The organism is Pseudodesulfovibrio nedwellii (assembly GCF_027923765.1).
GTDB classification, from domain to species: domain Bacteria; phylum Desulfobacterota; class Desulfovibrionia; order Desulfovibrionales; family Desulfovibrionaceae; genus Pseudodesulfovibrio; species Pseudodesulfovibrio nedwellii.
The window spans coordinates 2,786,002-2,842,242 of record NZ_AP026709.1; the positions used below are offsets into that span (position 1 = coordinate 2,786,002).

The window sequence follows — 56,241 nt, forward strand, 5'->3', positions numbered from 1 at the left end:
AAATAAGGTGCGACCGGGTTGCCACGCTTGAGACTTCTGGGAAGCAGAAATGGACGCGTTCAACGTCCTCAATGGCCGCCACATCGGGTTTATATTCACGCACACCTTCGATGTCGAAGATGCCTTCTTCACGCAGTTGATCTTGTGTGTAGAGCAACCGTTCCTGTCGTTCAGGGTGGGTCGGAGAAATTGCCCAGTCAAATGCCGGGAAAAAGATGATGCCGAGGCGGTTATTTGATTTGAGCATGATTATTTCCTCCCCGCGAAGGTTTTGACCACGCCGGGTCTGACTTGACACTTCACGCGTATATTTTTGCCAACCTGCTCGTAGCCTTCAACCATGTTGAAGCTGGAGGTGTGGGTGATCTGTGCATCTTCCGGCTGGAGAAAAACGCCCATGGAATCGAGTTGCATACTTAGTTGATTGACCGCGTCTTTTTCTGCATCCGACTGGTCGTAACTGGTGGGGACGTTCTCGCGGTATGACAGAGTCGGTATGAACATCACATGCCGTTGGGTGTCGGCGAAAAGCTCTAATTCCCATGTCGTACGGGTGAGAGCTGCGCCGATGGCATTGGCGACATCATAATTTTCCGGCACTTCAGTGGAAAGCTGGAACCGTTGAAACATTTCCATTTTCATGGCTTTTGCCGGGCCACCCATGAGATAGATTTTTTTTGGCACGACTTTCTTGGCGTCGAGCAGTTCGTGAATGGTGTAGACCGGTTTGGAGTTGATTTCGTCGATCAGTCCGCGTGTGGCCGAGTGAATAGCATCTGCTGCATACGCCACGGCTTTTTTAGCCAGAGTGTCAGCTGGGATGGAATGACGATCTGCGTATGTTGCCATGGCCTTTTTTGAAGCTGCAACATCACCGACTTCGGCAATACCCGTGCAGTTGAGGGCGTCGGTCAACGTGACCTGTTCACCTCCCATGCAGACGGACGGGCCGAGTCTGGTCGGTCCAACACGGACATTGTCCCCGACGATGGAGATGGCTGAGTCTCCACCGATACCGATGGAGTGGACCTTGAGGGCGGTGACAAGGGTGGGGTGAGAGCCGATGGAAATGCCTTCGCGCTCGATGAGAGGTGCTCCGTCGGCAAAGACCGCGATGTCCGTAGTGGTCCCACCGATATCGAGAATTACTGAATCATGGAAGATGTCTGTGAGAGCAATGATGCCCATAACTGAAGCCGCAGGCCCGGAAAAAATAGACTGTACAGGCATGGTGCGTGACTGGCTCAACGGCATGGTGCCGCCATCCGCTTTGAGGATGTTGACCTTGACGTGACTTAGCCCCATGTCGGCCAGCGCTTTTTCCACGGCGGTGGCGAAATCGTTGTACAGACGCCAGACCGCACAGTTGAAATAGGCCGTGGCAACCCGGCGCGGGAAGTTGAGTGCGCCGCCGAGCTGGTGTCCGAGGGTGACAAAGTCGGCATGGTCGCACACATCTATATCTTTGCAATTGCAGACCATGCGGCGGATGAAATTTTCATGACGCGGGTTGCGGGTGGAAAATTTCCCCACTGATGCAAAGACCCTAACTCCGTTGTCACGGCATGAATCAATGGCCTTTGACAACTGACGGTTGGACAGGGCTCGAACTTCGTTGCCGCGATGATCAATGGAGCCGTCAATGACATGGAAATCTTTGCACGGCATGAAATTGTGCGGGTCGATGCCTGGTCCGGACGTGACAATAACGCCAACGTCTTCTGTCTTGCCTTGAACTATGGCATTGGTGGACAGGGTGGTGGACAGGTTGAGTTGCGATACCGATGCCTTGCCGATACTCGCGAGTATTGTTTCCAAAGCCTCTGTAACCGAGGACAGTAGGTCCTCGTGACGGGTGGGAACCTTGCAGGATGCAACGACCTGCATTCCCTGACTCAGGTCCATGGCCACTGCATCGGTATGGGTACCGCCGACGTCGATTCCTAACAGCATCTTGTCTCCTGAAATTTTTCAAGCATGGGCTGGATTTAGCACTCCATGCGCCAAAGGCGCAACCGTGGAATCGGTCAGTGGTCGAAATCGGCAGAGGAGTGGTCTTCATGTTTGCCTTATGCCGTCATGTTCGTGTAGCGTGCGGAAGTTCACAACAACGAGACCCCCGCCAGAAGCGAGGGGAGGAGACTATACATGAGCAAGATTTTCATAGCAGGTGGCGCCGGACTCCTTGGAACAGCTTTGATTGAATCCCTTAATGGGAAGGCCGAAGTGGTCGCAGGCGTGCATTCCGTGGAAAAGGGTGAGGCCGTGACAAAAGAGGGTGTCGAAGCCCGTGTTTTTGACTTTAAGGATGTCGATTCCATCATTCAGGCCATGGCCGGTTGTGACCGCATGTTCTTGTCAATTCCCTTGCAGGAAAAACTGACTCGTTATGGTCATCTGTCTGTAGAAGCAGCCAAGAAAGCGGGGATTGAATATATTGTCCGTTCGTCCGGGTATGCCGCTTCTTCTGATGCTCACTGGCGACTTGGCCGTGAGCATGGCATGGTCGACCAGTTTGTTGAAGATTCAAAAATTACCTACACCGTGCTTCGTCCCAACTCCTTTATGCAGTGTTTCGTTGGTCCCTACGCCGAGATGATTAAGGCAGGTGTTATTGCTCTGCCAGAAGAAGATGCAGCCGTCAGTTATATCGATGTGAAAGACATTGCGGACTGTGCTGCCCGACTGTTGCTGGACAACGCTGGTTTTGAGAATAGTTTTTATGCGCTGACCGGCCCTGAGGGGCTGACGTTGTCTCAGGTGGCCGAGAAGATTGCAGCAGCCAGCGGACGCGAGGTGACCTATACTCCGGCAGCCGAAGAGGCCTTTATTGCCGCCCTGCAAGGTAAAGGCGTGCCTCAGTGGAATATCGATATGCTTGTCAGCCTGACCCGTGTGATTAAACTTGGTATGGCTGGCAATGTGACCAAGGCTGTGGAGTACCTGACCGGGACACCTGCACGGACTTTTGATGATTTCGTCGTAGAGAACGCTTCAGCCTGGAAGTAATATTTATGGCGTCGCTCAAGGGGCAGGAAGAACTGTTGCGGATTATCCGCAAAATATCCGCCGGAAACTACAGTGACGAGATACTGAATTTGACCGGCCCTGAGTGTGCGCCGGAAATTCAGGAATTGGCCGAGGCCGTGGGGCTGATGATGGTCAAGATTGAGGCCAGGGAAGACCGGTTGGAGCAGCTTCTCGCCAAGATTCGACGCGATATGGTGAACACTGTGACTGCGGTTGTTCATGCCCTTGGTGCGCGGGATTCCTATTCCGAAGGACACGGTGAACGGGTGGGCGTTTATGCCAGACGCCTTGCTCAACGAGTCGGTTTGTCCAATGGCGAAGTGGAACGTATTCGTATTGCCGGAACTCTTCATGATATCGGCAAAATTGGTTTCAGCGATCAAATTTTTGCGAGCGGTGATACTCCTTTGTCTCAAGATATGATTGAGGAGATTCACAAGCACCCGGAGTGGGGACGGGATATCCTCAAAAATCTCGATTTTCTCGGTCCTGCGCTGGAGTACATCTATGCTCACCATGAACATATGGACGGCAAGGGATACCCGCGAGGACTCAAGGGTGAAGCTATCCCGTTTGGGGCACGTATTATCAGTGTCGTGGATTATTTTGATGCCATGACCACGGACCGATCCTATCAAAAGGGCAAACCCACGAAAGAAGCTGTTGAAATCTTACGCAGTCTGGCCGGTTCAACACTTGATGCTGACCTAGTGGAAGCGTTCATTATTGAAATCGAAGCCAATGGGCTGGCCGGTTAGCGGCAAGATCGTACAAGATCAACAGATTTTCATTCTATATTCTCTTTCGAAATCGAAGGAGAAATCATGAATAATATTTTCACAGCATTGGATTCTGGCCGAATGATCTGTCTTAACACCGAGGTTGATGCCGGCTCACTCAAGTGGAATCCACATCCGACTTTTGCCGGGGTGGCAATGAAGCACTTGATGACTGGCAAAGAGACGGGTGGGAAGTTCAGTATGCATTTGGTGCGCCTTGAGCCTTGTGCCGAAATAGGCGATCATGTTCACGAAAAGAACTGGGAACTGCACGAAGTCGCTGATGGGAGCGGGGTGTGCCTGCTTGATGGTCAGCGTGTGAAATATGAGCCAGGTGTGGCTGCGGTTATGCCGGAAAACGTATCCCACAGTGTACAGGCCGGTGAAGCGGGGCTGTGTCTTTTGGCCAAGTTTATACCAGCTTTGATGGAATAATGAATTCAATGACAGGGAACACCACAAAATTTATCGAAATACCGGGATTGGACGGGGTCAGCGTGGTTCGCCACGCTGGGCCTTCTCCGACAGACGCACGGCATATGCACCAGTCCTTGTGTATTGGTGTGGTGTTGTCCGGTAAACGGCGGCTCAAGATTAAAAACGCTTGGTATACGGTTTTGGCGGGGCAGAGTCTGATAATCCCGCCGGAGGTTTCCCATGCGTGTCCAGATGCCGGAGAGTGTGAATATTGTATGGTCAGCATCTCCCTTTGCAGTCTTGAAGCTGTTGGTTTCGATTCGGCGGCTTTGCGTGGGATAAAACCGGTCAGCGATGATCCGGCTTGTTTCGGGGCAATTATCGGATTGGCAGACATGGCTGAGACCCCGGCCTCACAATTGGAACGACAGGGCGCTTTTCTGCGCTTGTTGGAGCTTCTTTGTACAAATGTCTGTCTTGAACAAGTTTGTTTGTCTGAGTCGGATCGAATCGTCCGAGTCAGGCGTGAATTGGAAGAGCGATGCGTTGAGGATGTTCCACTCAAGAGACTTGCTTGGTTGGCCGGATGCAGTCCTTGTCGATTGAACCGGGATTTTGCTTTGGTTGTAGGGATGCCGCCGCATGAATATCAGGCCATGCAGCGTGTGCGTCGGGTGAAAACGAGTATCCGTTCAGGCAAAAGTTTGGCAGACAGTGCCGTTGAAGCCGGGTTTTCCGATCAGAGTCACATGACCCGCTGTTTTAAAAAAATAATGGGCATGACACCGGGGAAATTTTCGCAAGGATTGCCATCCTCCCGTTTGGATTGAGTTTCTTTTCAGTCCTTTTTGTTCCTTTAAAATATGGTGCTTTCCAGAGACTCACACCGGGCGGACCATCCGGGGAATCGTCACACGATTTTCATTGACTTTTCCCCGCAGGGCCTTACTTTTTGGCCGTGAGCGTACCAATAATGAAATGTATTTTTGCTATAATCGCGTTTGTCGTAACCGCCCTGATTCCTGACCTGGCACATGCATGGGGTCCCGGCGTCCATCTTGCGCTGGGCAATTCTGTGCTGGCCGATATAGGGTGTTTGCCACCTTTGGTGGCCGCTTTGTTGGACCGGCATCGGAACGCTTTTTTGTATGGCTGTTTGTCAGCAGATATTTTCATTGGCAAAGGGACTAATTTTCGCCCAGGACACAGCCATAATTGGGTTACAGGATTCAAGCTGCTTAATTCGGCCAAAGAAGCCCGAGTGCTTGCCTATGGGTACGGCTATCTGACACATCTGGCCGCTGATGTTGTCGCCCATAACTACTTTGTCCCCAATGCGCTTATGGATATGAATTCCGGTTCCAAGTTGTCCCACGTCTATGTGGAGGCACAGGCTGACCGGAATTTCAGGCGTGAGCAGGAAACCGCTTTGTCCCTGTTCCGTCGGCCGAATCGAGATTCAGACGATACGCTGCTTTCTGCTATGGATAAACGGCGTTTCCCGTTTGTGGTCAAAAAACAGATCCTTAAGGGCAGTCTTACCGTGACCGGACGCAAGACATGGGGCACCTCCTTGAGATTGGCTGATCGACTTTTGCCCGGACCTCGTGTTAATCGTCACTTGGACGAGATGTTCACCCTGTCTCAAAATATTATTTTTGATTTCCTGGCTGACCCCAAGGCCTCTCCTGCTGTGTCATTTGATCCTATCGGCAGTGGGAATTTACGCCGGGTTCGTGATATTCGTATAAAGCGACAGGCCGGTGCTTTGATTCCTTCTATCAAATTCCAACCGCATGAAAGTCTGACGGATATCGCCAGTCCTGTCATACACACAGCTCCTTCTTTCGGGGCCACTGTCGGTGGCTGATTTTTCTGACCAATTCCGATAGACATTTTGGAATAGATTCCACTTTGACAGCACTTTTGCTATGGTGCCGCGAAGTTGTTGTGTAATCTTATGCCCATTACGGATTTTTATCACCATGCTCAAACGATTTATCTATCTAATTCCTCTGCTTGCCGGATTGGCCGTGGCTGCCGTCGTGGCTTTTGGGTATGTGGCAGATCGGGATAATCATACTGAAAAGATTCGAGCAGACGTACTTCATATTCTTAATGATGTTGCCGCAAGGCTTGAGGGGGCACTTGACGCCAAACAACATCTGATTACGGCGTTGCGTTCATCGATTCAGGCGAATCCGGATATACAGCAGGAGTTGTTTCAGACTCTGTCCAAGGGATTGCTCGTTCACGTCGGGAGCGTTCGTTCGGTGTGGCTCGCCAAAGATAATGTGGTGAGTCATGTATATCCGGCCACTGATACCGGACACGCCATGGGGCGTTCGTTGCTTAAGAGTGGGCCGGTGCTGGCGCGAGGTTTGGCTTTGCGGGCTCAGGAGACTGGAGCAGTTCAGATGATTGTTCCGGGTCAGGACAGCAAGGAAGTCACCGAGATCATGTTTTTTGCTCCGGTGTCGGTCACGTTGCCGGACGGAAGTTGTTATTATTGGGGCCAGGTCGTCATATGCCTCGATATTCAAGCTTTTTATAGCAAGGTCGGATTTTCTGATGCCTATCCAGGCATTTCACTCGCATTGCGGAAACCCGAGAATTTATCTTCCAAAGAAGTCGTGTTGGCCGGTGTGCCTATGGTTTTTGACATGGCTCCTCTGGTTCACAATATTTCGGTTCCCATGGGGACATGGGATTTGGCAGCTGTGCCGCAGGGGGGATGGACCACGTCTCCGTACAAGGTATACATTCTCGTTGGCGGAATTATTTGTATCCTGTTGGTTCCAGTTTCTTTTTGGGCTGTTTTGGTCATGATTATGGGGCGGCTTGCCGACCGCGAGAAGTACCGAAATTTGGTTCAGAATGCCAAATCCATTATTTTACGTATCGATATGGCCGGGGAGATTGTTTTCTGTAATGAGTATGCGGAGCAATTTTATGGCTATAAACGTGGGGAGCTTATCGGTAAGCCCTTGATTGGAACCCTGATTCCGAAAAAGGATATGGAAGGGCAGTCCATGAAACGATATCTTGGGCGTTTGCTCAAGAATCCATCCGCCCATCCATTCAACGAGATAATGAATGTTCGCAAGAATGGCGAAATCGTATGGGTTGCCTGGGCCAATGATTCGGTGCTGACTCGTGACAAAACCATGGTCGGCCTATTGTGTGTCGGCACGGATATCACGGACCGCAAACTTATGGAAGAGGCTCTCAGACAGCGGGAAAAACAATACCGTCTTTTGGCTGAAAATGTGACAGATGTTATTTGGGGGTTGGATGCAGACTTGCGTTTTACCTATATCAGCCCCTCTGATGAAGTCGTGCGTGGGTACAAACGATATGACGTTTTGGGACGTTTTCTTGATGATTTTTTGACTCCGTCGTCCCGTGTTCGATTTAAGGGTGCACTCGTTCTTTTGGAAGAACAGGGCGAGAATCCGGCTCAACCTCCATCCACTACCGAGGCTTTGGAGTTCTTGTGCGCTGATGGTTCCACGGTTTGGCTGGAGTGTCATTTGGGTATTTTGCTTAATGAGGAAGGGGATAAGCTTGGTGTTCAGGGTGTTGGCCGTGACATTACTGATCGTAAGCTGGCCGAGGCCCTGCGCGAGGACGTGGAGCGTATGGCGCGGCATGATCTCAAGACTCCCCTGGGCGCAGTCATCAGTCTTCCCGGTGAGGTTCGTCGGTTGGGTGGGTTGAATGCGGATCAGGATGCCATGCTGGAGACTATCGAAGACGCCGGTGAGACCATGCTTCAGCTTATCAACCGGTCTCTCGATTTGTATAAGATGGAGCGCGGTACATATGTTCTGGCCAAGTCAGAAGTGGATTTGTTGCGGATGGTGGAACGTATTAAGGCCGAGGCTATGCCGCAGATTCGAAGCAAGGGAATCAGTGTGGGCATTGAAGTGCGATCCGGCCAACAGGCGGATGCGTTTCTTGCTACAGTGGACGAGGAATTGTTTCGTTCCATGCTTTCTAATCTTATCATCAATGCGCTTCAGGCCTCCCCGGAGTCTGGTTCAATTTCCATAGTTTTGGAGAAGAATGGCATTTTGACGCTTGCCATCTGTAACCAGGGAGAAGTGGCTCATCACCTTCGTGATACTTTTTTCGATAAATATTCAACAGCCAATACCCCTGGGGGGTCTGGGCTTGGAACGTATTCCGCTCGCCTTATTGCTCGTACACATGGTGGCGATATTATTGTGGAAACGGATATCCCCGGTCAAACCAGCGTGGTCGTGACGCTGCCTGTCTGATTGTTTATGAATGTTTGTTATGCGAACGGCGCACCCTGTATGCTAGGATGCGCCGTTCTTTATGGAGGTGTGTCTAAAAATTATGCGAGTTTTTTCATAAGCCAAGCCATGTTCTTACCGAGAATGTCCATGGTCTCCATGCCTTCCACATCTTGTGTTATTTCACCCTTGTTCATGCCAAAGCCCATGTTCCAGTAGTGGGAACCAGGGACAACCATTTGCCCGATGAAAAAGAAGGCGTTTAAGGTGTTGAAGGTCTGGATGGCACCACCGCGACGGGCGACCGCGACACTTGCGCCGACTTTGCGGGCGAACATGTCGTCATTAGCTCTGGCGACCATTCCGGCTCGGTCAATGAGTGCGCTCATTTCCGTGGAAATGGTGGCAAAATAGGTCGGGGAGCCGAGAATAATGCCGTCAGCGTCGTCCATGGCCGCAATACAGTCGTTGACGAAGTCATTTTTAACGGCACATTTGCGATTCTTGTTTTTGAAACATTTCATGCAGGCGATACAACCGTGCATTTTTTTGCCGCCGAGTTCGATGAGTTCTGTCTCAATACCTTCGGCTTCAAGTTTCGTGAAAACGCGATTGATCATTTCTTTGGTGTTGCCACCCTTTCGGGCGGATCCATTAAAAGCGACTACTTTCATAATATTCTCCTAATATGTGTTGTAATGAATCCGATCATCTTGAAAGCGGCTTTCGGATTTAAGTTGTTGCGCAGGCCAGCCGATGGGGGCGAATCCGAGAGGAATGACATGCTCTGGCAAATTGAACATTTCCTTGAAGGCTTTGAGTCTTTCCTCGACGGGATGGATGCCGGTCCAGACAGCACCTAGGCCAAGTCCGTGCACTGCCAACAGGAGGTTTTGCATGGCTGCCGAGCAATCTTGTACCCAGTATCCCGGAAATTTTTCCTTGCTCAGGTCTGCGCAGACAATAATGCCGAGCGCGGTCTGAGTGACCATTTTCATATGGACATGAATACCGGCCATGCCATCGAGTTTCTTGCGATCATTGACAACAATGAATCTCCATGGTTGGGCGTTGCCCGCGCTTGGAGCCATCATGGCAGCTTCAAGGATCTGTTTGACCATTGCTTCCGGGACCGGCTTGTTTTCAAATTTCCGTATGCTGCGTCGAGTGAGAAGGCCTTCCATTATATCCATTATCTATTCCTCCTGTTGTGGGCTGGGCTGTTGTTTACTGTCATATTCTTTTCTGCTATTGGTAACAAAAGATCAAGTACGCACTTAAAAGTGCTATAGGTACCAAAAGGAAACTATTGACTTCTTTATTTTATAGTACATAGTCGGGGCGATGAGGAAAAGAATAAACGGAGTTCTTTATGGGGACTGAATGTTCCATGAAATTTTGTGGTGAAAAAAAGTATTTCTGTACCGTCGAACTGACCTTGCAGGTTATCGGCGGCAAATGGAAACCAATCATTATTCATCGATTAGGAAATGACGGAATCTTGCGGTTTAGCGAGGTGAAAAGATCTATTCCCAATATTACGCAGAAGATGCTGACACAGCAGTTACGTGAATTGGAAGCGGACGGTGTCGTCACACGCAAAGTTTATGCGCAGGTGCCGCCAAAAGTGGAGTATTCCCTGACTGAGTTGGGCCTGAGCGTCATGCCGGTTATAGAGAGTCTGTGCAAGTGGGGTGAGGGCTACGCCCGATGGTTTGAAGACCAGACGGTGAGGGAAACGGCCATTTAGTCTTAAATTCATCTCTTTTCCTTCCCTCGGTTTGCCATATGCTGTATGTAGGCCTCATTCATGGAGGTCTCAAATGTTGGATTCACATACTACCGCTGCACGAATATATCCTGTCCTTGAACTTGATGAAATTTGCGAGTTTCTGGAATTGACGCGTAACGAGATTATGATGCTCGTACCCAAGGCCGTAGAGGAAGTTGAATATCGGTTTGATTTGATTCGGAAGAGCGTGCGATCCAATGATTTTAATGAGATCGTGCTTCATAGCCATACATTGAAGAGTGTAGCTGCTTCCATTGGGGCCAGGGCTACGCGTGAGGTCGTTTCTAAGTTGGAGTCGGTAGCGAAGAGAGGGGACACAGATATGTGTGTTCGGCTGATTGGTGAACTTGAGGAAGAAGTTTCTCGTCTCGCGGCTGAAGTTGCCGCTCTTTAAATTTTGTTTAAAAAAAAATCCCGGTACGAAGAGCGTACCGGGATTTTTTTGGCTGTCAGAGTTATCCCCTGCAATTATGTTTCATGCTGGTGCCTTCAACGACAAAGACAACAGACTCGGAGACATTGGTGGCGAGGTCGCCGATACGTTCAAGGTGACGTGCGCCGATAATGGCGTGTATGCCTCGCTCCACGATTCGTGACTCGGTCACCATCTCGGAAGCGAGTTGCCGCAGAATGGCAATGTTCAAATCGTCGGCTCTATCATCCATACGGCATACCTGTCCGGCCAAGGCGACATCGTCGTCTATGTAGGCCTTGAGGGCGTCAGAAAGCATGTGTTTGACGATGTTTGCCAATTCTTCCATCTTTGGATTGTGCGGCATGGGTGGCCGGGTGGACAGGAACATTGCCCTGTGCGCCAGGTTGGAGGCTTCATCGCCGAGGCGTTCCAAATTCACCGTGATTCTTTGAGCACCGACAATGGTTCGCAGATCCACGGCCATGGGCTGATCAAGTGCGAGCAGTTCAAGGCTGAAATTGTCGATTTCGTCTTCCATTTCATTGATGACGTCGTCGCCGACTATAACCGCTTCGGCTAAGTCTGCGTCATTTTCGAGGTAGGCCTTGATCGCCTTGTGCACGGCGGATTCCGACAGGGCTGCCATGCGCAGGACCATGACCTTGAGGTCTTCGAGTTTTTTTGAAAAATGTGCGCGTTGTTCCATAAAAAAATCCCGTCCTTGGAGCCGATTTAACCGAAACGGCCCGTGATATAATCTTCAGTCTGCTTGTTGGCCGGATTGGTAAACATGGCCTTGGTTTCATCCACTTCAATGAGTTTGCCCATATAAAAGAATGCGGTCTTGTCGGACACGCGGGCAGCCTGCTGCATGGAGTGGGTGACGATGATGATCGTGAACTCTTTTTTCAGTTCGTGAATAAGGTCCTCGATTTTTTGGGTGGCAATGGGGTCCAGAGCCGAAGCCGGTTCGTCCATCAAGAGGACTTCCGGTTCAACAGCCAGAGCTCGCGCAATGCAGAGTCGTTGCTGCTGACCACCGGAAAGCCCGAGAGCCGAGGTGTGAAGACGGTCTTTGACTTCATCCCATAGAGCGGCGCCAAGCAGACTCTCTTCGAGTTTTTGTTCCAGGAACTGCTTGTCCTTTACTCCATTGACGCGCAGTCCGTATGCCACGTTTTCGAAAATGGATTTGGGGAAGGGATTGGGCTTCTGGAAGACCATTCCGATACGGCGACGTAGGGAAACCACATCAATACCTGATGCGTATACGTCCTGACCGTCGAGGGTCATTTTTCCATCCACGCGGGTGCCGGGAATGAGGTCGTTCATGCGGTTGATGCAGCGCAAGTATGTTGATTTGCCGCAACCGGATGGGCCGATAAGGGCTGTGACCCTGTTCGACTCGAATTGAATACTGATGTCTTCCAGAGCCTTGAATTCGCCGTAATGGAAGTCGAGGTTGTCGGAAGACACCTTGATGGCGGTTGTCATGTCTGTTTGTTCTCCATTCAAAAGAGATATGTCGTATCAGCGATACGACCAAACACGACTACCTTTCACTGGTTACGTGAGAATGACTCGGGTGTTACAATTGCGTGACAGCGTAGTTTTATTGAAGTGCGACCGTCGCAGTCAGTGTCGTATCAGTGGTGTTTACCGTGGGCTTGATGGCATTTGCTGGTGGAGTGCGGAAGTGAATTACAAGCCTGAGGCGGTCTGGGTGCTCTCCAACCACGACATGTTTGACGGAGCCGTCCAGTCTGATCACATTCGCATTGTGGTATTTCCATGATCCGATCAGGTCGAAAACCAATCGTCGGGGGGTGGTCAGGTTTATATAACTGGTATCGGCAACAGGGCGGTCTGTTTGAATGGTGATGGTGAAACCGGTGTCCGTTTCTTTCACGGCGACACTTTTTACTTTGCCAGGTGTTTGTGGAGTCTGTTCTTTTACGACAGGAGGTGTAGGCTCTGTGACTTCGGGCTGTGGTTTTATAGGTTTCTGATCTGGAGTGGCAACAGCTTGGGGCTCTTCAGGAAGAGTGATGACTTCCGGTTCACCAAGACCTTGATTTTCAGCGGATTGTGCCGGAGTTTCTGTTCCATCAGGTAAAACCATGGGAAGAATCGTGAAATCAACACTCATGCGTAATTCATTGCGTACAGGGGTTTCAGCGTCACCGGAAGGGACGAACGTCGTGCTCGCTATGAAGGCTATGGCAACGCATAGTCCTAGGAGAATGGCCCATTTACCAGATTTTTTCGACATGCAAGTCCCTCTTTGAAATTGAATCACTGCAATATACGCAAATCGGTTATAAATGGCAAAGGCGTGGCTCCAGTTCCCTAGTCGAGGGAATCGTAGAATTGTGCAAGATGCTCGATTACTCGTTTGTCAGACCACTGTTGTTCCATGAATGCTCGCCCTTTCTTTCCTGCGGCTTCACAGGCTGGACGATCTTGGATGAATTCCATGAGTCTATCTGTCAAATCTTTTTTCGTGTGTGCCAATATCCACGGCAGATCTTCAGTCTTGGCGAATTCCGATACACGGGCGCGATTCCACTCGTCGAGTCCGGCAATTACAGCTACGCCCTGTGAAAGGCCTTCCAGACTGGAAACGCCATAGTATCCCTGCATGTGATCAAAGAGGACGTGGTGCCGGCGTTTTCGAGCCAGACATTCCGTGTTGGGAACGTCGTCGATAAGGTCGACTGACACGTGGACCTTACGTTTGTTGATGGTACTGACAACATCCAGAAATTCGTCGGTGTTTTTGAGGTCCTTGCGGGTAGGGGAGTGACAGACTTTGAGAGGGCCATCGTCATCGAAGCGTCCCCACATGGGTTTGAACAGCGGTTCATCAATAGGGACGAGGTTGGGCTGCCATTGGGCTTTGGGGAGCAGTTTCATCAGGTCCGGCGTGGAAACGAGCAGGTTGCGTCGCCCTAATGCCTTGTATTTTTTGCGAAATGATTCGGGATTGGACCGGAAGTCATGGTGCCCATGGTGATGATGGACAATAGCTTTACCTTTGATGAAATCAGCAGGTAACAGATGCCCGAAAGGTTGATTCTCGTCGCAGGTCATATGGAAATGAAAGACGTCAGCTTCGTGCATGAGGATGGCGACTTCTTCCATTCCGTCTGGGCCGAGGTCTGGGACGTGCATGTCTTTTTCCCAGGAGTGGGTATATCGACTTTCCAGCGTGACCAAGCGGGCTGAATGAGTGGTATGCCTATTGATGGCCTTGGAAAATTGGATAGCCGTCCCGGCGGGGTCGTTAATGGCGAGCATAAGAATGCGCATTTTATGAGACGGCTCCCTGTATTGGTTTTGATGTCGTCAACGAACCCGCTGGTTCAGTCCTTGCTGATTCAATAGAAGGCTTATTCTTTTTTGGTTGGGGCTTTTTCCACTTTCTCCAATTCGCTGCTTTTGTCTCCAGAAAGGTCTAGTTCACTGAATTCATGGGATTCGGGCAGTTTGACGGAGAAAGCATACACGGAGTCCAGGCGAGCGGTGGTCGGGGCAAATGAACAGTCCAGAACATGGCCGCCGCCTGTCCGGTCCTTGGTGATGAAATGCCAGTGATAGCCTGGGACATTAACGCCTTTGACAAAAGATGGCGAATAGTAGCCAACCAAAGTGCCTTCACCCGAGAATTGGACCACCACCTGATGTTTGACCACTTCGTGTAGCGGTTCATAAGGAGGATTCTGTTTGGGAATGGCCCGGGCCTTTACAAAAGCAAACCGGCCATCAATGCGGATGGCATAAAAGGCGTTTTTTGAGGGCAATCCGAGGGTTATGGCTTTGTTGAGATCCTGTAATGACTGTATTCGGTCCAGCTTGAGGATCATGTCCTCTTCGAAAAATGAAACCGTGGCAAAAGGTACCTTGGCACTGTCGGCGGGGACAGTCGCTTTGCCTCCTGCGCTGATATGGTAGGGGGTGCCGTCCAGTACCACCAATTCTCCGTCAATACCGTTGAGTGTCCCGAGGCCGAAGTCTCCTTGAAACATGAGGTTCTTGATGGTCAATTCCCCGTCATAGAGACCGGCCAGCAGGGCGTCGATTGTGGAATATTGATAAAGGGAATCCCCTGCAACGGCCAGACCGCTGGAAAAGGTTGTTAAGGTAAGGAGGAGTAGGAGGCAGTAGAGGTGTTTCAGCGTGGTTTTCATGAGTTCTCCTAAAATTTGGATCCGGCGTTGCCTGACGCGTCTCCGCTACATTCTGATTTTCGTAGTTTTTTGACCCAGATTTCTCCAGTCTGGGTATGGAACATGAGTTTGCGTCCCTGAGAACCGCCCACGTCTTCCACTTGGATGGGGAGTCGGGCAAATTTGAGAAGTCGTCGGGCCATTTCAATGTTGCGTTTGCCTATGTTGAAGCCGCCTGAGGGGGTTTTGCAGGCAACCATGCCGCTTCCGCCCCCGAACATTTTGATGACCAGATCACGTCGGGGGATACCGACTTTGTCCATGGTTTCCAACATGTTTTGCAGTGCTGTGTCGACAAAACGGCAGACCTGTGGCTCAGGAGTACTTTGTCGTCTGTCTTGTAGGCTGTCTGGCAGGAAAGCGTGACAGATGGTACCAATTCCCAACTTGGGAGAGTGCAGCGTTACAGCCAGACATGATCCTAACACCGTGGAGACCAGAGTTGGTTGCACGCCGAAGAAACAGTCACCTGTTTGGAGAAATACTTTGGGAAGTCCCTGCCTCAGTCCTTTCATTCGTCTACCCGTTCAATATGAGAGTCCGCTTTGCGGACCGTTTATACATCAAAGCTATCATCCTGACGCGCCAAGTCAACCGGTTGCTCGAATCTTGCGTAACTGGTCGGGGATAAGTTGTGTCAAAATCAGTGAAACCAGTGACATGACGACCGCGCCAAGAAATACGGCTCTGTAGTTCGTGATCCAGGCGATACCGCCCATCACTGGAATAAAGACAGCGGCGATGTGATTAATGGTGAATCCTACGGCCATGCCCGAGGCAATGTCTTTGGAATCGGCGATCTTTTGGTAAAAGGTTTTAATGCCCATGGAGAAATTGAAAACGACATTGTCCACGACATAGAAGGCTCCTGCCAGAAGAGGGCTGTCAGTATAGGCGTACCCGAGGAAGACCAGAATCAGCGTCGAATATTCCACACTGAGAACGGCCCGTTCTCCGAAGCGGTTGACCGCCTTGCCGATAAGCGGATTGGCGAAATAGTTGATCACGTTGTTGCAGACGAAAAGGATCGTGATTTGTTGGATGGAGTAATCGAATTTTTCCACCAGAAGGAATACGGCAAAGGCCACGAATATTTGTCGTCTGGCACCGCTCATGAGTGTCAGGGCATAAAAGAGCCAGTACTTTTTTTTCAGGACCATTTTTTTGTGCTGGAGGGGAAGGTCTTCCCTGGACGGATCTCGCGTCATTCCCCAGAGGCCTGCGCAGACCGCCACGGCTCCGAAGAGTGCAAACATTTCGGTGTATCCAAGTGTTTTTGCCAAAAAATAGATGAATCCACCCACTGTGATGTTTGTCAGTGCTCCGATACTTCTGAGCCGTCCCATGACCAACGGCGCTTCGGTATGATTGAAATATTGTAATGTGAGCGATTGGTTCATGGTTTCGAAGTAGTGAAAGCCGAAACTCATGAGCAGGGTGGTGCAGATAATACCGGTCAGGGAGGGGAAAAGTCCGGTCAGTCCGACCCCCACTCCGGTTATAATGACTGACAGCGCTGCCAGTCGGTGTTCCCTGATGATCAGGATGACATAAATTGCGAGCATTGCCAGAAAGCCGGGGACTTCGCGAATTGAGTTCGCGATACCCATACCCAGCCCGTCAAGGCCTGCGACATCCACGGCAAAGTTGTTGAGTAGGGTGCGCCATCCCTGAAAGGCCACGCCCGTACCCACCATGAGTACGAGGAGAAAAATATACATTCGGCGCTTTTTAAGCTGATCAGTCATTGAAGTCCTTTTTGATGAGGGGCGACAATAGGTCTTTGACATGTGAAAAATCAAGTATAGAATCGTGTCATGAAAGAAGCACCTATAATTGTCTCCGCCTGTCTGGCGGGTATGTACTGTCGTTACAATGGCGATACACAGCCGCACGAAACCATTATCGAACTTGTCAGCCAAGGGCAGGCCATTCCATTTTGCCCTGAAGTTCACGGCGGTTTATCAACGCCGCGTGCCCCTTGTGAGATTCAGGAAAATAAAGTCGTCGACAGCGATGGCATTGATCGTACTGAGGCCTTCCAGCGAGGGGCTGAAGAAGGGTTGCGTCTAGCGCGACTTGTCGGGAGTCATGAGGCTATTCTTAAAGCCCGTTCTCCTTCTTGTGGAAGTAGTGAAATTTATGACGGTACGTTTTCGTCAACCCGTATTGCGGGTGACGGACTGTTTGCCAGATTGCTTAAGGATAACGGGTTTTCTATCCGTACCGAAGAGGATTTGCCTGAATGACCGAGTTTGTCGGATTGCCATTGACCATCAAAATAAATCCGCGTGCCAAGCGGGTGTTGGTTAAACTGGTACCGGGCGTCGGGTTGGAAGTGGTCGTCCCTCGTGGGTTTGACCATGCGTTAGTCCCGGATATTTTGCTTGAAAAGCAACGGTGGATTGAGCGCACCCGTGACATTTTACTGGCTGAAGGACGTGATCTCTCAGGCGAGTTGCCTGATTTGCCCAATGTGATTGATTTCAAGGCATGGGATCGGGTGTATCAGGTGGATTATCTGGAGAGATCCGGTCCAGTAAAGGTAATTGAGAATGTGGCCCGACTTCAAGTCAGTGGTCCTGTTGAAGATCGGCGATCAATATTTGAGGCTTTGCAGATATTTACGGCGAAAAAAGCACGTGAAGTCCTGTTGCCGCGATTGGAATTTATGTGTCGGCACACTGGATTGACCTATACGGCTTTACGCATTCGGCGACAGAAGACGCGCTGGGGCAGTTGTTCTGCTCGGGGAACGATATCTCTCAACGCCAAGCTGCTGTTTTTACCGCTGGAACTGGTCGATCACCTGCTCCTTCACGAACTTTGTCATACCAGACAGCTAAACCACTCAAAGCGCTATTGGGCTTTGGTGGCATCGTATGAGCCTGATTACCTGCGTCTTGAAGACGAGGTAAAGCATGGCGGGAAGTATGTTCCGAGGTGGTTTACTTAGCTTTCTGCGTCTTCAAATCTGGCAGTGATGATTGCGCCGTCATCTTCGCGAGCAGTGACATCCAGGGCCTTGGATTTGCCGTGGCAGGCGAAACCTTCGGGGCCGTGTGAAACATAGCCGGCGGAAATGACCTTGGTGTACGGCATCTGTTCGCGCATCTCGTCAAAATTGATGCGGTTGGGAAAGATGACGGGAACAGCGGTACCGGAAAAATCTTCAAACATAATGTATTTCATGGGGCGTCTCCTTGAGTGAGCGTCACACTAATGGGAACACGGCGCGAGATCAACCTGTTGCCTGAGAGTCCAAGACAGGATACACCTGATTCCGATGAGTGAATACAAGAAAATTGGCGTCTGGCAGACTGCTTTTCTGGGCGACGCCGTACTGACCTTGCCTATGCTTCGGGCGATCAAGGACCGTTTTCCTGATGCGGAACTGCATTTTTTCGTGCGCACTGGCTTTGAATCGATTTTTGCCGGACAGCCGGAAATCACTGCTGTCCATGGCTTTGCCAAGCGCGGAGCACAGAAATCTTTAAATGCTGCGGTTCGTCATGGGTGGGAAATTGGACAACAGGGATTTGATCTGTGGATCTCAACACACACCAGTTTTCGTACCGCTTTGGTGAGTGGCGCGACCGGTATTGGTCGGCGCATTGGGTATGATAAGCCGTGGTTTAATCGGTTTGCATACACCGAGACCGTGGACCGAAAATTTAATGAGTTGGATGAAATTGAACGACTCATGGAATTGGTCAAACCTTTGGGTATTGATGTCCCGGCTCCAAAAGCGGAATTGGTCCTTTCTGAAGAAGCTCAAGGAGCGGCTTCGGTCTACTGGGAGAAAGCCTGTTTTGATAGGCCAGTACTTGGTATTCATCCTGGCTCTACTTGGCCTACGAAATGTTGGCCTGTAGAATATTTTAGTGAAATTACGGCCCGTGCGGTTGAAAGCGGAGCACACGTTCTTATTTTTGCTGGGCCTGGCGAAGAAGAAGTAGCCAGACAGGTAGAACAGGGGGCGAAGAGTGATCCTGTCCATGTGACGAATCTGGCTGGGAAGCTTTCCCTGCCAGAGCTGGCGGCTTATCTTGGCAGACTTGATGCGTATCTGAGCAATGATTCAGGCCCGATGCATCTGGCCTGGACACAGGATGTCCCTTTGGTGGCCTTGTTTGGTCCAACCGTCAGATCCCTTGGTTTTTTTCCGCGAGGAGACAATTCCACAGTCATGGAAACAGAATTAGTCTGCAGGCCTTGTGGTCTGCATGGACCGAAAAAATGCCCGGAAGGACATTTCAAGTGCATGAAGTTGATGACGCCTGATAAAGTTTGGGAGGCTCTTCGAAAAAAGCTCGGCGTCTGATTCGAGAAGAGTTTTTTAATAAAGACCATATAAAAAAGGGCAGGCTCATGAGAGCCTGCCCTTTTATTTGTAGGGTGAGGATCAGATTGACTAGCAGGTGCCTGCGTCCAAACCGCTGGACTTGCAGCTGATGCGCATAATTGCGCGCTTCAGGGCAGTCTGGTTGCGGATGGCGTCCATCTTTTCCTTGGCCGCGGAAGCGCGCTTTTCAGCACGTTCTTTAGCTAACTTGGCGCGGTCAGAATCAATCTCGGTGGCCTTTTCAGCAACTTCGGCCAGAATAGTGACCTTGTTGTGGCTGACTTCAGCGAATCCACCGGAGACGAAGACGTAATGCGCCTTGCCGTCTTGGTTATAATGGAGATTGCCGATTCCCAGAGCGGACAGGAAGGGAACGTGGTTCGGCAAGATGCCGAATTCACCCATGATACCGGGTGCGCCCACGTAATCCACGTCCTCGGAAAGTACTTTCCGGTCGGGAGTGACGATCTCAAGTTTCAATGTGGCCATGAATTACCTCGCTTATTGCTTGGCTTTTTCGATGGCTTCCTCGATTCCGCCGCACATGTAGAAGGCCTGCTCGGGCAGGTCGTCGTACTTGCCGTCGAGAATGTCGCGGAATGCCTGCACGGTGTCCTCGGTCTTGACGTAGACACCGGGAACACCGGTGAAGACTTCAGCAACGTGGAACGGCTGGGACAGGAAGCGCTGGACGCGACGAGCACGAGCAACGGTCTGTTTGTCTTCGTCAGACAGCTCGTCCATACCGAGAATAGCGATGATATCCTGGAGATCCTTGTACTTCTGCAACACGGACTGGACTTCACGAGCAGTCGCGTAGTGTCCTTCACCGATGACTTCGGGGGAGAGGATACGAGACGTGGAGTCAAGCGGGTCAACAGCAGGGTAAATACCCAGTTCGGAGATTGCACGAGACAGAACCAAAGTACCGTCAAGGTGAGCAAAGGTGGTAGCCGGTGCGGGGTCAGTCAAGTCATCCGCAGGGACGTAAACGGCCTGGACGGAGGTGATGGAACCCTTGTTGGTGGAGGTAATACGCTCCTGCAGCTTACCAAGGTCAGTACCCAGAGTAGGCTGATAACCAACCGCGGAAGGCATACGGCCGAGAAGTGCGGAGACCTCTGCGCCAGCCTGAGTGAAGCGGAAGATGTTATCAACGAACAGAAGCACGTCCTGGCCTTCTTCGTCACGGAAGTACTCTGCGCAGGTCAGTGCGGTCAGAGCAACACGTGCGCGGGCTCCCGGAGGCTCGTTCATCTGGCCGTAAACCAACGCTGCTTTCTCCAGAACGCCGGCTTCTTTCATTTCGTAGTAAAGGTCGTTTCCTTCACGAGTACGCTCACCAACACCAGCGAATACGGAGATACCACCGTGCTGCTTAGCGATGTTGTTGATCATTTCCATGAGGATAACGGTCTTGCCAACACCTGCGCCGCCGAAGAGGCCCATCTTGCCACCTTTCGGGAACGGGATGAGCAGGTCAACGACCTTGATGCCGGTTTCGAGCAGTTCCACCTTGGTGGACAGTTCGGTGAATGCCGGAGCTTCACGGTGAATGGGAAGACGCTTTTCGCAGGGAACCGGACCCATTTCATCAGCAGGCTCACCAACAACGTTCATGATGCGGCCCAAAGAGCCAGCACCGACGGGAACGGTGATCGGAGATTCAAGGTCGGTTGCTTCCATGCCGCGGACGAGACCTTCGGTGGCGTCCATGGCAATGGTGCGTACGACGTTGTTACCCAGGTGCTGTGCAACCTCACAAATGAGGATTGGTGCATCAGCGCTATTGGGATTTTTAATCTCCATCGCAGACAGAATGTTGGGAAGATTCCCTTCGGCAAATTCGACGTCGACAACGGCGCCGATTACCTGAACGATTTTACCAGTATTAGCCATTTTTCATAGCCCCCTTTTATCCTTTCAGCGCTTCCACGCCGCCGACAATGTCCATAAGATCGCCAGTAATGGCGGCCTGCCTTGTCTTGTTATAGAGCAAGGTCAGGGAATCCGTCAGTTCGTCGCACGCCTTGGTGGCGTTATCCATGGCAGCCATACGGGCAGCATGCTCGGAGCATGATGTGTCCAGCAAACCACGATAGACCTGGACTTTGATAAACCGAGGCAAAAGCTCGGCCAACAGGCCTTCAACAGACGGTTCATATAAGTAGTCTCCAGCGCCACTCTCGGTGGCTTCGCCTTCTTCCGCTGCCATAGGCAGAACGGTGAGATCGACGGGAGGCTGCTTGCCCATGCTTTGGAATTCACCGAATACAACGTGAACTTCATCGAGTTCGCCGTTGATGTAGCCAGCAATCAGTTCGTTACCGACGCTTGCGGCCAGGGTGAAGTCGAATGAACTCATGGCGTCGCCTTCGGCGCGCACGATTTCGTATTCGGTCTTATTGAAGGTGTCACGGGCTTTCTTGCCGATGCAGTACATCTTGACAGCCTTGCCTTCAGAAGCCCTTTTCTTGGCCAGTTTCATGGCCTTATTGATAATATTAATATTGAATGCGCCGCACAGTCCTCGATCGGAAGTGGTGACCATGATACCCACGGTCTTTACTTCTTCCCGGACTTCCAGCAGCGGATGTACCGATTCGTCAGCGCCGGCTGCCAAGTCTCCGAGCATCTCATAAAACTTGTCCGCATACGGACGGAAGCGTTCAATACGCTCCTGTGCGTTGCGCAGTTTTGCCGAGGCCACCATGTTCATGGCCTTGGTGATCTGCTTGGTTTTCTTGACGCCAACAATCTGATTTTGGACGTCTCTTAACGATGCCATTCGCTACCCCTTAGTTAAGCGCTGAAGCCTTTCTTGAATTCTTCAATGGCGGCCTTGAGGTCGGCTTCCACAGCGTCATCAATCTTTTGTTTTTCGACGATGGAGTCGAGAACTGCAGATTTGGTGTTAGCCATGAAGTCGTGGAATTCTGCCTCAAAAGTCTGGACAGACTCAACAGGTACGTCATCCAAGAAACCGCGTGTAGCGGCGAACAGGATGGAAACCTGCTGCTGGACGGTCTGCGGCTTGTACTGGCCCTGTTTCAGAACTTCAACCATGCGTGCGCCACGGTTCAACTTGTCCTGAGTAGCCTGGTCAAGGTCGGAACCAAAGGATGCGAATGCGGCGAGCTCGCGGTAAGTAGCGAGGTCGAGACGCAGAGTACCGGCAACCTGCTTCATGGCCTTGATCTGTGCGGAACCACCGACTCGGGAGACGGAGAGACCGACGTTGATGGCCGGGCGAACACCGGACAGGAACAGGTTGGGCTCCAGGTAGATCTGACCATCAGTAATGGAGATAACGTTGGTCGGAATAAATGCGGAGACGTCACCAGCTTGAGTTTCAATGACGGGCAGGGCGGTCAGAGAACCGGCGCCGAGGCTGTCATTAACCTTACAGGAACGTTCCAGCAGTCTGGAGTGAAGGTAGAAAACATCACCAGGGAAAGCTTCACGGCCCGGAGGACGACGAAGCAAGAGGGACATTTCACGGTAAGCGGTAGCCTGCTTGGAAAGGTCATCGTAGCAGATCAGTGCATGCTTGCCGTTATCACGATAGAATTCTGCCATGGTAGCACCGGTGTAAGCAGCGATGAACTGCAGCGGTGCGGGCTCGGAAGCGGTGGCGGAAACGATGGTGGTGTATTCCATTGCGCCGTGCTGACGGAGAACGTCGGCAACCAGTGCGACAGATGCTTTTTTCTGGCCGATGGCAACATAGAAGCAATGCACATCGGTGGTCTTCTGGGCGAGGATGGCGTCCACGCAGACAGCGGTTTTACCGGTCTGACGGTCACCAATGACGAGTTCGCGCTGGCCGCGGCCAACAGGAGTCATTGCGTCAACAGCCTTGAGGCCGGTGTAGCAGGGCTCGTGAACGGATTTACGAGCGATGATGCCAGGAGCCTTCATTTCAACAGGACGGGTCTCGGTAGACTCGATCGGTCCCAGGCCATCGATGGGCTGACCCAGAGGATCAACAACGCGGCCCATGACGCCGTCACCGACGGGCACGGAGTAAATCTTGCCAGTACGCTTGACCGGATCGCCTTCCTTAACACCAGTATCAGGACCCAGCAGGGCGACACCGACGTTGTCTTCTTCCAGGTTGAGGACCATGCCCATCAGGCCGCCGGGGAATTCCAGCAGCTCCATGGCCATGACGTTCTCAACGCCGTGAACACGAGCAATACCGTCACCAACATAGAGGACGGTACCGGTCTCGCTCATTTCAACACGAGACTCATAATTCTGAATCTGGTCCTGAATGATTTTGCTGATTTCTTCTGCTTTGATCTGCATTGCCCTACTCACCCCTTTTAATATTTTCTTTCAAAATCTGCAGCTGAGCCTTGAGGCTGGCGTCCATGACTTTGTCCCCGACCTTGAGGACGATACCGCCAAGGATGTCCTTGTTGGTAGAGAAAGACAGTTCCAGCTTCTTGCCGGCCTGTTTTTCGAGGTTCGCCTGGATTGCAGATTTTCTTTCCTCGTTAAGTTCACCCACCGTGGTGAGTTCACCGGAGATAACGCCGGACACGACGTCAATCATGGCCTTGTAGTCAGAAGCGACGGCAGGAAGCATCTCAACCCGGCCCTTGTCAGCCATCAGGTCGCAGAAGTTCTTGACCATCGGGTCAACCGAAACTTTTTCGATCAACTGATTCAGCACAGATTTCTTTTCCTCGACAGAAAATGCCGGGTTTTTGAAGAAAGCTGTGGCCTCGGGAGCCTCACTGATGGAAGCGCCGATGGCGATCAGTTGCTCGCCGTACTTTGCTTGTTCTGTTTCGCTTTTGGCGGCGCCAACGGCAAACAGAGCTTTCGCATAGCGGCGGGAAACGACGTTACCGATCAATTGAGCACCACCTTTGTTAAATAGTCATCCACGAGCTTGTCGTGATCTTCGGCGCTCAGCTTTTCGGCAACGATCTTTTCGGCAGCCTCAATCACCATGTCGGCCATTTCGCCGCGAATGGTTTCGATGGCAGCCTGTGCTTCGTTGGAAGCGGTGCGCTTTGCCTGTTCGGTCAGAGCTTCGGCGTCCTTCTTGGCTTTTTCGATGATGCCGGCCTTGATGGCTTCGCCCTGAGCCTTGGCATCTTCGAGGATCTGCTGCTTTTCCTGCGCCATGTTGGCTATGCTGGACTCAACATCCTTAAGCTTCTTTTCAGCTTCGCTTTGACGGGACTGCAGATCGTCGAGATCCTGCTTGATACCGTCGCGGCGTCCCACGAAGAAGTCTTTGATTTTTGCTCCGCCAAACTTGTAAAGCAGTGCAGCAAAAATCGCGAAGTTGAGCATCCGAAGGCCATAGTTCATCACGTTTTCAGACGTGAAAACAGCGTGACCTTCCGCAGCGCTGGCAAAAGCGACAGAGGAGATAGCCAAAGCGGTCAGCAAGACCGCAAAAAACACATACATCCGTTTCAAGATGAAATCCTCCTCTCGTCTAAGCCTGGCCCAGGATCTTGCCTGTAGCCTGCTCAGCGTATTTGTCCACGTCCTTGGTCAGCTGTTCCATGGCGCCTTTAACCTGAGACTTAATCTCAGTGCGAGCTGCCTGGATGGTGCTGGATGCTTCGGTGCCGGCAGTGGACAACAGGGCCTGTTCTTCGACCACGCCTGCGTCCTTTGCAGCATTACGAATGTCTCCGGCTTCCTTGCGTGCTGTGATGAGTTGGGCTTCATAATCGGCCACTTTCGTCTCAGCATCTTCATTGAAACCTTCGATTTTCTCCAGCTGATCAGCCATCAACCCCTTGCGTTTCTTGATGATCTCGCGAATCGGCTTGATGAGCACGATGTTCAGCAAGAAGATCATAACCAAGAAGTTCAGGCCTTGGATAAAAATTGTTTTGTCAGGTAATACCATACCATATGCCCCCGATGAGGTTGTGAATTTTGGCGCAAAGTCATTGGGAATTACCCAATTTCAAGGGTTGTGTCAAAGGCTTTTTGCCTTTGAACACACTTGAAAAGTGCGCCTTCAAAACCGACTGTAACTGTTAGGAATCTTTTTTCGGTTTTACGTCCGAATTTACGTCGCGACTGCCCATGGCAAGCTCGCCTTCAAGTACCGCGCCTTCTTCGACAACAAGGCTCGGTGTCTCGATGTTCCCCTGCAAGTTGGCCGTTTTGTGCAAAACGACCTTGTTTTTTGCCTCAACTTCACCCTTAAGTCTGCCGGAAAGTACGAGCTGGCCTACCTTAATTTGCCCTTCCACAACGGCTTCCTGGCCGACAACCAGCGTTCCTTCGGACACCACTTCACCTTGAAAATTTCCATCAATGCGCACTGCGCCTTGAAAATGCAATTTCCCTTGGTAGTTGGTTCCGGCCCCCAAAAACGCATTTATCTCATCTCTCGCCATGAAAAACCGCTCCTGCAAAACCTGTTGAAGAAAATTGGGCTGGCCTAATATCAGATTTAGTTCTGTTTGAATAGGAACCGACGCATTGATACATTTAGCACAAGCCCGACAAGACAAAAATTAACCAGCGTCGCACTTCCTCCATAACTAATGAACGGAAGAGGTATTCCGACTACTGGCATAAGCCCGAGGACCATACCCGTATTAATAAGGATTTGCCAGAAAAAATAGAAGAACACACCGGCTGCGAGATAGGAACCGAATAATCCTCGTGCATCCCGCGCAATGACCACCATTTGATATAAAAATACGCAAAATAAGGCTAAAAGAAGGAGCGTCCCGAAAAATCCCCATTCCTCGCCGAGAACAGCCACGGCAAAATCCGTGTGACGTTCCGGTAAAAAACGTAATTGCGACTGGGTTCCTTGGAGAAAACCTTTCCCCCAGAATCCGCCAGATCCTATGGCTATTTCCGACTGGATAATATGATACCCTGCACCGAGTGGATCGGTTGTGGGATCAAGAAAGGTCATGATCCGTTGTTTCTGATAATCATGCAAGAAAAACCATGATAAAGGGAGGAGCGCCGGGATGGCTACCAAGGCTGTTTTGAAGACTTGTGGTGTCACGCCTCGGAACAGGATCATGCCGCCGAGTATCAGGAGGATGGACAGACCTGAACCGAGGTCAGGTTGTTTGATGATCAGTCCCGCCAGGATCATGCCCACGCCGAGTACATAGCCGAGCCGTATGAAACCGAGGGGTTCGCGTTCCTTTGAAAGGATGCGTGCACCAATGATTAGTATGGCGATTTTTGCTAATTCAGACGGTTGGAAATTCATAAATCCAAGATCAAGCCATCGACGGGCGCCGTAAATGGTCTTTCCCATGAAAAAGACGGCAATAAGAAGAATGACTGTGGTCCAGAATAATGGCCATGCCATGGTCTTTAGATGGCGGTAATCAAAGAACATGAACACGATCATGCCAAGGAGGCCCACCGTTCCCCACAAGAGTTGCTTGTGGTAGTAGGGGGCTAGGTTCATGCCTTCTTCAAGTCGGAATCCACTGGCGGAATAAAGGTTGAGAACCCCCACCAGAAAAAGGATGACGGCGATACCGAGCAGCGGCCAGTTGATGTAGAGCAGCAACCTGCGATCAATTGGCAACGGGCTTCTCCTTGGGTTTGAGGGACAGGGCGCGGACAGCTCTGGCCTTGGCTTTTCTGGCTTCTGGTTTCATGTGAATTTTCCCGTTGAATAAATATTCGATGCATGCCTTGATTATGGGGCCAGCTCCACTGCCGCCGTGCAAGCCATGTTCGATGAGTACGGCAATGGCGTAGCGGCGACCGTCCTTTTCCGCAGTGGCGGCCATCCATGCATGGTCACGAAATCTGTATGGAATTTCATCGTCTTTCAATTCTTTCAGTTCGTCTGTCAGTCGAACTACCTGAGCCGTGCCGGTCTTGCCACCCACAATAACGCCTTTGGTGCGTAATCGCCGACATGTGCCGCGATTATTATCGACAGTTTGGACGAGGGCTTTTTTAAGCAGTTCTATTTGTTCGGGAGAGAGTGGAATTTTGCCCTGAACCACGGTCTTTTCATCTTTGAGCAGCAATGGCTTGAGCAATTTGCCGTCATTAAGGATGCTGGCAAAGAACCTGACGACCTGAAGCGGAGTGACTAGTGTAAAGCCCTGGCCAATAGCCATATTCAGGTTATCACCACCTTGCCAACCTTCGCCGAATCGTTTGCGTTTCCATGCGCGGGTGGGGATGTTGCCTGATTTTTCATGGGGCAGACGGATGCCGGTCTTTTGTCCAAAGCCGACGGCCTTGGCGAACTCGCTCATGCGATCAACAGTCAGCTTCTTACCCATCTTATAGAAATATACGTCACAGGATTCTACAAGGGCGCGTTCCATATCAACGATGCCATGCCCTCCCTTTCTCCAGCAGCGAAAAATTCGTCGTCCGAGGCGGGTTTCGCCGGTACATCGAACAGTCTCTTTGGGATCAAGCATGCCATAGCTCAAACCGGCACCGGCAATGACGTGTTTAAAAATAGACCCGGGGGGGTAAACCGATTGGATAACGCGGTTTTGCATGGGGTGAAGAGGGTTATCCCGAAGTTTGGCCCATTGTTTGGAGGTCAGGCCTGATGAAAAGTCGTTGGAGTCATAGGACGGAGCGGTCGCCAAAGCCAGGAGTTGTCCGGTGTCGGCATCCATGACAGCTACGGCTCCTGCTTCCTCTTCCAGCCAGTCCATGGCCAGCCTTTGTAGGCCCAGATCCAAAGAAAGTGATATTTCATGCCCGGCCCGGGGGTGCTTGAGAACACGTTCCTGCAACCGACGGCCTGTCACATCCACTTCGTATTGTGTCAGCCCCTTGATGCCGCGCATGCGGTCTTCAAGCATGAATTCAATGCCCTGTTTGCCTACGGTATCACCAAGGGCGAGCTCTGGGTTTTTCGACAACTCCTCTTCGTTCGCTTCGGACACATATCCGAGGACATGCGCCAGAAGTGTGCCGTACAGATACAAGCGGCGTGGACGGAACTGAATTTCAAGGCCGGGCCAGCGCAGTTTGTTTGTCTCGATGACGGCCAACTGGTCAAAGGTGAGGTCCGGGACCAGAATGAGTGGCTCAAACGGTTTTACCCTTTTACGGTTTTTTTTGTAGAGGGCCTGGAGTTCCGTGAAATCCCGTCCGCTCCATTGGGCAACCTGATGCAGAGCTTTTTCTATGTCCGGGCAATCTTCACGAATCAGTCCGAGGGCATATGCAGGTTCGTTAATAGCCAACAGGTCTCCGTTGCGGTCCCGGATCAGTCCTCGCGGAGAAAAGATGGATTCCTGCCGCAACTGGTTGTCTTTTGCCTTGAGAGCAAATTCTTCGCCATGGTGGATCTGGAGGAACCAGAGTCTTACGGCGAACAGGCAGAAGAGCCCCAGAATGAGCATCTGGAGGAGCAACAGGCCTGCGCGGGGTGGCTGTTGGTCTGATTCGTTATAGAGATTTGACATTATGGCGCAGCCTTTGTGGATAGAAATAGTCTATGACCAGCCAGATTAAGAAAAATCCACCAGCCTGCATAGCTCCTTCTATGAGGAGTGGCTGGAAGGGTACGTCTAGGTTTGCCAGAGAGGATACGGCGTTGATCAGGATCGGGTGGAGTATGCCCAGGCCCAGTCCGAGGAGTGCCATGAATAGGAATGAGCGGGCTTCGAATAACCATTGCCCCATGAAATAGAGCGTGGTGATAAGGCCATACCAAGCCAGACCATAACCGAAGGGCAGATTGCCTGTGCCTTCGAGCAGCAGAATCCAGGTGATGATCAGGGAAATGGTGACAGTTGGTCTTTCTTCTTTTTGTAGAGAAAGAATGAGCCCGGCGGCAAAAAAGTCGATACCGGGTAGGGTCCTTTGACCCCATATTCCGAGAATTGTGTAGCCGCCCCACCAGAGGACGGTCAGGACGTTATTGGTCGGCGGCACCGTCTGCACCCTCCTCGCTGACAGGCGTCTGGTCCGGGAGTTTGCCGGGTGTGCGTTTGAGCAGCAGAATTTCTTCCAGGCTAGCCATGTCCACCAGCGGTTCCGCCATGACAGTGAGGAAGAGGGAAATATCGGAGCGCTGGATACGCGTTACGCGGGCGACGGGCAATCCTTTGGGGAATATGCCCGATAGGCCGGATGATAGCAGAAGTTCATTTGGCTCGATGGGCGCATTCTGGTTGATATATCGGAGAATAAGCTGTTTACCATACCCTTGCCCCGCAAGCATGGCCGGTGAGCGGTGCTGTGCGCCGATGACAGCGATTCGGCTGTTGGCATCTGTGAGCAGAAGGATTGTGGAGGTGGCGGCTCCTGTTCGTAAAACTCGGCCTACCACACCTTTTAGGGACACAACGGGCATGTCGTCTTCCACATCTGCACTGCTGCCTTTGTCCACGGCAATTGTGTCGAGTGCACCGGCAGGTCCCATGCGGTGAGCTATGACCCGTGCGCCGGAATATTCCCATCGATCGGGTGGTGTGAATTCGAGCAGTTTTTCCAAGCGTTCAGCGGAACGGGCCAGTGAGTGCAGGAGCATGTTCTCGCGTCTGAGCTCGGCAGCCTGTGCTGTGATATCGTCATTTTCCTGCTTGAGTCCAACCAGATAAATATAGCGGTACCATGAGTTGCTGACCTGATCGGCAACCCATATGCCGGGACGTAAGATAGCGCCGGAAACATCAAGTCCCGTATAGCTGGACAAGGCGTCAAGGTGCCCTGTGCGGAGATTCCACGTATACAATGAGAGGTATACGAATAATCCTGCAAGGATGATGACTGCTATTTTTTTAGGGCCTTTCACGCATGTGTCCTATCGAACAGTTAAAAAGCGCACGGTTGCCGTATTGAAGCAACCGTGCGCTGGTGAACAACTTGTGAGCTTGGTCACGCCGGATGCCGGTTAATCGGTCGTGACATCCTTATACAGATCGATGTTGTCCAGAGCCTTGCCCGAACCGAGAACAACCGCAGTAAGCGGGTCCTCGACAACGGTGATAGGCAGTTGGGTCTCGTGCTGTAACAATTGGTCGAGTCCTTTGAGGAGCGCGCCTCCACCGGTCAGGACAATGCCGCGATCAACGATGTCGGCAGCCAGTTCGGGTGGAGTCTGTTCCAGTGCGATACGCACACCTTGAACAATACCTTCCACCTGCTCGCTGATGGCCTCACGGACTTCCTCGGCAGTGATGGGCCGATTTTGTGGAATACCAGTGACCAAGTCGCGTCCCTTGACTTCCATGATCGGTTCTTGATCCCCCAGAGGGTACGCGGAGCCGATGTGAATCTTGATCTGTTCAGATGTGGATTCACCGATGAGCATGTTGTACTTGCGTTTAACGTGCTGCATGATCGCCTCATCCATCTTGTCTCCACCGATGCGAACGCTTCGGGCGTAGACAATACCGGACAGGGAGATGACGGCGATTTCCGTTGTGCCACCGCCGATGTCCACGATCATGTTTGAGGTCGGTTCAGTAATCGGCAGGTTCGCACCGATGGCTGCAGCCATTGGTTCCTCAATGAGGTAGACCTCGCGTGCGCCGGCACTCTGTGCCGACTCCTTGACTGCGCGTTTTTCCACCTGTGTAATACCGGTGGGTACGCAGATCATGATGCGAGGGCGGACCAGCCTCCTGGAATTGTGAACCTTCGAAATAAAATGTCTGAGCATGGCCTCCGTGACCTCGAAGTCGGCAATAACGCCGTCCTTCATGGGTCTGATGGCCACGATGTTACCGGGTGTGCGACCAAGCATTTTTTTTGCTTCGGCACCCACAGCCAGTACGGTTTTGTCGCCGCGTGAATTTTTTTTCACGGCAACGACGGACGGTTCGGACAGCATAACTCCTTTGCCTTTTACATAGACCAGCGTGTTTGCTGTGCCTAGGTCGATGGCAAGATCATTGGAGAAAGAGCCGATGATTCTGTTGAGCAGGTTACCCATGTATCCCCCGGTCAATGCGAAACTTTTATGAAATCCCTGTGTGTGGTGCGCGCTTCCCAAGAGAGGACAAGTGCGCTAGCGTACATTTTCAACAGAAGATTCGTACCAAATGAAACCCAGTCAGGCAATACGCTAGGCACGGTTTGACGGATTTTTCTCAACTTTTTCTAAAAAAAAGATGCATCGTACCTTTTCTCTTTCCACATATATGCGTCAAAGGTTTGGACAACGTGTTCAGAAAATCCCTCTGGACGCGGGATTCTCGTGTCCTAATCGCGACGGAACTATTTCTCGGCAGGGGTGTGTTTTTTGCAACCCTCTCGGTTCCGGTTCCGGCATGCGCGAACGAGGGTTGTCTCTGACTGAACAATGGGCCTTCTGGCGTGATATCCATCTGGGAACACACGGTATCGAACTTTATACAGCCTACCTGCAATCCTATTCCAACACCTACGGCCCGGTGGAGAAGCTGGCACAGACATTAACCGCGCTCGATGGTCTGCCCGGTTTGAAATCTCTTGCCCTTGGGACACGTCCCGACTGTCTGGATGCGGAAAAGCTTGATCTTCTTGCCGAGCAAAAGGATGCGTTGGGGCTGGCGGAGGTCGTTTTGGAGCTTGGTCTGCAATCTTCAAACAACGCAACGCTGACTCATATCAATCGAGGGCATGACGCTGCGGTCTTTGCCGAGGCTACGGAAGCCGCTGTTGCGCGTGGATTGAACGTTGTGGCTCATGTCATGGCTGGATTGCCGACTTCGGAAGGTCGTGAGGGGCAGGAAGAGCTTTTGGCAACCATCGAGTACCTCGACGCGCTTCCGATTCATGGCATCAAGTTTCACAACGTGTATGTGTGCCGGGGAACGCAGTTGGCGCGATGGTTTGAAGGCGGACAGTATGTGCCCATGACGCAGGCCGAGTTTTTGGAGAATCTGTCTGAGGCAATCATGCATCTAGATCCTAAAATCGTCATTCATCGCCTCAATGGGAATCCTCAAAAGGGAGAACTGCTCGCCCCGGACTGGGCCGCCAACATGCGCGGCATGCACAACGCTATTCGTGCGTATTTTAAAAAAAATGATGTCTGGCAGGGTAAGAAAAATGGCGCCGAAGACGGGCCTCCGGAGTGGTTTTCTCCAGACTTTGAGAGAGGACGGCTTTCATGAAACATGAACACGTCAGTCTGTCATGTGACACGATCTGTCCCTTTTGCGGGACGACGGTTCCGGGCGGTGCCAGTGTGTGCACAGGGTGCAAGGCTATCTATTGTATCCGAAGGCGGCTAGGAAAACTTGGTCTTTCTTTTTTTGTGGCAGGCCTTTTTCTTGGCTACACACTGTCGCCGGACCATGTGTTTTCTATCGCATTGTTTGTGTCGGCCATAGGGGCATTCTGCATGAATGTGCTCGACGCTCGTAAGCCTTTTTGGCTTCGATACGAAGTCTAATCAAAGTCCGGTTCTCACGGTTATTTTAATTGAGCGGCTATTTCTTTTGCCGTCAGCACTGAACATCCTACTTTTTCAAGATCAGCACAGTCCTTGTCCGTGATTCCGGCGATGCAGTCGTGCACGGCTACCACGCGCAGGTGGCAACTCATTGCGTCGTATATGGTCTGGCGAACGCAGTTGGCGAACCATGTCCCCGTCACAATCACTGTTTTGGCAGGAGCCTCCAGCAGGTACCATTCGAGTTGCGTCTTGTAGAAGGCACTCCAGCTTTGTTTGTAGAGAACACACTCTTTTGCGGAAATGCTTATCGGTGTTCCCCATTGTAGAACTTCATGGTCGATGACAGTTCCTTTCGGGAGGAGTCCGTCTGCTATTTGTGCCCCCCATGTGTCGGGAATGACGAATTCTGTTCCGTTTTCAAGCTGTGCTCGACGGCATGGTTCTGCTTTCTGTCCGTTTTGATTGTAAAGCCGCATGACATGGGCAATATGTTTGTGGGCTTTTCGAAAGGTTTCGATCAACGTTATGGTCTGGGGTAGGATTTCGAGGGCTTCGGGTCTTGAAGCCGTTCCTTCGGGCTGAACAAAGTCATTTTGCATATCAATGACGATAAGGGCGCAGGAATCGAAGGTCGGACAGGTGTGTGGGTCTTGCTGGAGCATGGTGGTTAAGGAGGGTTATGAAGTTTGTCGATTGAATCGAGGATGTGTGGCAAGGACAATGCCGCTGACGATGAGCAGGAAGCCTGCACCGTGAGCCCAGGTGGCTGATTCATTCAGGATGAAATAGGCTTCCACCGCGCAAAATACAGGCAGAGTATAATAGATAAATGAGGCCACGGTTGGGCCGATGATGGAAACGGCCTTGGTCCAGAGGGCATAGGACACGAGTGATGCGCCGATGCCGATGTACAGGACAGAGCCGACGACCGTGGATGTCAGGTTGAATTGCGGCGCGATGGATTGTTCGATTAATGCGCCCGCAATGAGAGGGAGCACTCCGATGAAAAAGGTCGTGCCGAGGTAAGCGTACGGATTGATTTCCTGTGGTTTTTTCTTGAGCAGGATGGAATAGACTGCCCAAAGGAATCCCGCACCCAACATCCAAATATCCCCGACATGGAAGGAAAGATCGCGTAAGATTTGGAGCTGGCCTCGTGTGACCAGTATCACGATGCCGGTGATGGAAATTACCAGTCCCATAGCCCGAAAACGGGTTATTGCTTCACCAAGGAATATCCGTGACAGGATGACCACGAATACCGGTGTGGTTGTGGCGATGAGCGACAGATTCAAGGCCTCGGTGGTGTGGCCGGCCTGATAAATGAGCGTGTTGAAGACTGTGACCCCGAACATGGCGGAGATCAACATGTGGCGCCAATGCTTGCGGATACGATCTCGTTCACGCCAGATGATGGGCGCAGCAAAAGGCAGCAGTACTATTGTGGCCGTGGACCAGCGCAAGGCGGCCAAGGTAACGGGTGGGAGTACGTCGCCGAGCCCCCGTGCAATGATGAAGTTGCCTGACCAAATGAGCGTAGCCAACAGAGCGCAAAGTGAGCCGAAGCTTTTGCTTGGAGTCACCCTAACTGACCACTTCGAAGCCGATCTTGGTGATGGCCTCCTTAATGGCTTCGGGTGAGATGGAAGCGTCTTCGGAGTAAGTGACTTCGCCTGAAAGCAAGTCGATGTTTATGTTTTTCGCGCCCAAAGCTTCCATGGCTTCAGTGACGGATTTGACGCAATGTTGGCAGCTCATGCCTTTGACTTTAACGATGGGCATAAAATGACTCCCTCTTTTATAGTGATGATTATCCGGCGTCGCCTTTAGAGCGCACCGAGATTCATTTTATCGGCGATGGCGGTCATGTTTTCGGACGTGATTTCCTTGTCCGAATCAAAACCGGCCATGCACAGGATAGTGAGACTTTTTTTGGAGTCAAGCAAGATCATTAGACCGCCGGAGCCGGGCATGCCGGGTTCGAAGAAGAAAGCCTTGTGCCCTTTGTATTCCAATACCTGTGCATCGGGCATTTGGCTTTCCTGATCCGAAGCCAGCGTAAACTGATAGTTCAGTCCATTGGCCTGCATGCCGACAAACGCGCTGTCTTTATCGGCAGCCGCACCGATTTCCTGACCATTGGGAATAGCCTTGGCAGCCTGTGTCTTGAGTTCCGCCAGATTCCAGTCACCGGCAAAAACAGAGGAACAGAGGCAGAGGACGGCCAAAAGAGTAAGAACAAGTGCGGACTTTTTCATGAAAGCTCCAAGAAGGTTGCGTTATGTACGAAAGAAGGACTTGTTCATACATAACGCAACCGAATATGCAAATAAAAAAAGTGATGTCTTTATTCGCTCTTGAAGAATCTCAGCCGTAAGGAGTTGGATACTACGGTCACGGAACTCAGTGCCATGGCCGTTCCTGCGATCATGGGATTCAGGGTTGGTCCGCCAAAGATATGCAATACACCTGCGGCCACCGGGATGCCGATGACATTGAAGGCGAACGCCCAGAAAAGGTTTTCCTTGATGTTGGTCATAGTTGCCCGTGAAAGTTTGAGCGCGGTCAATATGCCGTGCAGGTCGGATTTCATGAGCACCACATCGCCGGATTCCACGGCCACATCAATGCCTGATCCCATGGCGATGCCGATGTCGGCTTGTGCTAGTGCCGGGGCGTCATTGATGCCGTCGCCCACCATGGCGACCTTACGTCCATCTGCCTGAAGTCGGGTGATTTCTTCGGCCTTGCGGTCAGGCATGACACCAGCGATGACGGTGTCGATTCCGGCCCGTTCCGCAATGACCTTGGCATTTACTTCGCTGTCGCCTGTCAACATGACCGGGGTCAAGCCATTGGTTTTGAGCTTGGCGATAACTTCAGGGGTTTCACCGCGCATCTCGTCGGCAATGGCGAACAGGGCGTTGAGTTTGTTTTCGGACGCGAAGTAGACAACAGTCGCACCTTGTTTTTCATAGTGGCCTACGGCTTCTTCTGCGAATCCATCTTCACCGAAATTGCAGCCGTGTTCCTGCATGAAGGCCCAGTTACCAATGAGAATTTCTCGATAATCAATGGTCGCCTTAATGCCTTTGCCCGGAATTGTTTCAAAGGCTTTTGGTGTCGGATATTCGAGGTCTTTGTCCTTGGCATATCGGATAATAGCCTGTGCCAGCGGGTGTTCGGATTGGGATTCTGCGGCTGCAGCCAGATAGATGGCTTCAGTCTGGGCCATGGTGCCACGGACCATGGTGATGGCAGCCAGTTCAGGTCGACCGTGGGTCAGGGTCCCGGTCTTGTCGAAGACCACGGTGTCGAGGTCGCCCGCACCTTGCAAGGCTTGGCCGGATTTGATGAGTACACCGAGTTGTGCGCCGCGTCCGGTGCCGACCATAATAGCGACCGGGGTCGCCAATCCCATGGCGCATGGGCACGCAATGACCATGACGGCCACGAAAATACGCAGGCTGAACGGGAAGTCAGCTCCGCCGATGAAGTACCAAGCCAAGCCAGCCAGCAGAGCTATGAGCATAACTGTTGGTACAAAATAGAAACTGATGGTGTCCGCGAGATTGGCAATGGGTGCTTTGGACCCCTGTGCTTCCTGTACGAGTTTGATGATACGCGCCAACACGGTGTCTGCCCCCACGCGTTGGACTTCCATGGTCAATGCGCCGTGGGTGTTGAGCGTGCCTCCGGCCACAGTGTCGCCGATGTTTTTGCCTACGGGCATGGGTTCACCAGTAAGCATGGATTCATCCACTGAAGATTTCCCGTCAGCGACTATTCCGTCTACCGGAATACGTTCTCCCGGTTTGATCAGGAGCAGGTCTCCGGCTTCCACTTCTTCGACTGCGATGGATGATTGTTCGCCATCAACCAGCAGGGTGGCTGTGTCCGGGGTCAACTGCATGAGCGCACGAATGGCATCGGATGTCTTGAGTTTTGAGTGGGCTTCAAAATATTTGCCCATGGAAATCATGGCGATCAACACTGCGGCTGATTCATAATAGAGGTCCATGGCGTGCATGTGGACGTCACCGATGGAGCTGGCAATAGCGATAGTGTTCCATAAGGAATACAGGAAGGCCGCACCTGTGCCCATGGCTACGAGCGAATCCATGTTTGGGCCGCCACGCAACAGGGCCGGGATGCCTTGGAGATAGAAGTTTCGACCAGACCAGACCACGGGGAGGGTCAGTAGCAGTTGTGCCAGCGCAAAATTGAGCGGCGACTGCATGGGGTCAAGAAATTGTGGGAGCGGCATTCCCCACATGTGGCCCATGGACAGGATTAGCAACGGCAGAGCGAACAGAAAGGCCGGGATGAGTGCGCGTTTTTGGGTGGCGAGCCTTTCTTCGGCCTTTTTACGACGGGATTCGAAAAGAGTCGTGGTGTCGGACTGGACTTCCGAAGAGAATCCGGCGTCTGTAATGGCCTGCCTGATGTCTCGGCGGGAAATTTGTGTGGAGTCAAATGAGAAAGAACCAGTCTCGGCAGCCAGATTTACGGCCGCGATGTCTACACCGGGAAGATTGCCTATAACGCGTTCTATACGCCCGGAGCATGCTGCGCAATGCATGCCGCCCAGTGCGAGGTTGAGATTGGTCAATCCGCCTTCCACAGGGAAAACGGCCTCAAAGCCGAGGTCCTTGACGCGTTCGCCGATGGTTTTGGCAGTCACAACCTCGGGGTCGAATGTCAGGTCCATGGTCTCAGTAGCCAAGTTGACGTTTGCTGATTCCACGCCGTCCATATCACCAACAACGCGTTCAACGCGTCCGGAGCAGGCCGCGCAATGCATTCCATTAATCTGTACCAGAGTCTTTTTCATCGTTGATAATCCTTCTCAATGAGTTGGTGCACATAGTGCGCATTGAAAGAGAATTTGGCAAGAGGGAATATTAATTCCGTTTACTTGGCCGTTCTGACAAGTCTGAGAAGATCATAAGGATATTGTTTATCCAGTGATTCAAAGACTGGAGTCAGAGACGTGATTCCCTGTTTTTCAAAGGCCTTGATGGAAAGTCGAATGTTTTCGATTTCTTCGTCGGGCAAATCGATAACCGTACGGTAATCAATCTTGCCAAAATCCACGGCTTGTATGAGATGTCGCCATATGGAAGTGGGTTTAAGGCTGCGTTCTTTGGCCACCTGATCGATATCGCGGTGTTTCAAGAACAGGTCGAGAGATGTCTGCGCCGTATTGGAAAATTCGTTTTTTTTCGCTTTTTTCTTTTCTCGCTGTTCAAATCGCTCTTCCGGGATTTCTGCGACGTTGGCTGGGCGGCCATGCTCTTTCTCATGCCTTTTGAGGCCGGACAGGAACCGTTCGCCGAATCGGTCGAGTTTAACCTGACCAACGCCTGACATGAGGCCAATTTCGTCGAGGTCCTGTGGGCGATATTGCACGAATTCCAGAAGCGTCTTGTCCGGGAAAATAGCATAGGGCGGCGCACCTTGTTCTTCGGCCACTTTGAGGCGCAGGTCGCGCAATGCATCGAACAGGGCTTCGGCTTCCCATGTGTTGAGAATGTCCTCGGCCATGACCACACGCTTTTTCTTCTTGGACTTGCGAGGCAGGACCGGGTCGGTGCGGAGCCGGACTTCCTTTTCTCCCTTGAGCACGGGCCATGAATGTTCGTTCAGGGCCAATGCATTGAACCGTTCAAGGTCCACGGACACAAGCCCACTCGCCAGCAATTGGCGGTACACGGATTTCCATTGTTCCTGATTCATCTCTGTGCCGATGCCGAAGGTGGACACGCGGTTATGCCCGAATCGTGTGATGCGGTCGTTTCCCTTACCAACAAGCACTTGCGACAGGTAGTTGACGCCGAAGCGTTGTTCGGTGCGAAATATGTTGGAGAGCGCCTTTTGTGCGGCCTCGGTGCCGTCCCAAGTCTCTACAGGATTCAGGCAGTTGTCGCAGTTGCCGCAGGGCTCGATATGTTCACCGAAGTAGGCGAGCAGGGCCTGACGGCGGCAGGTTGCGGTTTCCAGAAAGGCGAACAGAGAGCCGAGTTTGGCGTGTTCGACCATTTTCCGTGTCCCGGCGGCTTCACCTGAATCGATCATGGAACGCAATACGGCGATATCCTGCATGCCGAAACACATCCACGCCGAGGCGGGTAATCCGTCGCGTCCCCCACGCCCTGTTTCCTGGTGGTATGCTTCCAGGGATTTGGGTGGTTCAAGGTGGCAGACAAACCGTACGTTGGGTTTGTCCACGCCCATGCCAAAGGCGACTGTCGCTACCATGATGACGCCTTCCTCGCGCATGAATCGGTTCTGATTGTGGGCACGATCTTGGGCAGACATCCCGGCGTGGTACGGCAGGGCGGTGAAACCGTTCTTTTGAAGAAATTCTGCGGTTTTATCCACTTTCTTACGGCTTAAACGATAGACAATGCCTGCGTCATTGGGGTGGTTTTCCTCAATGAATCGCTTGAGCATGGACGTGGCGTTTTTTTTGGGCACCACTGTATATGTGATATTGGGTCGGTCGAATCCGGTGGCAAATACTTGCGCTTGTTCCAGTTGCAAATTGCGGATGATATCCGCCTGCGTCGGTTCGTCTGCGGTAGCGGTCAAGGCCAGACGCGGCACGTTTGGGAACCGTTCCTTGATGACGGACAACTGCATATATTCTGGCCGGAAATCGTGCCCCCACTGGGATACGCAATGCGCTTCATCAATGGCGAACAGGCACGGGTTGCACCGGGACAACATGTCAAGGAAGCCTGGTTTGCAGAGCCGTTCCGGGGCTACATAAAGCAGGTCGAGCTGGCCGTTTACGAGCATTTGTTCGATGTCGTAGGCCGTGTTCGGATCAAGGGATGAGTTGAGACAGGCCGCACGCACTCCCATCTGCGTCAGTCCTTGTACCTGATCTTGCATGAGTGCGATGAGCGGGGAGACACAGATTCCTACCCCGTCACGTAGCATGGCCGGAATCTGGTAACACAGCGATTTGCCGCCGCCTGTGGGCATGAGTACCAATGAATCGCCGCCGCGCATGGCGTTGTCGATGATTGGCTCCTGCAACCCGATAAAGTCGGTGAATCCGAAGACGGAAGAAAGTATTTCGCGAGGCGACGATATGGGGGAAGATGTAGGGGAGGACATGGGGAGCGAGACTATGGCAAAGGGTCGCTCAAGGCAATGAAAAGCCTAAACCACACTCGCCAGCATGGCGCCAGGTGGCGGTAGAATTTGTGCTGTGCTTTTGGCGTAGGCTGAAAGTGCGGCCTTGATACGGCTCTTGGGCGGTGTCTCGGTGGAAACTGTCTCGGGGTGCCGTTCGCGGTAGTATGCGCCATCCGCGCCGACTTTGGCACGCAGGTTTTCTACTTCGGCTTCAGTCTCAAAGGCTCGGGCTTTTTGATTTTGTTGACGAACGTCACGTGACAGGGACGGATCGAAGACTGTTTCTTCCTGCTGATAGTCCAGGCCGAACTTACCCAGGCGAAAACCGAAAGACGTGGTTTTCGTCGTTGCCTGTGGTTGTACCTGCTTTTTTACGGGCCGCTTGTCAGCAAGGTCCGATGTTTTGCGGTACTGTTCTGATGCGTGGCCTGTGATGCGCACGATCGTCTCCTACGACTTGGTTGCCAGCCTTTTTTTGTGTACAAAAAAAGGCCGTGGCGATTCCCATCGCAGCCCGGCCATCCCTGTGACTTTCGTCACGCTCAATCCAGAGGGACCCGTGGTTTTCCGCTTCCCATCCGTGGGAGTTGGCAAACTTCACTCAGTCATTCGAACTATTACTATAATCATTTGGTTGATTTTTGACAACCCCGTCCATAAGGGGCTACTAGCAAAGACCCTGTCACCGAATACCATTCGGGCTTTGGCGAGGGATACAGAGAGTCACTTCAACACGCGAGAAAATTTGAGATGGGTTACGAGATTTTAGTCAAAGAAGAGCTGATCCCGGGACAGACCACCCTGATGGTTATTGATGCGCCCCAGGTCGCCAAAAAAGCCAAGCCCGGAAATTTCGTTATGCTTCGGACCACCGAACACGGCGAGCGTATTCCGTTGACCATTGCGGATTGCGATAAGGGAAATGGCACAATTACCATTGTTTATCTTGTAGTGGGCAAAACCACTGCCGAGATGAATACGCTTAATCAGGGTGATGTGCTTATGGATGTGTGCGGCCCACTCGGCAAGCCTACACATATCGAAAAGTCCGGGACTGTTGTTTGTGTTGGTGGCGGCACTGGTATTGCGGCCATGCACCATATTGCTAAGGGACACGCTGCAGCCGGAAACCGCGTTATCGCCATTATTGGCGCACGTTCCAAGAACCTACTTCTCTTTTGCTCCGAACTTTCTTCGTTCTGCCCCGAGGTTCGCATTGCCACGGATGATGGCAGTGAAGGCCACAAGGGATTTGTCACCGAGGTTCTGAAGGATATCCTTGAAACCGAAGATGACGTAGCCGAAGTGGTCGCTATTGGTCCGGTTCCCATGATGGAAGCGGTTTGCAACGTAACCAAACCCTTTGGCACCAAAACTACCGTATCCCTCAACTCCATCATGGTGGATGGCATTGGTATGTGTGGAGCCTGTCGTTGTTCCGTGGGTGGCAAAACACAGTTCGCCTGTGTGGATGGCCCGGAGTTTGATGGTCATGAGGTTGATTTTGCTGAATTGAAAACACGTTTGTGGCAGTTCAAGGAACAGGAAGGGGAATCCATGGAACTGTTTAGCAGGGAGTGCCAGTGCAATGGCGGAAAATAAGAAGAAGACAGTCTGCGCTCGGACACCCATGCCGCATCAGGACCCGATTCAGCGCGGGAAGAATTTTGACGAAGTAGCCCTTGGTTATTCTCGTGAACAGGCCCTCATTGAAGCCGGGCGGTGTCTGCAATGCAAAAAACCGCTCTGTCAGGAAGGTTGTCCGGTCAATATCGATATCAAGGGTTTTATTGCCCATCTGGTGGATGATGACCTTAGTGGTGCCTATGGCATTATTCGCAAGACCAACTCCTTGCCTGCGGTCTGCGGTCGAGTCTGTCCGCAAGAGACCCAGTGTGAAGGTAAGTGCATTCTCGGCAAGAAATATGAGCCAGTGGCTATTGGGCGGTTGGAGCGGTACGTGGCCGACACGTATGCCGCAGAATCTGCCTGTGAGGAAGTGACTGATTTGTCCACCTGCGCCTTGGAGCGCGAGGACCTTAAGGTTGCCTGCATCGGTGCGGGACCGTCTTCTCTGACCGTGGCTGGGTATCTGGCTGGACGTGGTATCAAGGTGGATGTCTTTGAGGCACTGCATGAGCCGGGTGGTGTGCTTATTTACGGCATCCCAGAATTTCGTCTGCCCAAGTCAGTAGTAGGTCGTGAATTGGACGGCTTGCGTGAACTCGGTGTTACCTTCCGTACCAACTGGGTGGGTGGCAAGACCATCACCATTCAGGATTTGTTTGAAGAAGGCTACAACTCCATTTTCATCGGTGTGGGGGCCGGTCTGCCACGCTTTCTGAACGTCCCGGGCGAAAATCTTGTCGGCGTATTTTCGGCCAACGAGTACCTGACTCGCGTCAACCTCGGTCGGGCTTATGATTTCCCCAACTATGACACCCCGGCCTACAATGCGCGGCGTGTGGCTGTGCTTGGCGCAGGTAACGTGGCCATGGACGCGGCCCGGACCGCTTTGCGCATGGGAGCTGAAGAAGTATCCATTGTCTACCGACGGTCCGAGGACGAAATGCCTGCCCGTCGTGAAGAAATTGAACATGCTATCGAGGAAGGCATCCAGCTTCGCTGTTTGTGTGGCCCAGTCTCTTTCCATGGCGACAATCAGGGACGGCTCAAGGCCATGACCGTGCAGAAGATGGAGCTCGGTGAACCTGATGATTCCGGTCGTTGTTCCCCGGTCTGCATTGAGGGAGCGACTGAACAGTTGCCCTGCGATATGGCTATTATCGCCGTGGGCACTCGTCCGAACCCGATCTTGCTGGAAGCGACTCCCGACCTTGCCCTAAACAAGTGGGGTTACATTGAGGCTGATGCCGAAACCGGTGAAACTTCCATCCCCAATGTCTTTGCTGGTGGTGATATCGTTACTGGCGCGGCCACGGTCATTTCGGCCATGGGCGCAGGGCGACGTGCAGCCAAGATTATTGCGAGCAGATTGTTGTAAGCGATTAGCTAATTTCGCGTATGAGCCGCCAGACCGAAGTATCGGTCTGGCGGCTTTTTTTGTTGGAGTGAAAGTGGGCCGTGGAATGTATTCGTAAGTATAAAATAGAGCAGATAGGTATACTTTTATTCCATCTTGACAAGAAGATACCTCCAAACTATTAGCGATAACGACTTTCATTTTCATTTATGAAAGCTCAAGTTTGCAACGGTATCATTTTCAACGGTTGATGGAGGATGTGTATGAAATTTAGAATGTTGTTGGCAGTGGGAGTACTGTGCGTTTGTGTCGTACAGGCCCATGCAGCAAAGGAAAGCTGCATTGATTGTCATGGTAAAGACAATCCGAAATTGGTTGTGGATTGGGAATCCTCGGCTATGGCCAAAAAAGGTATGGGGTGTGAGGATTGCCACGGCACGGAACACGATGGACCGACGAATGTGGAAAAATCCGTACTGCCGACAATCAAACAATGTTCCAAATGCCATGAAAAGCAAGCCAGTCAATTCATGCTTGGCAAACACGCAAGAGCTGAGGAAGCTCTCAGTATTCCACCCATGGGCAAGAAGGTGAACAAACAGGCTCCGGTCGTTTTCAGACGCGCCTGTGCAACGTGTCATCAAGAAATATGCAAGGGTGGTGGACAATGTGATGCGTGTCATTCCCGGCATCGTTTTTCGGCAGAAGAAGCCCGTAAGCCGGAGGCATGTCTCCCGTGCCATATGGGTAACCATCCTCAATATGAAGCCTACGGATTCTCAAAACATGGTGCGCTATATAAGTCGCGCGGGCTTGATGATGCCGTTCCCACATGTGCGACATGTCATATGTCGAAAGGCGATCACATGGTGAAAACCAGCTGGGGTTTCTTTGGTATTCGAGGTGAGGAGCCTGATAAGAAACAGGCCGCCATTCAAAAGAAAGTCAAGAAATCATTATCCATGCTTGGCCCTGTGCTTGCGCCGGATAGCTTTCGTCCGGATATGGCCCAATGGAACGAACGTCGTGAAGCCATGCTTGATATTTGCGCCGATTGTCACAGTCGCTCCCATGCCAAAGGTCATTTGGAAGAAGGTGACAAAGTCGTTACTCAGGCCAACAAGATGGCGTCAGGATTAATTTTTGCAGCCGATGAATTGAAAGCCATGGGGGAGTTGAACCAGAAGGAATACTTCTGGCTGATACGGGATAAAATGCATGCACAGCGCATGGGAATGTATATCAACGCCTTTCATCAGAACCCGGAAGGCGTGCTCCTTGATTTTATTCATTTCAAGCGCGAAACCATGGCCTTGAAAAAAAACATACAGCAAAAGAAAGAGAAGAAGTAAAGACAACGCGTGTTGTTCGCGGTTTTAACCTTCCACCGCCAGATTGAATTATCGGTCTGGCGGTTTTTTTGTTGGCCTGACGTAACTTCTACTGCGCTTCGAACGATAATAGTAAGACAGGAGACCTTTATGATTCGTATCGGAGTTTTGAGTGCGTTGTTGTGCCTGTTTGCTTTGAATGGACCGGCTTTTGGCGGCTCCTATCCCATTGTGGACACGGGGCAGAACGGCTGTTTTGACAATCAGAGTCAGGCCAAATGTCCGCAACAGGGTGATTCCTTCAACGGGCAGGACTCTCAGTATAAAGGGAACGTGGCCCGCTACCGTGACAATGGTGATGGAACCGTGTCCGACCTTGTGACCGGACTGATGTGGGTCAAGGCTCGAGGATACAAATTGAGTTGGCGGACTGCCGTGAATGGTGCGCAGGTTTGTCGAGTTGGTGGGCATGACGATTGGCGTGCTCCTACCATCAAAGAACTCTATTCTCTTATGGATTTCAATGGATGGGTTCAAGGGAAGACGCAGGATTCCGTCGCTTTTATTGATACTCGATATTTTGATTTTTCATGGGGTAACACCCGAGCCGGTGCTCGTATCATCGACTGTCAGGATTGGTCGGCAACTCTTTATAAGGGGACGACTATGGGTGGTAGCCGGACCGCCTTTGGTGTCAACTTTGCGGATGGGCGTATCAAGGGATATCCGACCATGGATCGTGGCACTCGCCATGACAAATATATTCGTTATGTGCGTGGCAATTCCGATTATGGCAGGAATGATTTTGTGGACAATGGAAATGAAACTATTTCGGATAAGGCCACAGGATTGGTCTGGCAGAAAATTGACGACGGCAAGACTCGTAATTGGGAACAGGCTTTGTCTTATTGCGAGGATTTAACCTTCGCAGGACGTAATGACTGGCGACTGCCCAACATCAAGGAGTTGCAGTCTATCGTTGATTATTCGCGCAGTCCTACCGCAACAGGTTCAGCAGCAATTGATCCGATATTTGGTGTGACAGAGGTGGAATCCTATTTTTGGTCTTCCACCACACATTTGGACGGGCCAAAGCCCAGTCATGCGGCGTATGTCGCATTCGGACGCGCCATGGGGTACTTTGCACCGCCGAGGTCCAGTGCAACCAAGGAACTGATGGATGTGCACGGGGCCGGAGCACAGCGTAGCGATCCCAAGGCCGGTGATCCGTCACGCTATTCGCAGGGTCACGGTCCGCAGGGGGATGACATCCGTATCAATAATTATGTTCTTTGTGTGTCCGGTGGAGACGTGGAATATTACGAGCCGTCAAACGACCGTATCCCTGAGTGGAAGGGAGGGGCAGGCGGCGACCCAAATCAACCCAAGGGCAAGGGCCAAAGCCGACGAGGCGGTGTACCGCAAGAGGCTTTCGACGCATGTAACAGCAAATCATCTGGGAGCAGATGTTCGGTTCAGACTCCAAGAGGTACTGTTTCTGGCATCTGTGTGGATACAGATGAAGGAATAGTGTGTGTGCCCAGGAAAGGTGGTGGCAGGCGGTCTCGGCAGTAAATTGAATTCCCCTGACTCAACACCCTCCCAGTTTTGAGGCAGAAAACGGCGCACCATGATTTCATGGTGCGCCGTACTTTTTGTTTGGAATGCGATGTTAGGCTGAAGCGTCTGTATCTTCTTCGATGACCTTTTTCAGACGATCTTCAATCATCCGAATGTGGAGACGTAGGGAATAGATGTAATCCGTGTACGAGAGTGGAACCGAGGTTTCCAGAACCTTGCGGTCCATGCGTTCCAATTGGGCAAGCATTTTTTGGGCATCCTCAGTGTTTTTCATTTCATACGCTTCCATATCCAGCTTCTTAAGATGCTTGTACCACTTGAAAATACGGCGTCTGATCTGCCAACGGTACGCTGGTGGCGTGATCTTGAATAGCGGGAAGAGCAGTGTCAGCAAAGGGATAAGCAGGATTTTCAGTCTTTCCACAGTTATGGCGAGCTGGAACGGGAGATATCGCATGAGGAACGGAGGGCCGGATTTATAGAAATTCACGGCTTCGCTGCTGAGCGGGAAAAGTACGGATTCATCGTTCGGGAACGTGTCAGGCCGAGCAAACATGTCTCCTTTGGAATGGACTGAGTCAGCGGCCAGCAGGAACAGATATTTGATGGCTGGATGCAGGTCTTCCCGCACTACCAAGTTCGCCGAGGGGGCGAGTAGCGAGATGTCCTTGCTTGGCAGATTCTCTACCAGATCAATGCCGCCTTGAGGCAGTGTCAGTTTTTTTAAATAGTGATGGGTACGAGCATAAGTTTCGGCTCGTTGGAAGGAATACAGCGCAATCTTTTTTCTGGCATGAATGAGTTCATTCACAGCTTTTGAATCAATTCCGGCAATGGTCACCAGCGCATCTATTTTGCCTTTCATCAACAAGGGGATAGCTGCCGAAGCTCCGGCTTCCACCAATTTTGCGTCTTCGATTGTGACTTCATTTTCATCCAAAAGGGTGGTCACCAGATGATTGGTCCCGCTGCCTTTGGTGCCGACTGCGATGGTGTGGCCCTTGAGGTCAGCCAACGTTTTTATTTTGAAGTGTTTTTTATGGAACAGCCAGACGGGTTCGTAATAGAGGCTGCCCAGACTTTGTAGGGTCGGATGTTCCTCTGGGGTGGTGATGCCGCCCTGCATGAGCGCGGCCTGTACATCGATTTCCGGGTCGCTGATGCGTGCCAGATTGTCCATGGAGCCGTTGGTTTGGATGATTTCCAGTTCATACCCGTGTTTGGCGAAGAACGCTGCATATTGCTTGGCATATCCATGGTAGGCGCCGCCAGGGCCACCTGAAACAATGGTCACTTTGCTTGGCGGTAGTGGGTCTACGAATTGGAAGGCGAACCAGAGGGCGCCGGCCAGAACTCCTGCGGCCAGACCATAAATAATGACTGACATGAGCAGGTGGGACTTGAGCATCTTTATGAATTTGGCGAGGTATGGATTTTTCATGATTGAATGAATGTAAAGAAATCATGAAGAGGAGACAAGTCTCTTTATGTTTCGGGGTGGATGTCTTTATGGAGAGGCGTTGCGTGCTTCGCAGTAGGGATTCATTCGTCATTATTACAAAGGTATCGTCTTTATGGCGTCCTGTTTTTTTTGCCTCAACAATGGTTCTCCCCATCGGGGATTGAAACCTCGGCTTCTTCATGTCCATTATACAAAATAAACCACCTCAACCTTGCGAAACAACACATTTATGGGTAGTGCTATTGGTGAATCACCAAACTTAATTCATTGCAACAAAGGCCAACACCATCTCATGCCCAAGCTGAAAACTCTCCTCATTCACCCTGACCCGGAAGTCCGCACAGCACTGCGTGATGTTTTGGATGAGGTCCCGTTCATTCAGGTGCTCGGCGAGGCTGTGACAGCTTTCGAAGCCATGGAAATGCTCGAATCCATTCCATATGGCGTGTTTTTTCTCGGCATTGATCTGCCGGGCGGAGCCAGTGGTATTGAGATGGCCCAGATGCTTGGTGGGCGCAAGAATAAGCCCGCATTGGTGTTTATTTCGGATTCCGAAGGGCAGGCTTATTCCGCCTTTGAGTTGGGGGCCACGGATTATCTACTTTGGCCTCCTGCTCCTGGCCGCATGGCCCGGACAATGGATCGTCTCCAGACGTTCAAGACTCGGTTTCGTGAAGTGCCGCCACCAGAGCCGCGCATGGATGAGGCGGATGACGTCCCGGATGAAGGTAACGAGCAGACTGTCAAGTTGCCTCTGCCCGAAGATGAGCAGGATTCCTTTCTGGCCGCACTCAAGGCCGCATGGGATCAGACCGCCAATCGCAGGCCGGAAATTGATAAGCTTGCCGTGAGTCAAGATGGGCGGACCATTCTTATCCCGTATGATCAGATTATTTTTGTGGAGGCGTTTGAGGATTATTCTTACGTCCACACGGCCAATCAAAAATTTCTTTCGTCCCACCGTCTCAAGAATCTTGAAGACCGGCTGGGACCGCACAGGTTTTTCCGCGTGCACCGCAAGTATTTGGTGAATCTCGACATGGTCACGGAAATTGCCAGCATGCCTGGTTCCAACTTCATGTTGCGCACGGCAGGTCGGACTCGCATTGAGTTGCCGATCAGTCGGCGGCGCATTGCTGAATTGAAGAAGATCATCGGGCTGTAACCGTTTAACGTGCTCGGGCAACCGCTGACCGAATAAGGCGGGAGTTGCCGGGATAAATTGATATGAAAGAGACTCGCCGAACCGTTTTGCGGCGAGGAGGAAATATGGACCAGTCAGGAACAGTAGACAGCTTGTTGCAGGAAGAGCGCGTTTTTCGTCCCCTTCCGCAATTGGTTATCGAGGCCAACGTCAATCCCCAGGAATTGGAGGCTGCGCACAAATTCGCACGCATGGACTCCCTTGGTTACTGGGAGGAGGCTGCTGACGAACTCGATTGGTTCAAGAAGTGGGATCAGGTGCTCGATGACAAAGACGCACCATTCTATCGCTGGTTTCCCGGCGCACGATGCAACATTGTCTACAATGCGCTCGACCGGCATATCGAAACAGCCAACAAAAACAAGCTTGCCCTGATCTGGGAAGGTGAACCCGGTGATCAGCGGAAATATACCTATTTCGAACTCTATCGTGAGGTGAATAGGTTCGCTAATGCTTTGCGTTCACTCGGTATCCGCAAAGGCGATCGGGTGGTTATCTATATGCCGCCGCTCCCGGAAACCATCGTTGCCATGCTGGCCGCTGCCAAGATCGGGGCCATTCATTCTGTTGTGTTTGCTGGATTTTCGGCCAAGGCATTACGTCAGCGTATCAATGATGCACAGGCAAAGCTGCTTATTACTGCTGATGGATTTTATCGCAACGGCCAGATCGTCAATCTCAAGGAAACCGCTGATGAAGCACTGGTCGGGGCTTGTGCCGACTGTGTTGATTCCATGGTTGTGGTCCGTCGCTGTAATCTCAGTGTGGACATGATGGATGGTCGTGATTTTCAATACGAAGATCTTGTTCGGCAGGAGCGCAACGAGGCCCCCACCGAGGTCATGGACGCGGATGATCCACTTTTTCTGATGTACACTTCCGGCACCACTGGCAAACCCAAGGGGATTGTCCATTCCCATGCGGGATATATGGTGGGCGTGAATCGGACACTGACCACGGTGTTCGACATCAAGCCGACAGATATTTTTTGGTGTACCGCTGATCCGGGCTGGGTCACTGGACACAGTGCCGGGGTCTATGGGCCGCTTATGGCTGGCACGACCTCCGTCATGTACGAAGGTCATCCCAACTATCCGCAGGCAGATAGGCTTTGGTCCATTGTGGCGAAATATGGGGTGACAACTTTCTACACTGCGCCGACCATGATTCGTATGCTTATGCGGTTTGGTGCTCAGTATCCCAAGCAGCACGATCTTTCCAGCTTGCGTCTTCTCGGTTCCGTGGGTGAGCCAATATCCCCGGAAGCATGGACGTGGCTCTACAAGAATATTGGACGCTCCGAATGCCCGGTGCTCGACACATGGTGGCAGACCGAGACTGGTATGTTCATGATCGCGCCTATGCCGATATCCCTGCTCAAACCCGGCTCCGTGACCAAACCTCTTCCCGGCGTGGAGTGTGATGTCGTGGATCGTGACGGTAACCCTGTGCCTCCCGGTAAAGGTGGGTTGTTGGTTGTGACCAAGCCGTGGCCTGCCATGATGACGGGCTATTGGAATGATGACGAAGCTTTCAAGGAATGTTGGGAAAAGATTCCCGGTGTTTATTATGCCGGTGATGTGGCCAAGAAGGACGAGGACGGGTATTTTTGGATTCAGGGTCGGGCCGATGATGTCATCAACATTGCCGGGCATCGCATAGGTTCAGCCGAGCTTGAAGCCGCTTTTGGTATGCATCGTGCCGTGTCTGAATGTGCTGTTATAGGTGTGCCTGACAAAATCAAGGGCGAGGCTGCCAAGGCATTCATCCAGATTAATGACGACTTTGATCCTGACGACGATCTTATCAAGGATCTTAAGCGGACCATTCGTAACGAACTTGGTCCCGTTGCCGTGATCAAGTCTATCGAGTTCCGTGATAAGTTACCCAAGACCCGATCCGGCAAAATTATGCGCCGAGTGCTCAAGGCCGAAGAATCCGGTCACGAAATAGGCGACCTCACCGGGCTTGAGGAAGATTAATATTTGTCTCCGACGGCTGGGGGAAGGGAAGGAAAAAACCTTTTCAAAGGTTTTTTCCTTCCCTTCCCCCAGACCCCCATCCCATCCTTTTTCTAAACTTTTTGGTGCCGCTTCGCGGGGACTCTTCGTTAAGGTATGACTCGAAGGGGACTTTGGGAGTGTTGCATGAATAAAACTGGAATTTTAAGAATGGTCTTTTACCCTCCCACCTCGCCGAAGGCGACATACAAAGTTTAAGAAGGGAGAGGGGATGGGGGTTCGGGGGAAGGGGAGAGGGAAAGCCCTTTTCAAAGGGTTTCCCTCTCCCCTTCCCCCGACCGCCGGAGGCAATCTCACATCTTGCTGTAAAGGACTGTAGAGTATAGGGTTGCTTCATGAGTCGAATTGCCGTCATGTCGGATATTCATGCCAATTTTGAGGCATTGAAAGCAGTGCTAGCGGACCTTGATGGGTTTGCAGTGGACGCGGTGTATTGTCTGGGCGACCAGATTGGATATGGGCCGCAGCCGCAGGAATGTGTAGATTTGCTTCGCGAACGAGGGGTCAAGTGCCTCATGGGCAACCATGAACAGGGACTGATTAATATTTATTATCTGCGAGGGTTCAACCAGCCTGCTGCGGATGCCTTGCGCAAGACTCGTGAGATGATTTCCGAAGAGACTTACCAATGGCTCGTGTCTCGCCCCAAGAGCATGGTGGAATATGGGTGTCGGTTTGTCCACGGCACGCCGCCGGATGTCGTGGCCGAGTACCTGTGGAAACATGAAAAGAACATGGGCGAAGTCTTTGCCCATTATTCAGAAGATATCTGTTTTGCGGGTCATACCCACGATTTGACTCGATATGTTCACCAAGGGGGGGTATCTGAAAAGCTTCTTCTCTGCCAAGGGGACACCCCGCTTGAACCCGACATGCGGCATCTGGTGAATATCGGAGCCGTTGGTCAGCCGCGAGACGGTGACAATCGGGCCAAATACGGGCTTTTTGATGTTGAATCCCGCCTTTTGACCATGCGTTTTGTCGAATACGACATCCAGAAAACCGTGGATCGCATACGCGAACACGGCTTTCATTGCTCTTTTGGTGACCGCCTCTGGTAATACGACCTACCTGACAAGTACCTCTACACGTCTGTTCTTGGGTTCCCTCTTGCCATCCGGCGTCGGGATCAGAGGATTGGTTTCCCCGTGGGATGTGGTCTGGATTACATCCGCAGGCATTCCGTCTTTCATAAGTTTCTTTTTAATACTGAGCGCCCGCCTGAGCGAAAGATCATAATTGTATTGCTTTTCACCGACCGTATCGGTGTGGCCGATTATTGAGACGTCGGTGGATGAGCGCGTCCGATAACTTTCCATGATTTCAGAAAGCATCGTTTCGGATTCAGCTTTGAGCTTGGTTGAATCACTGAAGAAGTACAGCAGGAACCGCGTAGTCGGCTCCGGCTGGGCAGCCAATGCCTCTGAAAAGGCAGACTGAACTTCGCTTTCTGACATTGTATATACGTCATCTTTCCCGCTGACAGTCTGATTGGCTTGGTTCAGAGTCACTGTTTCGCCTGAATGGGCAGTCACGGTAACCTGTCCGACATGTCCATCCAGATCAGGCAGAAGAACAACTTTTTGACCGCATCCGACCAACAGCAATAAACTGAAAATGAGCAAGGTGATTTTTTTCATGGTGTGCTCCTAGTCGACCTTGACGAGAAATCGGGTGCCCCGGATTCCGATAGTTGAAAGGGGAGTCTCTACAGTCATTTTGTCCGGGGCAACTTTGGCGATCTGCCCGGAAATGAATTGGGCGGTGCCTTTGGAGACGCTGGTCACAAAGGACACGTCGTCGTGCGCGGGATCGAAAATGAATTCATCAATACATACTTCCGACCGGGAACCGAGGGACAAGATTGTGTCATCGCGAAAAATGACGCCGAGGGAGGAGTTGTCGGCCGTAACAAGTATGTCATTTTTATACAGATGATCACCGACATGAGCGATGAGCAATTGGCCGTTGCGGTTGAGATTGGCCGTGCCGGTCACAGTCTTTACCGAGCCGACAGTGGGTTCTTCTTCGGCAGCCTGTGCGGTGGAAATAGTGCTCGCGACAATGAAAAAAACTACGGTGAGAAGAAGTGGCAAAAAAAATCGAATACCGTCTTTGATCAGCATTCGGTAGTGCGGGAAAAAAGTGGAGCCGATCATGTGAACCTCCGCGTCAGACGTGAAATGTTGTTAGGCGTATAGGGCCTTATACTCTAAAATTTGAGTAGTGCCATGATAATTTTATTGGGTTTTCATCATTCTAGGCGGCTTGACACCTATACCCCGTATGGGTATACGAGAATCAGAGAGCCCATATTGGGTCAGGTTATAATGTTCGTAAAAACACCCGCACGGTAAAGCGGGAGAGTGTCACAACTGTAACCATGAACTCACTTTTATTCTGGAGGAAACATGAACCGCACAATCGTTCTGGCTGTTGCAACGGCCCTGATTACTATTTTTGCAGTTTCCATGGCCTTTGCCATGGGTGGCGGCAATGCTCGCAAGGGTAAGTTCCTTTACCGTAAAAACTGTCGCACCTGTCATAATGGTGCTCAAGCTCCTGATTTGAGTCCGGCAGACCGCACCCAGGCTGAATGGACTGCCACGTTCAAGGACACAAGCAAGATCAAGTGTTCCGGCGACTGGTCGGCTTCTGAAAAAGATCTGAACGACATTTTCACGTATCTGCATGATTTTGCCAAGGACTCTCCGTCCCCGGCCAAGTGTAGCTAGTTGGATGTTCTCGGTGCCCATGGTGGCATCTGAAGTTTCAGCGTGTATTGAATAGACTTTTTTCGACACCTCGTCCGAGGGTGGCGAGGTGTCGGGGAAAGGTTGTGACACCAACGGTAGAATGGTGGATATCCGGAGGTATTTAGTGTCGAATTCCAAGCAGACAATGTCCCGTCGTGATTTCTTCAAGGCTACTGGCCTTGTGGCGGCAGGGGCGGTAGGCGGTCCGGCTTTGCTGGGTGGTCTGAAAAAGGCGCAGGCGGCTCCCATGGCGGCCCCGGCCTGGGACTCAATGTTCTCGGCCTGCGATATGTGCTTCAACAAGTGCGGCCTTATCGCCCGTGTTGAAAATGGGGTCATCAAGAAGCTCGATCCCAATCCCAAATTTCTCAAGTCGCGGGGCATGTTATGTGCCCGCGGTAACGCCGGTCTTGATCAAGTCTATGATCCAGATCGTCTCAAGCATCCCTTGCTCAGAAAGGGAGCACGCGGCGAAGGCAAGTGGCAGCGCATCCCGTGGGATGAAGCCATTGATATGGCCGCGCAGAAAATGGAAGAAGTTCGCAAGAAGTATACCCCCTGCGGTCATCTTTTCTCTGCCGGAACTGATCTGCATTCTCAGTTCGTGGGCCGATTTGCCGAAGTCTATGGTTCGTTTAATGTCACGTCCCATGAATCACTGTGTCTGGTTTCGGGCAACAGGGCGTTTCTTGATACTTACGGAGAAGTGCCGTTCCCGGACGTGCTCAACTCCAAGTATATTGTTATGGCAGGTGCCAACCGCTTCGAAGCTTTGGTCACCCCGGATTCCATTGATCTGATGACCGCCATCCGTGAGAACGGGTGCAAGTTGGTGACGCTTGATCCGCGTTATACCAAGACTGCGGCTCTTTCAGATGAATGGTATCCCATCAGGCCCGGTTCGGATATGGCGTTCATGCTCGCTCTGGCACATGTCATCATCGGTGAAAAACTTTACGACCCGCAGTGGATCGAAGAGAAGACATACGGTCTCGAACAACTGGCCGAACATGTCAAACAGTATACCCCCGGTTTTGCTGCAGAAGAGTGTGGCATTCCGGCAGAAGATATCACCCGCATGGCCCGTGAGCTGGCAGCGGCCGCTCCGGCAGCCATGATTTATCCCGGTCGTCGGACCTCGGATTATGAAGATTCCACCCAGATTCGTCGCAGTTTCGCCATTGTGAATGGTTTGCTCGGCAACTGGGACCGTCCTGGTGGTCTGTTGGCCGCTCGGCAGGTTGGCCTTAAGGGCGTTTCCTATGACGCCCCGTGGTATGATGAGAATCAGGACGATCGTATCGACGCCCACAAGGTGCCGATGATGTTTGAGCACGAAGGTTCATTCCTGGTCACGCGTGATTCCGTACTGGCCGAGGACCCATATCCCATCAAGGGGTGGTTCGTGTACAAGACCAACCCTATGGGCACGGCTCCCAATCGGAAGAAGACCATCGAGATGATGAACAAGATGGATTTTGTCACCGTGGTGGATATCGCCATGTCCGATACAGCGTGGTACGCCGATCTGGTCTTGCCGTCACAAAGTTATCTGGAGCGGACTGATCCGTGCGCCGGTTTGCAGGGTTCAGTGGCTTGCGCCTGTGTGGTCAAACGCGACCCACTCATTAAGTCCTTGTACGAATCCCGTTCACTCTTCGACATTATGAAGGGTATTGCCGGCAAGATGGACCTCGGTGAATATTTTGATTTCACTATTGAGGAATTTCGCAAGAAGCAGACTCGTGAGATCCCGGAGGCCCTTGAGGTCATGGACCGCGACGGCGTCTACTACAATCCGTCCAAGGTGTACGGCATTTATGAAGGTCGGATTTACAAGACCTTGTCCAAGAAGGTGGAGCTGTATAACCAGCGGTACGAGCAGATGGGGCTTGATCCCATGCCCATCTATACCCCGCCAACCAAGGTTCCCAAGAATCAATTCCGTCTGGTGCTCGGCCGAGATGCGGCAGTCACCCAGACCTCGACGATCAACAATAAATTGCTCAATGAATTTAATCCTACCAATACGTTGTGGCTCAACACTGAAGCGGCAGGAAAGCTTGGTATTGCGGATGGTGATCTGGTCGAAGTGACCAGTCCTGTTGGCAGGCAGGAGCTCAAGGCCGAAGTGACGGACAGAATTAGAAAAGACACGGTGTACATGCTTTCGGGCTACAATACCTTGTCCACCATGCAGACTTTGTCCCATGCCAACGGCGCATCTATCAATGAATTGTTGGATGATGATTATGACACGATTACAGGGAATGCTTCCATGCATACGACCTTTGTCACCGTAACAAGGAAGGTGGCGTAATGGCACAGCAACTTGCGATGGTCATTGATGCGGCCAAGTGCATCGACTGCAAAGCGTGTGTGGCTGCTTGTAAGGTCGCCAACGAAGTCCCGGAAGGGCAGTGGCGCAACTGGATCAAGCCGACCAGCGATACGCCGATCCCCGGCAAAAAGAGTGATACCGCCAGGTTCCAGCCCGGCGCATGCATGCATTGTGAAAATCCCACCTGTGTGGACGCCTGTCCTACTGGTGCGACGTACAAGGATAAGGAAACTGGTGAAGTCGTTATCAACGAAGGGCTGTGTATTGGATGCGGTAACTGTATTCCTGCTTGCCCCTACGACGCCCGTTTCCGTAACGAGGTCAAGCGCAAGGCGGATAAGTGTAATTACTGTCCCGAGCGCAGGGCCGCAGGCATCCCTCCGGCATGTGTGGACACTTGTCCCACCAAGGCTCGGGTCTTTGGTGATATCAACGATCCCGACAGCGAAGCCGGTCGTCTGTACCTTAAAAATAAGGACCGTCTGACTCGTGTGGCCGCCAAGACCGACACCAAACCGAATATGTTTTATCTTGGTAACCCCGGTCCGGGCGAGTGGGGCCGTGAGGCTGTCATTCCTGCATCCATGATCGCCATGAAGCAGTCCGCACCATTGGTGAAGGGTATCGTGGCTCTGTCCGGTCTGGGCGTGCTTGCCATGCTTGGCCGTCAACTGTTTGTCGGCTCTGATTCCGACCACAAGGAGGATTCCGATGCCTAACACCATGTTCAAACGACACGATAAAACCGATATATTCATTCATTGGTTCAACGCGGCCTGCTGGCTGCTGCTTCTGCTGACAG

59 protein-coding genes (2 of these 59 cut by a window edge) are annotated in these 56,241 nt (G+C 51.7%); 24 read left to right on the top strand and 35 right to left on the bottom strand.

The genetic code is table 11. From position 1 onward, the window contains the following. Both SYK_RS13025 and SYK_RS13030 read right to left on the bottom strand, forming a co-directional pair. A protein-coding gene (locus SYK_RS13025; protein WP_281760707.1) for a histone deacetylase family protein crosses the window boundary here: on the bottom strand, positions 1 to 247 show its start. It extends 1,088 nt beyond the left edge of the window; only the first 247 of its 1,335 coding nucleotides appear in the window; the start codon lies at positions 245 to 247; the stop codon falls past the left edge of the window. A gap of 2 nt (positions 248 to 249) precedes the next feature. Beyond that, complete coding sequence (locus SYK_RS13030) at positions 250 to 1,953, bottom strand: hydantoinase/oxoprolinase family protein (RefSeq protein WP_281760708.1); 1,704 nt, start codon at positions 1,951 to 1,953, stop codon at positions 250 to 252. 195 nt (positions 1,954 to 2,148) lie between these two features. Here SYK_RS13030 and SYK_RS13035 point away from each other — a divergent pair, with 195 nt between their 5' ends. The 6 genes from SYK_RS13035 to SYK_RS13060 all read left to right on the top strand — a co-directional run bounded on the left by SYK_RS13035 (position 2,149) and on the right by SYK_RS13060 (position 8,509). Continuing rightward, the gene (locus SYK_RS13035) at positions 2,149 to 3,009 is read left to right on the top strand and encodes an NmrA family NAD(P)-binding protein (RefSeq protein WP_281760709.1); all 861 of its coding nucleotides are present in this window, start codon (positions 2,149 to 2,151) and stop codon (positions 3,007 to 3,009) included. Between the two features lie 5 nt (positions 3,010 to 3,014). Beyond that, entirely contained in the window at positions 3,015 to 3,788 is a 774-nt protein-coding gene (locus SYK_RS13040; protein WP_281760710.1) for an HD-GYP domain-containing protein, read from the top strand. A gap of 66 nt (positions 3,789 to 3,854) precedes the next feature. After that, positions 3,855 to 4,244, top strand: a complete 390-nt coding sequence (locus tag SYK_RS13045; protein ID WP_281760711.1) for a cupin domain-containing protein — start codon at positions 3,855 to 3,857, stop codon at positions 4,242 to 4,244. A gap of 8 nt (positions 4,245 to 4,252) precedes the next feature. Next, on the top strand, positions 4,253 to 5,056 hold the full coding sequence (locus SYK_RS13050) for an AraC family transcriptional regulator (RefSeq protein WP_281760712.1): 804 nt from the start codon (positions 4,253 to 4,255) through the stop codon (positions 5,054 to 5,056). A gap of 143 nt (positions 5,057 to 5,199) precedes the next feature. Beyond that, on the top strand, positions 5,200 to 6,096 hold the full coding sequence (locus SYK_RS13055; RefSeq protein ID WP_281760713.1) for a zinc dependent phospholipase C family protein: 897 nt from the start codon (positions 5,200 to 5,202) through the stop codon (positions 6,094 to 6,096). Between the two features lie 115 nt (positions 6,097 to 6,211). Beyond that, entirely contained in the window at positions 6,212 to 8,509 is a 2,298-nt protein-coding gene (locus SYK_RS13060; RefSeq protein WP_281760714.1) for a PAS domain S-box protein, read from the top strand. Positions 8,510 to 8,589: 80 nt separating this feature from the next. Here the strand turns inward: SYK_RS13060 and SYK_RS13065 are convergent, their stop codons facing one another. Both SYK_RS13065 and SYK_RS13070 read right to left on the bottom strand, forming a co-directional pair. Next, a complete protein-coding gene (locus tag SYK_RS13065; RefSeq protein ID WP_281760715.1) occupies positions 8,590 to 9,162 on the bottom strand; it encodes a flavodoxin family protein in 573 nt (190 codons plus the stop codon). Between the two features lie 9 nt (positions 9,163 to 9,171). Beyond that, entirely contained in the window at positions 9,172 to 9,681 is a 510-nt protein-coding gene (locus SYK_RS13070) for a nitroreductase family protein (protein WP_281760716.1), read from the bottom strand. A 179-nt stretch (positions 9,682 to 9,860) separates the two neighbouring features. Between SYK_RS13070 and SYK_RS13075 the strand changes: the two genes are divergently transcribed. Both SYK_RS13075 and SYK_RS13080 read left to right on the top strand, forming a co-directional pair. Further along, positions 9,861 to 10,238, top strand: a complete 378-nt coding sequence (locus tag SYK_RS13075; protein ID WP_281760717.1) for a winged helix-turn-helix transcriptional regulator — start codon at positions 9,861 to 9,863, stop codon at positions 10,236 to 10,238. A 73-nt stretch (positions 10,239 to 10,311) separates the two neighbouring features. After that, positions 10,312 to 10,674, top strand: coding sequence for an Hpt domain-containing protein (locus SYK_RS13080; RefSeq protein ID WP_281760718.1), 363 nt, complete (start codon positions 10,312 to 10,314; stop codon positions 10,672 to 10,674). A 61-nt stretch (positions 10,675 to 10,735) separates the two neighbouring features. Here the strand turns inward: SYK_RS13080 and phoU are convergent, their stop codons facing one another. From phoU to SYK_RS13115, 7 genes are all read right to left on the bottom strand, one after another. Then, positions 10,736 to 11,401: a phosphate signaling complex protein PhoU gene (gene phoU / locus SYK_RS13085; protein ID WP_281760719.1), complete on the bottom strand. Its 666-nt coding sequence runs from the start codon at positions 11,399 to 11,401 to the stop codon at positions 10,736 to 10,738. Positions 11,402 to 11,427: 26 nt separating this feature from the next. Next, a complete protein-coding gene (gene pstB / locus SYK_RS13090; protein ID WP_281760720.1) occupies positions 11,428 to 12,189 on the bottom strand; it encodes a phosphate ABC transporter ATP-binding protein PstB in 762 nt (253 codons plus the stop codon). A gap of 118 nt (positions 12,190 to 12,307) precedes the next feature. After that, on the bottom strand, positions 12,308 to 12,967 hold the full coding sequence (locus tag SYK_RS13095) for an AMIN domain-containing protein (RefSeq protein WP_281760721.1): 660 nt from the start codon (positions 12,965 to 12,967) through the stop codon (positions 12,308 to 12,310). Positions 12,968 to 13,044: 77 nt separating this feature from the next. After that, a complete protein-coding gene (locus SYK_RS13100; protein WP_281760722.1) occupies positions 13,045 to 14,007 on the bottom strand; it encodes a glycosyltransferase in 963 nt (320 codons plus the stop codon). Between the two features lie 80 nt (positions 14,008 to 14,087). Next, entirely contained in the window at positions 14,088 to 14,885 is a 798-nt protein-coding gene (gene budA, locus SYK_RS13105) for an acetolactate decarboxylase (protein WP_281760723.1), read from the bottom strand. Positions 14,886 to 14,893: 8 nt separating this feature from the next. Beyond that, complete coding sequence (locus SYK_RS13110) at positions 14,894 to 15,439, bottom strand: chemotaxis protein CheD (RefSeq protein WP_281760724.1); 546 nt, start codon at positions 15,437 to 15,439, stop codon at positions 14,894 to 14,896. Between the two features lie 75 nt (positions 15,440 to 15,514). Next, on the bottom strand, positions 15,515 to 16,672 hold the full coding sequence (locus tag SYK_RS13115) for an MFS transporter (RefSeq protein ID WP_281760725.1): 1,158 nt from the start codon (positions 16,670 to 16,672) through the stop codon (positions 15,515 to 15,517). A gap of 69 nt (positions 16,673 to 16,741) precedes the next feature. Here SYK_RS13115 and SYK_RS13120 point away from each other — a divergent pair, with 69 nt between their 5' ends. Beyond that, a complete protein-coding gene (locus SYK_RS13120) occupies positions 16,742 to 17,173 on the top strand; it encodes a 2-thiouracil desulfurase family protein (protein WP_281760726.1) in 432 nt (143 codons plus the stop codon). Then, entirely contained in the window at positions 17,170 to 17,880 is a 711-nt protein-coding gene (locus SYK_RS13125; RefSeq protein ID WP_281760727.1) for a M48 family metallopeptidase, read from the top strand. Before SYK_RS13120 ends, SYK_RS13125 begins: the two co-directional genes overlap by 4 nt. On the opposite strand, the gene SYK_RS13130 is transcribed toward SYK_RS13125, so the two are convergent. Next, positions 17,877 to 18,116: a hypothetical protein gene (locus tag SYK_RS13130; protein WP_281760728.1), complete on the bottom strand. Its 240-nt coding sequence runs from the start codon at positions 18,114 to 18,116 to the stop codon at positions 17,877 to 17,879. The two genes, SYK_RS13125 and SYK_RS13130, sit on opposite strands and share 4 nt — an antisense overlap. 94 nt (positions 18,117 to 18,210) lie before the next feature. Between SYK_RS13130 and waaF the strand changes: the two genes are divergently transcribed. Further along, on the top strand, positions 18,211 to 19,248 hold the full coding sequence (gene waaF, locus SYK_RS13135; RefSeq protein ID WP_281760729.1) for a lipopolysaccharide heptosyltransferase II: 1,038 nt from the start codon (positions 18,211 to 18,213) through the stop codon (positions 19,246 to 19,248). 90 nt (positions 19,249 to 19,338) lie between these two features. Here the strand turns inward: waaF and SYK_RS13140 are convergent, their stop codons facing one another. From SYK_RS13140 to SYK_RS13200, 13 genes are all read right to left on the bottom strand, one after another. Next, a complete protein-coding gene (locus SYK_RS13140; protein ID WP_281760730.1) occupies positions 19,339 to 19,758 on the bottom strand; it encodes a F0F1 ATP synthase subunit epsilon in 420 nt (139 codons plus the stop codon). A gap of 12 nt (positions 19,759 to 19,770) precedes the next feature. After that, complete coding sequence (atpD, locus tag SYK_RS13145; RefSeq protein ID WP_281760731.1) at positions 19,771 to 21,168, bottom strand: F0F1 ATP synthase subunit beta; 1,398 nt, start codon at positions 21,166 to 21,168, stop codon at positions 19,771 to 19,773. 16 nt (positions 21,169 to 21,184) lie between these two features. Then, a complete protein-coding gene (locus tag SYK_RS13150; RefSeq protein WP_281760732.1) occupies positions 21,185 to 22,057 on the bottom strand; it encodes a F0F1 ATP synthase subunit gamma in 873 nt (290 codons plus the stop codon). Between the two features lie 14 nt (positions 22,058 to 22,071). After that, a complete protein-coding gene (gene atpA, locus SYK_RS13155; protein ID WP_281760733.1) occupies positions 22,072 to 23,580 on the bottom strand; it encodes a F0F1 ATP synthase subunit alpha in 1,509 nt (502 codons plus the stop codon). A 4-nt stretch (positions 23,581 to 23,584) separates the two neighbouring features. Next, a complete protein-coding gene (atpH, locus tag SYK_RS13160) occupies positions 23,585 to 24,136 on the bottom strand; it encodes an ATP synthase F1 subunit delta (protein WP_281760734.1) in 552 nt (183 codons plus the stop codon). Then, entirely contained in the window at positions 24,133 to 24,702 is a 570-nt protein-coding gene (atpF, locus tag SYK_RS13165; protein ID WP_281763274.1) for a F0F1 ATP synthase subunit B, read from the bottom strand. Before atpF ends, atpH begins: the two co-directional genes overlap by 4 nt. A gap of 28 nt (positions 24,703 to 24,730) precedes the next feature. After that, positions 24,731 to 25,153, bottom strand: coding sequence for a F0F1 ATP synthase subunit B (locus tag SYK_RS13170; RefSeq protein WP_281760735.1), 423 nt, complete (start codon positions 25,151 to 25,153; stop codon positions 24,731 to 24,733). A 133-nt stretch (positions 25,154 to 25,286) separates the two neighbouring features. Beyond that, positions 25,287 to 25,652: a bactofilin family protein gene (locus SYK_RS13175; RefSeq protein WP_281760736.1), complete on the bottom strand. Its 366-nt coding sequence runs from the start codon at positions 25,650 to 25,652 to the stop codon at positions 25,287 to 25,289. A 56-nt stretch (positions 25,653 to 25,708) separates the two neighbouring features. Further along, entirely contained in the window at positions 25,709 to 26,821 is a 1,113-nt protein-coding gene (gene rodA / locus SYK_RS13180; protein ID WP_281760737.1) for a rod shape-determining protein RodA, read from the bottom strand. Continuing rightward, positions 26,811 to 28,685: a penicillin-binding protein 2 gene (gene mrdA, locus SYK_RS13185; RefSeq protein WP_281760738.1), complete on the bottom strand. Its 1,875-nt coding sequence runs from the start codon at positions 28,683 to 28,685 to the stop codon at positions 26,811 to 26,813. Before mrdA ends, rodA begins: the two co-directional genes overlap by 11 nt. Next, a complete protein-coding gene (locus SYK_RS13190) occupies positions 28,669 to 29,157 on the bottom strand; it encodes a hypothetical protein (RefSeq protein WP_281760739.1) in 489 nt (162 codons plus the stop codon). Before SYK_RS13190 ends, mrdA begins: the two co-directional genes overlap by 17 nt. Continuing rightward, the gene (gene mreC, locus SYK_RS13195) at positions 29,141 to 30,019 is read right to left on the bottom strand and encodes a rod shape-determining protein MreC (protein WP_281760740.1); all 879 of its coding nucleotides are present in this window, start codon (positions 30,017 to 30,019) and stop codon (positions 29,141 to 29,143) included. Before mreC ends, SYK_RS13190 begins: the two co-directional genes overlap by 17 nt. Positions 30,020 to 30,118: 99 nt before the next feature. Next, entirely contained in the window at positions 30,119 to 31,162 is a 1,044-nt protein-coding gene (locus tag SYK_RS13200) for a rod shape-determining protein (protein WP_281760741.1), read from the bottom strand. A 178-nt stretch (positions 31,163 to 31,340) separates the two neighbouring features. On the opposite strand from SYK_RS13200, the gene mnmL reads away from it, so the two are divergent. Together mnmL and SYK_RS13210 are read left to right on the top strand one after the other, a co-directional pair. Next, complete coding sequence (gene mnmL, locus SYK_RS13205; protein WP_281760742.1) at positions 31,341 to 32,327, top strand: tRNA modification radical SAM protein MnmL/YtqA; 987 nt, start codon at positions 31,341 to 31,343, stop codon at positions 32,325 to 32,327. Next, positions 32,324 to 32,608 (top strand): hypothetical protein, encoded by a 285-nt coding sequence (locus SYK_RS13210; protein WP_281760743.1) that lies wholly within the window; start codon positions 32,324 to 32,326, stop codon positions 32,606 to 32,608. Before mnmL ends, SYK_RS13210 begins: the two co-directional genes overlap by 4 nt. A 20-nt stretch (positions 32,609 to 32,628) precedes the next feature. Here SYK_RS13210 and SYK_RS13215 read toward each other — a convergent pair whose 3' ends face one another. From SYK_RS13215 to SYK_RS13245, 7 genes are all read right to left on the bottom strand, one after another. Further along, positions 32,629 to 33,273 (bottom strand): cysteine hydrolase family protein, encoded by a 645-nt coding sequence (locus SYK_RS13215; protein WP_281760744.1) that lies wholly within the window; start codon positions 33,271 to 33,273, stop codon positions 32,629 to 32,631. Between the two features lie 15 nt (positions 33,274 to 33,288). After that, complete coding sequence (locus SYK_RS13220) at positions 33,289 to 34,194, bottom strand: DMT family transporter (protein WP_281760745.1); 906 nt, start codon at positions 34,192 to 34,194, stop codon at positions 33,289 to 33,291. Position 34,195: 1 nt separating this feature from the next. After that, positions 34,196 to 34,393 carry a heavy-metal-associated domain-containing protein gene (locus SYK_RS13225; protein ID WP_281760746.1) on the bottom strand — a complete coding sequence of 66 codons (198 nt, stop codon included), beginning with the start codon at positions 34,391 to 34,393 and terminating at the stop codon, positions 34,196 to 34,198. Between the two features lie 44 nt (positions 34,394 to 34,437). Next, complete coding sequence (locus SYK_RS13230) at positions 34,438 to 34,869, bottom strand: hypothetical protein (RefSeq protein ID WP_281760747.1); 432 nt, start codon at positions 34,867 to 34,869, stop codon at positions 34,438 to 34,440. Between the two features lie 89 nt (positions 34,870 to 34,958). Next, positions 34,959 to 37,445 carry a heavy metal translocating P-type ATPase gene (locus tag SYK_RS13235; protein ID WP_281760748.1) on the bottom strand — a complete coding sequence of 829 codons (2,487 nt, stop codon included), beginning with the start codon at positions 37,443 to 37,445 and terminating at the stop codon, positions 34,959 to 34,961. A gap of 80 nt (positions 37,446 to 37,525) precedes the next feature. Then, a complete protein-coding gene (gene recQ / locus SYK_RS13240) occupies positions 37,526 to 39,739 on the bottom strand; it encodes a DNA helicase RecQ (RefSeq protein WP_281760749.1) in 2,214 nt (737 codons plus the stop codon). 45 nt (positions 39,740 to 39,784) lie between these two features. Then, complete coding sequence (locus tag SYK_RS13245) at positions 39,785 to 40,201, bottom strand: hypothetical protein (protein ID WP_281760750.1); 417 nt, start codon at positions 40,199 to 40,201, stop codon at positions 39,785 to 39,787. Positions 40,202 to 40,510: 309 nt separating this feature from the next. Here SYK_RS13245 and SYK_RS13250 point away from each other — a divergent pair, with 309 nt between their 5' ends. From SYK_RS13250 to SYK_RS13265, 4 genes are all read left to right on the top strand, one after another. Continuing rightward, entirely contained in the window at positions 40,511 to 41,362 is an 852-nt protein-coding gene (locus SYK_RS13250; RefSeq protein WP_281760751.1) for a sulfide/dihydroorotate dehydrogenase-like FAD/NAD-binding protein, read from the top strand. Next, positions 41,349 to 42,764 carry an NADPH-dependent glutamate synthase gene (gltA, locus tag SYK_RS13255; protein WP_281760752.1) on the top strand — a complete coding sequence of 472 codons (1,416 nt, stop codon included), beginning with the start codon at positions 41,349 to 41,351 and terminating at the stop codon, positions 42,762 to 42,764. Before SYK_RS13250 ends, gltA begins: the two co-directional genes overlap by 14 nt. Before the next feature lie 242 nt (positions 42,765 to 43,006). Further along, entirely contained in the window at positions 43,007 to 44,095 is a 1,089-nt protein-coding gene (locus SYK_RS13260; protein ID WP_281760753.1) for a multiheme c-type cytochrome, read from the top strand. A gap of 129 nt (positions 44,096 to 44,224) precedes the next feature. Further along, complete coding sequence (locus SYK_RS13265; RefSeq protein ID WP_281760754.1) at positions 44,225 to 45,649, top strand: Lcl C-terminal domain-containing protein; 1,425 nt, start codon at positions 44,225 to 44,227, stop codon at positions 45,647 to 45,649. Positions 45,650 to 45,746: 97 nt separating this feature from the next. Here the strand turns inward: SYK_RS13265 and SYK_RS13270 are convergent, their stop codons facing one another. Continuing rightward, complete coding sequence (locus tag SYK_RS13270) at positions 45,747 to 47,096, bottom strand: TAXI family TRAP transporter solute-binding subunit (protein ID WP_281760755.1); 1,350 nt, start codon at positions 47,094 to 47,096, stop codon at positions 45,747 to 45,749. A 313-nt stretch (positions 47,097 to 47,409) separates the two neighbouring features. Between SYK_RS13270 and SYK_RS13275 the strand changes: the two genes are divergently transcribed. The 3 genes from SYK_RS13275 to SYK_RS13285 all read left to right on the top strand — a co-directional run bounded on the left by SYK_RS13275 (position 47,410) and on the right by SYK_RS13285 (position 51,403). Continuing rightward, positions 47,410 to 48,282, top strand: a complete 873-nt coding sequence (locus SYK_RS13275) for a LytR/AlgR family response regulator transcription factor (RefSeq protein ID WP_281760756.1) — start codon at positions 47,410 to 47,412, stop codon at positions 48,280 to 48,282. Positions 48,283 to 48,386: 104 nt separating this feature from the next. After that, positions 48,387 to 50,303, top strand: a complete 1,917-nt coding sequence (gene acs, locus SYK_RS13280) for an acetate--CoA ligase (protein WP_281760757.1) — start codon at positions 48,387 to 48,389, stop codon at positions 50,301 to 50,303. Between the two features lie 374 nt (positions 50,304 to 50,677). Next, positions 50,678 to 51,403 (top strand): metallophosphoesterase family protein, encoded by a 726-nt coding sequence (locus SYK_RS13285; RefSeq protein WP_281760758.1) that lies wholly within the window; start codon positions 50,678 to 50,680, stop codon positions 51,401 to 51,403. Between the two features lie 6 nt (positions 51,404 to 51,409). Here SYK_RS13285 and SYK_RS13290 read toward each other — a convergent pair whose 3' ends face one another. Both SYK_RS13290 and SYK_RS13295 read right to left on the bottom strand, forming a co-directional pair. Next, on the bottom strand, positions 51,410 to 51,982 hold the full coding sequence (locus tag SYK_RS13290; protein WP_281760759.1) for an OmpA family protein: 573 nt from the start codon (positions 51,980 to 51,982) through the stop codon (positions 51,410 to 51,412). Between the two features lie 9 nt (positions 51,983 to 51,991). Further along, positions 51,992 to 52,501, bottom strand: coding sequence for a FecR family protein (locus SYK_RS13295; protein WP_281760760.1), 510 nt, complete (start codon positions 52,499 to 52,501; stop codon positions 51,992 to 51,994). Positions 52,502 to 52,753: 252 nt separating this feature from the next. Here SYK_RS13295 and SYK_RS13300 point away from each other — a divergent pair, with 252 nt between their 5' ends. From SYK_RS13300 to SYK_RS13315, 4 genes are all read left to right on the top strand, one after another. Further along, positions 52,754 to 53,077: a c-type cytochrome gene (locus tag SYK_RS13300; RefSeq protein ID WP_281760761.1), complete on the top strand. Its 324-nt coding sequence runs from the start codon at positions 52,754 to 52,756 to the stop codon at positions 53,075 to 53,077. 121 nt (positions 53,078 to 53,198) lie between these two features. Further along, the gene (locus SYK_RS13305) at positions 53,199 to 55,418 is read left to right on the top strand and encodes a molybdopterin-containing oxidoreductase family protein (protein WP_281763275.1); all 2,220 of its coding nucleotides are present in this window, start codon (positions 53,199 to 53,201) and stop codon (positions 55,416 to 55,418) included. Beyond that, on the top strand, positions 55,418 to 56,158 hold the full coding sequence (locus tag SYK_RS13310; protein WP_281760762.1) for a 4Fe-4S dicluster domain-containing protein: 741 nt from the start codon (positions 55,418 to 55,420) through the stop codon (positions 56,156 to 56,158). The genes SYK_RS13305 and SYK_RS13310 overlap by 1 nt, the downstream gene beginning before the upstream one ends. Continuing rightward, positions 56,151 to 56,241, top strand: partial view of a formate dehydrogenase subunit gamma gene (locus SYK_RS13315; RefSeq protein ID WP_281760763.1) — the 5' portion only. It continues 629 nt past the right edge of the window; the window shows 91 of its 720 coding nt (coding positions 1–91); it begins with the start codon at positions 56,151 to 56,153; its stop codon lies off the right edge, out of view. The genes SYK_RS13310 and SYK_RS13315 overlap by 8 nt, the downstream gene beginning before the upstream one ends.

Excerpts from the sequence above, each read along its gene's own strand:
- SYK_RS13030 (WP_281760708.1), bottom strand. The coding sequence starts at position 1,953 with ATGCTGTTAGGAATCGACGTCGGCGGTACCCATACCGATGCAGTGGCC.
- SYK_RS13035 (WP_281760709.1), top strand. The coding sequence starts at position 2,149 with ATGAGCAAGATTTTCATAGCAGGTGGCGCCGGACTCCTTGGAACAGCT.
- SYK_RS13040 (WP_281760710.1), top strand. The coding sequence starts at position 3,015 with ATGGCGTCGCTCAAGGGGCAGGAAGAACTGTTGCGGATTATCCGCAAA.
- SYK_RS13045 (WP_281760711.1), top strand. The coding sequence starts at position 3,855 with ATGAATAATATTTTCACAGCATTGGATTCTGGCCGAATGATCTGTCTT.
- SYK_RS13050 (WP_281760712.1), top strand. The coding sequence starts at position 4,253 with ATGACAGGGAACACCACAAAATTTATCGAAATACCGGGATTGGACGGG.
- SYK_RS13055 (WP_281760713.1), top strand. The coding sequence starts at position 5,200 with ATGAAATGTATTTTTGCTATAATCGCGTTTGTCGTAACCGCCCTGATT.
- SYK_RS13060 (WP_281760714.1), top strand. The coding sequence starts at position 6,212 with ATGCTCAAACGATTTATCTATCTAATTCCTCTGCTTGCCGGATTGGCC.
- SYK_RS13065 (WP_281760715.1), bottom strand. The coding sequence starts at position 9,162 with ATGAAAGTAGTCGCTTTTAATGGATCCGCCCGAAAGGGTGGCAACACC.
- SYK_RS13070 (WP_281760716.1), bottom strand. The coding sequence starts at position 9,681 with ATGGATATAATGGAAGGCCTTCTCACTCGACGCAGCATACGGAAATTT.
- SYK_RS13075 (WP_281760717.1), top strand. The coding sequence starts at position 9,861 with ATGGGGACTGAATGTTCCATGAAATTTTGTGGTGAAAAAAAGTATTTC.
- SYK_RS13080 (WP_281760718.1), top strand. The coding sequence starts at position 10,312 with ATGTTGGATTCACATACTACCGCTGCACGAATATATCCTGTCCTTGAA.
- phoU (WP_281760719.1), bottom strand. The coding sequence starts at position 11,401 with ATGGAACAACGCGCACATTTTTCAAAAAAACTCGAAGACCTCAAGGTC.
- pstB (WP_281760720.1), bottom strand. The coding sequence starts at position 12,189 with ATGACAACCGCCATCAAGGTGTCTTCCGACAACCTCGACTTCCATTAC.
- SYK_RS13095 (WP_281760721.1), bottom strand. The coding sequence starts at position 12,967 with ATGTCGAAAAAATCTGGTAAATGGGCCATTCTCCTAGGACTATGCGTT.
- SYK_RS13100 (WP_281760722.1), bottom strand. The coding sequence starts at position 14,007 with ATGCGCATTCTTATGCTCGCCATTAACGACCCCGCCGGGACGGCTATC.
- budA (WP_281760723.1), bottom strand. The coding sequence starts at position 14,885 with ATGAAAACCACGCTGAAACACCTCTACTGCCTCCTACTCCTCCTTACC.
- SYK_RS13110 (WP_281760724.1), bottom strand. The coding sequence starts at position 15,439 with ATGAAAGGACTGAGGCAGGGACTTCCCAAAGTATTTCTCCAAACAGGT.
- SYK_RS13115 (WP_281760725.1), bottom strand. The coding sequence starts at position 16,672 with ATGACTGATCAGCTTAAAAAGCGCCGAATGTATATTTTTCTCCTCGTA.
- SYK_RS13120 (WP_281760726.1), top strand. The coding sequence starts at position 16,742 with ATGAAAGAAGCACCTATAATTGTCTCCGCCTGTCTGGCGGGTATGTAC.
- SYK_RS13125 (WP_281760727.1), top strand. The coding sequence starts at position 17,170 with ATGACCGAGTTTGTCGGATTGCCATTGACCATCAAAATAAATCCGCGT.
- SYK_RS13130 (WP_281760728.1), bottom strand. The coding sequence starts at position 18,116 with ATGAAATACATTATGTTTGAAGATTTTTCCGGTACCGCTGTTCCCGTC.
- waaF (WP_281760729.1), top strand. The coding sequence starts at position 18,211 with ATGAGTGAATACAAGAAAATTGGCGTCTGGCAGACTGCTTTTCTGGGC.
- SYK_RS13140 (WP_281760730.1), bottom strand. The coding sequence starts at position 19,758 with ATGGCCACATTGAAACTTGAGATCGTCACTCCCGACCGGAAAGTACTT.
- atpD (WP_281760731.1), bottom strand. The coding sequence starts at position 21,168 with ATGGCTAATACTGGTAAAATCGTTCAGGTAATCGGCGCCGTTGTCGAC.
- SYK_RS13150 (WP_281760732.1), bottom strand. The coding sequence starts at position 22,057 with ATGGCATCGTTAAGAGACGTCCAAAATCAGATTGTTGGCGTCAAGAAA.
- atpA (WP_281760733.1), bottom strand. The coding sequence starts at position 23,580 with ATGCAGATCAAAGCAGAAGAAATCAGCAAAATCATTCAGGACCAGATT.
- atpF (WP_281763274.1), bottom strand. The coding sequence starts at position 24,702 with ATGTATGTGTTTTTTGCGGTCTTGCTGACCGCTTTGGCTATCTCCTCT.
- SYK_RS13170 (WP_281760735.1), bottom strand. The coding sequence starts at position 25,153 with ATGGTATTACCTGACAAAACAATTTTTATCCAAGGCCTGAACTTCTTG.
- SYK_RS13175 (WP_281760736.1), bottom strand. The coding sequence starts at position 25,652 with ATGGCGAGAGATGAGATAAATGCGTTTTTGGGGGCCGGAACCAACTAC.
- mrdA (WP_281760738.1), bottom strand. The coding sequence starts at position 28,685 with ATGTCAAATCTCTATAACGAATCAGACCAACAGCCACCCCGCGCAGGC.
- SYK_RS13200 (WP_281760741.1), bottom strand. The coding sequence starts at position 31,162 with ATGGGTAACCTGCTCAACAGAATCATCGGCTCTTTCTCCAATGATCTT.
- mnmL (WP_281760742.1), top strand. The coding sequence starts at position 31,341 with ATGCATCGTACCTTTTCTCTTTCCACATATATGCGTCAAAGGTTTGGA.
- SYK_RS13210 (WP_281760743.1), top strand. The coding sequence starts at position 32,324 with ATGAAACATGAACACGTCAGTCTGTCATGTGACACGATCTGTCCCTTT.
- SYK_RS13215 (WP_281760744.1), bottom strand. The coding sequence starts at position 33,273 with ATGCTCCAGCAAGACCCACACACCTGTCCGACCTTCGATTCCTGCGCC.
- SYK_RS13225 (WP_281760746.1), bottom strand. The coding sequence starts at position 34,393 with ATGCCCATCGTTAAAGTCAAAGGCATGAGCTGCCAACATTGCGTCAAA.
- SYK_RS13230 (WP_281760747.1), bottom strand. The coding sequence starts at position 34,869 with ATGAAAAAGTCCGCACTTGTTCTTACTCTTTTGGCCGTCCTCTGCCTC.
- SYK_RS13235 (WP_281760748.1), bottom strand. The coding sequence starts at position 37,445 with ATGAAAAAGACTCTGGTACAGATTAATGGAATGCATTGCGCGGCCTGC.
- recQ (WP_281760749.1), bottom strand. The coding sequence starts at position 39,739 with ATGTCCTCCCCTACATCTTCCCCCATATCGTCGCCTCGCGAAATACTT.
- SYK_RS13250 (WP_281760751.1), top strand. The coding sequence starts at position 40,511 with ATGGGTTACGAGATTTTAGTCAAAGAAGAGCTGATCCCGGGACAGACC.
- gltA (WP_281760752.1), top strand. The coding sequence starts at position 41,349 with ATGGCGGAAAATAAGAAGAAGACAGTCTGCGCTCGGACACCCATGCCG.
- SYK_RS13260 (WP_281760753.1), top strand. The coding sequence starts at position 43,007 with ATGAAATTTAGAATGTTGTTGGCAGTGGGAGTACTGTGCGTTTGTGTC.
- SYK_RS13265 (WP_281760754.1), top strand. The coding sequence starts at position 44,225 with ATGATTCGTATCGGAGTTTTGAGTGCGTTGTTGTGCCTGTTTGCTTTG.
- SYK_RS13270 (WP_281760755.1), bottom strand. The coding sequence starts at position 47,096 with ATGAAAAATCCATACCTCGCCAAATTCATAAAGATGCTCAAGTCCCAC.
- SYK_RS13275 (WP_281760756.1), top strand. The coding sequence starts at position 47,410 with ATGCCCAAGCTGAAAACTCTCCTCATTCACCCTGACCCGGAAGTCCGC.
- acs (WP_281760757.1), top strand. The coding sequence starts at position 48,387 with ATGGACCAGTCAGGAACAGTAGACAGCTTGTTGCAGGAAGAGCGCGTT.
- SYK_RS13285 (WP_281760758.1), top strand. The coding sequence starts at position 50,678 with ATGAGTCGAATTGCCGTCATGTCGGATATTCATGCCAATTTTGAGGCA.
- SYK_RS13290 (WP_281760759.1), bottom strand. The coding sequence starts at position 51,982 with ATGAAAAAAATCACCTTGCTCATTTTCAGTTTATTGCTGTTGGTCGGA.
- SYK_RS13295 (WP_281760760.1), bottom strand. The coding sequence starts at position 52,501 with ATGATCGGCTCCACTTTTTTCCCGCACTACCGAATGCTGATCAAAGAC.
- SYK_RS13300 (WP_281760761.1), top strand. The coding sequence starts at position 52,754 with ATGAACCGCACAATCGTTCTGGCTGTTGCAACGGCCCTGATTACTATT.
- SYK_RS13305 (WP_281763275.1), top strand. The coding sequence starts at position 53,199 with ATGGTGGATATCCGGAGGTATTTAGTGTCGAATTCCAAGCAGACAATG.
- SYK_RS13310 (WP_281760762.1), top strand. The coding sequence starts at position 55,418 with ATGGCACAGCAACTTGCGATGGTCATTGATGCGGCCAAGTGCATCGAC.